The organism is Marinobacterium sp. BA1, from assembly GCF_041155135.1.
GTDB classification, from domain to species: Bacteria; Pseudomonadota; Gammaproteobacteria; order Pseudomonadales; family Balneatricaceae; genus Marinobacterium; species Marinobacterium iners.
In genome coordinates this window covers 3493279-3550949 of the sequence record NZ_BAAFHC010000001.1, presented here as the reverse complement: position 1 = coordinate 3550949, position 57671 = coordinate 3493279, and the positions used below count along the sequence as shown (strand labels likewise).

At 56.7% G+C, this 57671-nt stretch carries 43 protein-coding genes and 3 tRNA genes (2 of these 46 only partly in view); 22 read left to right on the top strand and 24 right to left on the bottom strand.

The genetic code is table 11. From position 1 onward, the window contains the following. Positions 1-798, bottom strand: the 5' end (the start) of a protein-coding gene (mrcB, locus tag ACAM29_RS17180) for a penicillin-binding protein 1B (protein WP_369624857.1). It extends 1536 nt beyond the left edge of the window; the window shows 798 of its 2334 coding nt (coding positions 1-798); it begins with the start codon at positions 796-798; its stop codon lies beyond the left edge, outside the window. A gap of 46 nt (positions 799-844) precedes the next feature. On the opposite strand from mrcB, the gene ACAM29_RS17175 reads away from it, so the two are divergent. Further along, a complete protein-coding gene (locus ACAM29_RS17175; protein ID WP_091827636.1) occupies positions 845-2374 on the top strand; it encodes a bifunctional aminoglycoside phosphotransferase/ATP-binding protein in 1530 nt (509 codons plus the stop codon). 24 nt (positions 2375-2398) lie between these two features. Then, entirely contained in the window at positions 2399-2719 is a 321-nt protein-coding gene (locus ACAM29_RS17170; protein ID WP_091827637.1) for a Rieske (2Fe-2S) protein, read from the top strand. Here ACAM29_RS17170 and ACAM29_RS17165 read toward each other — a convergent pair. Next, positions 2706-3872 (bottom strand): pyridoxal phosphate-dependent aminotransferase, encoded by a 1167-nt coding sequence (locus tag ACAM29_RS17165; RefSeq protein WP_369624856.1) that lies wholly within the window; start codon positions 3870-3872, stop codon positions 2706-2708. The genes ACAM29_RS17170 and ACAM29_RS17165 overlap by 14 nt on opposite strands. A 240-nt stretch (positions 3873-4112) precedes the next feature. On the opposite strand from ACAM29_RS17165, the gene dksA reads away from it, so the two are divergent. The 10 genes from dksA (at position 4113) to ACAM29_RS17115 (ending at position 15527) form a co-directional block, all read left to right on the top strand. After that, entirely contained in the window at positions 4113-4544 is a 432-nt protein-coding gene (gene dksA / locus ACAM29_RS17160; RefSeq protein ID WP_091827639.1) for an RNA polymerase-binding protein DksA, read from the top strand. 55 nt (positions 4545-4599) lie between these two features. Continuing rightward, positions 4600-5484, top strand: a complete 885-nt coding sequence (gluQRS, locus tag ACAM29_RS17155) for a tRNA glutamyl-Q(34) synthetase GluQRS (protein WP_369624855.1) — start codon at positions 4600-4602, stop codon at positions 5482-5484. A gap of 2 nt (positions 5485-5486) precedes the next feature. Then, positions 5487-5660, top strand: a complete 174-nt coding sequence (locus ACAM29_RS17150) for a hypothetical protein (RefSeq protein WP_175527696.1) — start codon at positions 5487-5489, stop codon at positions 5658-5660. Further along, positions 5650-8592 carry an ATP-binding protein gene (locus ACAM29_RS17145; protein WP_369624854.1) on the top strand — a complete coding sequence of 981 codons (2943 nt, stop codon included), beginning with the start codon at positions 5650-5652 and terminating at the stop codon, positions 8590-8592. The genes ACAM29_RS17150 and ACAM29_RS17145 overlap by 11 nt, the downstream gene beginning before the upstream one ends. Beyond that, positions 8589-9983 (top strand): sigma-54-dependent transcriptional regulator, encoded by a 1395-nt coding sequence (locus tag ACAM29_RS17140; RefSeq protein WP_369624853.1) that lies wholly within the window; start codon positions 8589-8591, stop codon positions 9981-9983. Before ACAM29_RS17145 ends, ACAM29_RS17140 begins: the two co-directional genes overlap by 4 nt. A gap of 504 nt (positions 9984-10487) precedes the next feature. Continuing rightward, entirely contained in the window at positions 10488-11954 is a 1467-nt protein-coding gene (gene pcnB / locus ACAM29_RS17135) for a polynucleotide adenylyltransferase PcnB (protein WP_206836692.1), read from the top strand. Continuing rightward, on the top strand, positions 11947-12441 hold the full coding sequence (gene folK / locus ACAM29_RS17130) for a 2-amino-4-hydroxy-6-hydroxymethyldihydropteridine diphosphokinase (protein ID WP_369624852.1): 495 nt from the start codon (positions 11947-11949) through the stop codon (positions 12439-12441). Before pcnB ends, folK begins: the two co-directional genes overlap by 8 nt. A 36-nt stretch (positions 12442-12477) precedes the next feature. Continuing rightward, positions 12478-13272, top strand: a complete 795-nt coding sequence (gene panB / locus ACAM29_RS17125; protein WP_369624851.1) for a 3-methyl-2-oxobutanoate hydroxymethyltransferase — start codon at positions 12478-12480, stop codon at positions 13270-13272. Position 13273: 1 nt separating this feature from the next. Next, positions 13274-14119: a pantoate--beta-alanine ligase gene (panC, locus tag ACAM29_RS17120; RefSeq protein WP_369624850.1), complete on the top strand. Its 846-nt coding sequence runs from the start codon at positions 13274-13276 to the stop codon at positions 14117-14119. Positions 14120-14345: 226 nt separating this feature from the next. Beyond that, on the top strand, positions 14346-15527 hold the full coding sequence (locus ACAM29_RS17115) for an acetyl-CoA C-acetyltransferase (RefSeq protein ID WP_369625154.1): 1182 nt from the start codon (positions 14346-14348) through the stop codon (positions 15525-15527). Between the two features lie 84 nt (positions 15528-15611). Here the strand turns inward: ACAM29_RS17115 and ACAM29_RS17110 are convergent, their stop codons facing one another. Continuing rightward, positions 15612-16448, bottom strand: a complete 837-nt coding sequence (locus tag ACAM29_RS17110) for a 6-carboxytetrahydropterin synthase (RefSeq protein WP_369624849.1) — start codon at positions 16446-16448, stop codon at positions 15612-15614. A 125-nt stretch (positions 16449-16573) separates the two neighbouring features. Here ACAM29_RS17110 and rsuA point away from each other — a divergent pair, with 125 nt between their 5' ends. The 3 genes from rsuA to ACAM29_RS17095 are packed head-to-tail and all read left to right on the top strand — an operon-like array spanning position 16574 to position 18991. Continuing rightward, positions 16574-17263: a 16S rRNA pseudouridine(516) synthase RsuA gene (gene rsuA, locus ACAM29_RS17105; RefSeq protein ID WP_369624848.1), complete on the top strand. Its 690-nt coding sequence runs from the start codon at positions 16574-16576 to the stop codon at positions 17261-17263. A gap of 1 nt (position 17264) precedes the next feature. Next, positions 17265-18323: a methyltransferase gene (locus tag ACAM29_RS17100; protein WP_369625153.1), complete on the top strand. Its 1059-nt coding sequence runs from the start codon at positions 17265-17267 to the stop codon at positions 18321-18323. After that, a complete protein-coding gene (locus tag ACAM29_RS17095; protein WP_369624847.1) occupies positions 18320-18991 on the top strand; it encodes a YciC family protein in 672 nt (223 codons plus the stop codon). Before ACAM29_RS17100 ends, ACAM29_RS17095 begins: the two co-directional genes overlap by 4 nt. Positions 18992-19053: 62 nt before the next feature. Here ACAM29_RS17095 and pnp read toward each other — a convergent pair whose 3' ends face one another. The 14 genes from pnp to ftsH all read right to left on the bottom strand — a co-directional run bounded on the left by pnp (position 19054) and on the right by ftsH (position 33445). Then, positions 19054-21159: a polyribonucleotide nucleotidyltransferase gene (gene pnp / locus ACAM29_RS17090; RefSeq protein WP_369624846.1), complete on the bottom strand. Its 2106-nt coding sequence runs from the start codon at positions 21157-21159 to the stop codon at positions 19054-19056. A gap of 181 nt (positions 21160-21340) precedes the next feature. Then, complete coding sequence (gene rpsO / locus ACAM29_RS17085; protein ID WP_091827653.1) at positions 21341-21610, bottom strand: 30S ribosomal protein S15; 270 nt, start codon at positions 21608-21610, stop codon at positions 21341-21343. Between the two features lie 110 nt (positions 21611-21720). Next, the gene (gene truB, locus ACAM29_RS17080; RefSeq protein WP_369624845.1) at positions 21721-22671 is read right to left on the bottom strand and encodes a tRNA pseudouridine(55) synthase TruB; all 951 of its coding nucleotides are present in this window, start codon (positions 22669-22671) and stop codon (positions 21721-21723) included. 3 nt (positions 22672-22674) lie between these two features. Beyond that, complete coding sequence (gene rbfA, locus ACAM29_RS17075; protein ID WP_206836725.1) at positions 22675-23079, bottom strand: 30S ribosome-binding factor RbfA; 405 nt, start codon at positions 23077-23079, stop codon at positions 22675-22677. A 10-nt stretch (positions 23080-23089) separates the two neighbouring features. Continuing rightward, a complete protein-coding gene (infB, locus tag ACAM29_RS17070; protein WP_369624844.1) occupies positions 23090-25594 on the bottom strand; it encodes a translation initiation factor IF-2 in 2505 nt (834 codons plus the stop codon). 27 nt (positions 25595-25621) lie between these two features. Then, complete coding sequence (gene nusA, locus ACAM29_RS17065) at positions 25622-27112, bottom strand: transcription termination factor NusA (protein ID WP_091827657.1); 1491 nt, start codon at positions 27110-27112, stop codon at positions 25622-25624. Positions 27113-27143: 31 nt separating this feature from the next. Further along, positions 27144-27599 carry a ribosome maturation factor RimP gene (gene rimP / locus ACAM29_RS17060; protein ID WP_369624843.1) on the bottom strand — a complete coding sequence of 152 codons (456 nt, stop codon included), beginning with the start codon at positions 27597-27599 and terminating at the stop codon, positions 27144-27146. A 133-nt stretch (positions 27600-27732) separates the two neighbouring features. Continuing rightward, positions 27733-27809, bottom strand: a tRNA-Met gene (locus ACAM29_RS17055). Positions 27810-27855: 46 nt separating this feature from the next. Then, positions 27856-27941, bottom strand: a tRNA-Leu gene (locus ACAM29_RS17050). 15 nt (positions 27942-27956) lie between these two features. Then, entirely contained in the window at positions 27957-28322 is a 366-nt protein-coding gene (gene secG / locus ACAM29_RS17045; protein WP_091827659.1) for a preprotein translocase subunit SecG, read from the bottom strand. A 13-nt stretch (positions 28323-28335) separates the two neighbouring features. Continuing rightward, positions 28336-29103: a triose-phosphate isomerase gene (gene tpiA / locus ACAM29_RS17040; RefSeq protein WP_369624842.1), complete on the bottom strand. Its 768-nt coding sequence runs from the start codon at positions 29101-29103 to the stop codon at positions 28336-28338. 42 nt (positions 29104-29145) lie between these two features. After that, on the bottom strand, positions 29146-30498 hold the full coding sequence (gene glmM / locus ACAM29_RS17035) for a phosphoglucosamine mutase (RefSeq protein ID WP_091827661.1): 1353 nt from the start codon (positions 30496-30498) through the stop codon (positions 29146-29148). Between the two features lie 3 nt (positions 30499-30501). Beyond that, positions 30502-31362, bottom strand: a complete 861-nt coding sequence (folP, locus tag ACAM29_RS17030) for a dihydropteroate synthase (RefSeq protein WP_091827676.1) — start codon at positions 31360-31362, stop codon at positions 30502-30504. Positions 31363-31438: 76 nt separating this feature from the next. Next, positions 31439-33445, bottom strand: a complete 2007-nt coding sequence (ftsH, locus tag ACAM29_RS17025; protein ID WP_091827662.1) for an ATP-dependent zinc metalloprotease FtsH — start codon at positions 33443-33445, stop codon at positions 31439-31441. Positions 33446-33758: 313 nt separating this feature from the next. Between ftsH and ACAM29_RS17020 the strand changes: the two genes are divergently transcribed. After that, positions 33759-34061, top strand: a complete 303-nt coding sequence (locus tag ACAM29_RS17020; protein WP_369624841.1) for a YhbY family RNA-binding protein — start codon at positions 33759-33761, stop codon at positions 34059-34061. 52 nt (positions 34062-34113) lie between these two features. On the opposite strand, the gene greA is transcribed toward ACAM29_RS17020, so the two are convergent. The 3 genes from greA to carA are packed head-to-tail and all read right to left on the bottom strand — an operon-like array spanning position 34114 to position 39001. Beyond that, entirely contained in the window at positions 34114-34590 is a 477-nt protein-coding gene (greA, locus tag ACAM29_RS17015; protein ID WP_369624840.1) for a transcription elongation factor GreA, read from the bottom strand. Further along, positions 34587-37811: a carbamoyl-phosphate synthase large subunit gene (gene carB, locus ACAM29_RS17010; protein WP_091827665.1), complete on the bottom strand. Its 3225-nt coding sequence runs from the start codon at positions 37809-37811 to the stop codon at positions 34587-34589. Before carB ends, greA begins: the two co-directional genes overlap by 4 nt. A gap of 50 nt (positions 37812-37861) precedes the next feature. Then, positions 37862-39001, bottom strand: coding sequence for a glutamine-hydrolyzing carbamoyl-phosphate synthase small subunit (gene carA, locus ACAM29_RS17005; protein ID WP_091827677.1), 1140 nt, complete (start codon positions 38999-39001; stop codon positions 37862-37864). Between the two features lie 332 nt (positions 39002-39333). Between carA and ACAM29_RS17000 the strand changes: the two genes are divergently transcribed. Further along, positions 39334-39409 (top strand) — tRNA-Phe (locus ACAM29_RS17000). A gap of 40 nt (positions 39410-39449) precedes the next feature. Here ACAM29_RS17000 and ACAM29_RS16995 read toward each other — a convergent pair. Beyond that, a complete protein-coding gene (locus ACAM29_RS16995) occupies positions 39450-40304 on the bottom strand; it encodes a LysR family transcriptional regulator (protein WP_369624839.1) in 855 nt (284 codons plus the stop codon). A 102-nt stretch (positions 40305-40406) separates the two neighbouring features. On the opposite strand from ACAM29_RS16995, the gene ACAM29_RS16990 reads away from it, so the two are divergent. Then, positions 40407-41435 (top strand): YeiH family protein, encoded by a 1029-nt coding sequence (locus tag ACAM29_RS16990; RefSeq protein WP_369624838.1) that lies wholly within the window; start codon positions 40407-40409, stop codon positions 41433-41435. Here ACAM29_RS16990 and can read toward each other — a convergent pair. Beyond that, positions 41428-42090, bottom strand: coding sequence for a carbonate dehydratase (can, locus tag ACAM29_RS16985; protein ID WP_369624837.1), 663 nt, complete (start codon positions 42088-42090; stop codon positions 41428-41430). The genes ACAM29_RS16990 and can overlap by 8 nt on opposite strands. Positions 42091-42170: 80 nt before the next feature. Further along, positions 42171-43235 carry a uroporphyrinogen decarboxylase gene (gene hemE, locus ACAM29_RS16980; protein WP_369624836.1) on the bottom strand — a complete coding sequence of 355 codons (1065 nt, stop codon included), beginning with the start codon at positions 43233-43235 and terminating at the stop codon, positions 42171-42173. 160 nt (positions 43236-43395) lie between these two features. On the opposite strand from hemE, the gene ACAM29_RS16975 reads away from it, so the two are divergent. The 4 genes from ACAM29_RS16975 to putP all read left to right on the top strand — a co-directional run bounded on the left by ACAM29_RS16975 (position 43396) and on the right by putP (position 49797). Beyond that, positions 43396-44196, top strand: coding sequence for a helix-turn-helix domain-containing protein (locus tag ACAM29_RS16975; RefSeq protein WP_369624835.1), 801 nt, complete (start codon positions 43396-43398; stop codon positions 44194-44196). A 140-nt stretch (positions 44197-44336) separates the two neighbouring features. Beyond that, positions 44337-47471: a bifunctional proline dehydrogenase/L-glutamate gamma-semialdehyde dehydrogenase PutA gene (gene putA / locus ACAM29_RS16970; RefSeq protein WP_369624834.1), complete on the top strand. Its 3135-nt coding sequence runs from the start codon at positions 44337-44339 to the stop codon at positions 47469-47471. Beyond that, positions 47468-48172, top strand: a complete 705-nt coding sequence (locus tag ACAM29_RS16965; RefSeq protein ID WP_369624833.1) for an aldehyde dehydrogenase family protein — start codon at positions 47468-47470, stop codon at positions 48170-48172. The genes putA and ACAM29_RS16965 overlap by 4 nt, the downstream gene beginning before the upstream one ends. A gap of 134 nt (positions 48173-48306) precedes the next feature. Continuing rightward, positions 48307-49797, top strand: coding sequence for a sodium/proline symporter PutP (gene putP, locus ACAM29_RS16960; protein WP_369624832.1), 1491 nt, complete (start codon positions 48307-48309; stop codon positions 49795-49797). Between the two features lie 188 nt (positions 49798-49985). Here putP and ACAM29_RS16955 read toward each other — a convergent pair whose 3' ends face one another. Next, on the bottom strand, positions 49986-57671 hold the 3' portion of the coding sequence (locus tag ACAM29_RS16955) for a retention module-containing protein (RefSeq protein ID WP_369624831.1). It continues 1092 nt past the right edge of the window; the window shows 7686 of its 8778 coding nt (coding positions 1093-8778); its start codon lies off the right edge, out of view; it ends in the stop codon at positions 49986-49988.

Here is a 57671-nt window from a genome sequence, read left to right as displayed (position 1 = left end):
AATCTCTTCCTTGGAATAGTGCAGTTCCAGCAGTACCGCCATCGGCAGCTCCAGCAGCTTGCGACTCAGGGTACGGTCCGAGGTTAGGTAGAAGTTCTTTATCAGCTGCTGGGTCAACGTACTGCCGCCCTGGGCAAAACGACCGGCACGGATATTGACCCACATGGCACGGGCGATTCCCTTGAGCGAAACGCCGTGGTGTTCATAGAACGCCCGGTCTTCGACCGTGACTAGGGCTTGCGCAAGATGAGGGGGGGCCTGCTCCAGCTTGATCAGGTCACGGTCTTCATTGGAGCGAGGGTAAATACCACCGATCAGAATCGGCTCCAGCCGCACCAGCGGCAGTTGCTGTCCACTCTGAGCCCGGATGGACTCAAGCCGATCACCGGAGAAACTCAGCAGCATGTCATGCGATGGCTCAGCCCCATCAGGAAAATTGAAACCTCGACTGTGAATACGCGCCCTGCTACTTGCCCATTCGACACTTCCCGGCCGGCTGGCCTGGCGCTCAAAGCGATACCCCAGCGCTCTGAGTTCCTGTTTGAGCTCATCCATGGCCAGTTTCTGTCCGGGGTACAGCTCCAGCGGTCGTGCATATACTTTTGCCGGCAGTGCCCAGCGTTTGCCTTCAAACTTGCTGCGCACCTGGGCATCCAGATAGATCAGGCCAACGCCGGCGATAACCGACAAAACCACACCCAGTTTGAGCAGCCATCCCAACAGGCGGCGCAGACGAGAGGGTCGTTTTGCCTGACGGGAGGCAGATCGTTTTGCGGTGGTGGTTCTCTTTTTAGTCATCGCGTCAGTATAATCTTATGCCATCGCTGACAACAGCAGGAGTCTCATGTTACCCAAACTGATACAGTCACTGAGCGAGCCCGGGCATTATCCTCACCCGACCGGCCCGATCCGAGTGATTGAAACACACATCTCCTGGCTGCTGCTCACAGGCGAGTTTGCCTACAAAATCAAGAAGCCGGTCAACTTCGGCTTTCTTGACTTCACCACGCTTGAGCAGCGACGCCACTGCTGTGAAGAGGAACTGCGTCTAAACCAGCGCCTTGCACCGGATATCTACATCGATGTGGTTCCAATTGGAGGCTCTTGCACAGAACCCAAGCTGGGAGCCAGCGAGGAGATTATCGAATACGCGGTCCGAATGTATCAGTTCGATCCTGAACTTCGGCTTGACCGCCTGCTGCAGCGACAGCTGTTTGAAAGCCACTGGATCGACCTTTTGGCCGAACAGATTGCAGAATTCCACCAAAAAATCCCGATCGTGGCTCAGGACAGCCCCTGGGGTGAGCCTGATACACTGTGGGAGGTCGTGGCTGACAACTTCCGCCATATCCCGCCTGATCATCTCGATACCGACGACTGGAGCCTGCTGCAGCGTCTGTCTGCACAGATCGCACAACAGTTCCGTGCACTGGAAGACAGGCTCAGGCAGCGCAAACGCGAGGGGCATGTCCGCGAATGCCACGGCGACCTGCACTTGGCCAACATAAACCTGTTTCACGATCAGCTGCGTCTGTTTGACTGTATTGAGTTCAATCTGGAGTTTCGCTGGATAGACACGATCTCCGATCTGGCGTTTCTGTTGATGGATTTGGAGGCCAACCAGCAATTCCGTTGGGCCAACCGCTGCCTTAACCGCTATCTGGAGCTGACCGGCGACTACTCCAGCCTGCCACTGCTGAATTTTTTCAAGGCCTACCGCTCCATGGTGCGTGCGAAGGTTGCAATGCTTGGGCTGGAGCCCGACCTTGAGACCTGCCGCCACTATCTGCAATTGACAGCCCACTACTGTCGAGAGCGCAGCCCTACCGTATTCCTGATGCACGGGGTCAGCGGCAGCGGCAAAAGCTATTTGAGCGAACGCCTTGCAGAAGCGGTCGGCGTCATACGCATTCGGTCTGACGTCGAACGCAAACGCATCTACCGTGAGCTATCCCTGCAAGGCCATTCACTGGCACTGTATGGGGCCGAAATGAACACGCGGACCTTTCAGTATCTGCATGACACAACGGCTCAGGCATTGAAGGCCGGATACTCCGTGGTGGTTGATGCCACGTTCATTCGACAGCGCACCCGCAATGCCTACGTCGAGCTCGCAAAGAACCTCGGCATCCCGGTGAGAATTATCAGCTGCCACTGCGAACTCAACCTGATTGAGGCGCGTCTGAAACGACGTGAAGCGGAAGGCCGCGACCCTTCCGATGCCGATGTCAGCGTCATGCGCGAACAGATGAAAGTACAGCAACCCCTGACCAGCGAAGAGCAGCTGATCACATTGCCGGTGGACACCCGCGATGATGAAGCGATCGAACAGCTGATGGCGCAGCTGCGCGCGCAACGTCTGATCACTGACTGACACCAACCGAAAGGCTGCTATCCCTTGAAACTGTGCACACTCGATGAATTACAGCTCAACAGCCCGCGGGGGTTTGATCTTGAGGATGGCACCGCTCTGTTGCTGATCCGACGCGGTGAGAGTGTTGTTGCCTGGCGCAACAGCTGTCCGCATCGCGGCATCCGATTGGAGTGGCAACCGAACCAGTTCCTCGACTACGAGAAACAGTTCATCCAGTGTGCCACCCACGGTGCTCTGTTCGGAATTGATGACGGCATCTGTATCGCGGGCCCCTGCCCCGGCGAGCAACTGGAAGCGTTGCCCGTCGAAGTTCGCGATGGCGAGGTGTGGCTTACGCGCGACTGATCCGCTGTTGCAGGCGCTCCAGCGCCAGTTCGATCCTATCCAGTCCCGTGGTATAGGAGAAGCGGATATATCGCTCAGACCGGTTATGACCAAAATCGGCCCCTGGTGTCACCGCGACATGATCCTCCTCCAGAAGCGACCAGCAGAAGGCAAAGCTGTCATCGGTCAGGTGAGAAGCATCGGCATAGACATAGAAAGCACCTTCCGGCATGCGAGGAATACCAAAGCCCAGCTCCCTTAACCCAGCCACGAGCCGATCACGACGTAACGCAAACGCCTGTCGGCGCTGTTCCAGTATCTCGATCGTGGCCGGCTCAAATGCGGCCAGCGCGGCATACTGTGACAGCGTTGCCGGCGAGATGAACAGGTTTTGGGCAATCTTTTCCATCTCAGCCACGGCCTCTTCCGGTGCCACCAGCCAACCCAGGCGCCAGCCGGTCATGCCGAAATACTTGGAGAAGCTGTTCAGCACCAGCGCATCCGGTGCCACACCCAACACAGTGTCCGCATCAAAGCCATAGGTGAGACCATGATAGATCTCATCCACGATCAGCGAGCCGCCACATTGGCGCACCTGATCCGCAATGGCGCGCAGATGATCCGTTGGTACAACCGACCCGGTAGGGTTTGATGGGGACGCCAGCAACACCCCTGCCGTATCGGCGGCCCAGTGTTGCTCCACCAGATCCGCATTCAACTGATAGTTCAGCTCCGGTCCCACCGGCACCAACTGCCCACGTGCTTCCAGCAGGCGTAGAAACTGACGATTGCAGGGGTAGCCCGGATCCGCCAGCATGAAACGACTGCCAGGCGCCGCCAGCAACGAGAACGCCAGCAAAAGAGCTCCAGAAGCACCGGCCGTAACCAACACCTGGCGCGGACTGATGTTGACGCCATAGCGCCGCTGGTAAAAATCCGCGATAGCTTCACGCAGCGGCATGATGCCACCTGCCGGGGTATAACGCGTATGCCCTGCATCCATGGCTCGACGTGCAGCCTGCATGATTGGCTCTGCTGTGGGAAAGTCGGGCTCCCCGGCCTCCATATGCACCACATCCCTGCCCTCGGCATCCAGCTCGGCCGCACGCTTGAGCAGATCCATCACCTTGAACGAATCAATCTCGCGTGCCCGTGCAGTCCAGTCCGATATCATCTTCACTCCTCCGATCCAGATAAGCGCCTCAGTATATCCGACAACACCTGTTGCAAGCCTCTGTTGCAGCGGGTGAAATCAATCGCGATGGCAAAAAGGCCAAACAGGTCTAGCCTAAAGACTGGGGTTCTGGTACTTTCACCGGCTTTTAAAGCACCATAGTGTTCCCATATCAGGGCGCCAGGCCGGAGCAATCGGGCTTTCCATGGTCTGAGCCCCCAATGACGTGAGGCTGCGCCCATGCCTAAAACAACAGATACCAAGTTCATGCACTTCGAACCTTACCCGCTGGATAACGGCGAAGAATACATGAACGAAGCGCAGAAAGAGCATTTCCGCAAGATTCTTCTTGGCTGGAAACGCGAGCTGATGGAGGAAGTCGACAGCACCATCACGCATCTCAAGGAAGAAGCCTCCAACTTTGCTGACCCAAGCGACCGCGCCAGTCAGGAAGAGGAATTCAGCCTTGAACTGCGCACCCGTGACCGCGAGCGCAAACTGATTCGCAAAATCGACGAAGCGCTTGAAAGCATCGACTCCGATGACTACGGCTACTGCGAGGCCTGCGGTGTCGAGATCGGCATCCGCCGTCTTGAAGCACGCCCGACGGCCACTCTATGCATCGATTGCAAGACGCTGGCTGAAATCAAGGAAAAGCAGCTCGGACGCTGAGCCTGCGCGTCGGGGCCTCTGGCCCCCGACTCCCGCCTGACATCGAGCCCTCACCTTGAGTTGCATCGGACGTTTTGCCCCGTCACCGACCGGCCCACTCCATTTCGGCTCTCTGCTTGCCGCACTGGCAAGCTATCTCGATATGCGTTCGCGCAATGGCGAGTGGCTGCTGCGGATAGAAGATCTTGACCCGCCACGCGAACAGCCCGGCGCGGCCGATTCGATTCTGCACACCCTTGACGCCTTCGGCCTGCACTGGGATGGCCCTGTGATATACCAAAGCACGCGGCTGAAGTGCTATCAGGACGCACTGGAGCAGTTACTGGACCAAGGCACTGCCTATCGCTGCAGCTGCAGTCGCAAGCAGCTCAGAACCAGAGGCGTGACGGGCTTGTATGATGGCCACTGCCGGCGTCATCCGCCATCCGCCTCTGCCAGCTGCGCCGTTCGGGTGATTCACCCACAGGCAGAGCAACAGTTTCATGACCGCATCCAGGGTTTCAGAACGTACGACTGGCAGAATGATCGCGGGGATTTTGTCGTGTTTCGCCGTGATGGGCTGTTTGCCTATCAGCTGGCCGTCGTCGTTGATGACGCGGCCGCAGGTGTAACCGACATTGTGCGAGGAAGCGATCTGATCGACGAAACACCGCACCAGATCGCGCTGCAAACCCTGCTTGGCTATTCGACACCCCAGTACGCGCATATACCCGTGATCACAAACCCGGCCGGGCAGAAGCTGAGCAAACAGAACCTGGCACCGGCGATCGACCCTGGCCAACGCCAACAACTGCTGCTGCGCGCGCTGTCACTTCTCGGCCAGAAGCCACCCGCCGATCTGGCAACAGCCAGTCGGGATGAGTTGCTCTCGTGGGCCATCACGCACTGGAACATCACTGCAGTTCCCGGCACACTGAGCCTGTGTGAATCCGAGACCTGAATATGTATCTGCATCGCCTACTGCTGCTTCTGTTGCTGGCCACTCTGCTGCTGCCGGGACTGGTCGAGCTGTGGCTATTCCACAGCGGCCACTGGCTGATGCCTTTTCTGATCTGGGCGCTGCTGATCCTGCTGGCAGCGACCGCCGAATGGCGCCACCGTCACCATGAACTTTGATCTCAGTCTGCTGGCCCTGCTCGGCTGTGGCTATCTTCTCGCATTGTTCGGCGCCGCCTGGCTCACCGACAAGGGGTTACTGCCTGAACGCATCACCCGACACCCATTGGTGCATGTGTTGGCACTTGGTGTGTTTGCCAGCGCCTGGACCTTCTATGGCATCTTTGGCGTTGCGTATCATTCCGGCTATGTCTATTTGATCTCTTACATGGGGGCCTCCATCAGTTTTCTCCTTGCCCCATTGGTGCTGATTCCATTGCTGAGAATTACTCGGCGACACCAGCTCAGCTCGCTGCCGGATCTGTTTGCCTTCCGTTTTCGCAGTGGCGGTGTAGGAACGCTGACTACTTTATTAATGCTGTTTATCAGCCTGCCGCTGATCTCGATCCAGATTCAGGCACTGGCCGACTCGCTGCCCATGCTGAATGATCGCATCTCTTCCAATCGGGCGGCAGCCGGCTTCTGCATCATTCTCACCCTCTTCACCCTGCTGTTTGGTGCTCGACATGCCTCTCTTCGCAGCAGCCATCGCGGGTTGGTATTCGCCATCGCGCTTGAATCTCTGTTCAAACTGATTGCCCTGCTGCTGATTGCAGCCTATGCATTCTGGGCCTTGCTGGGTGGTGTCGATGGGCTCGGGGACTGGCTGCAGCGTAACCCGGAGGCGCTGCAGCGACTACAACAGCCGCCGGACACCAGTCACTGGCAAATTCTGCTGCTGGCGTTTTTTGCCTGTGCCTTTGTCATGCCGCACATGTTCCACATTGCGTTCACGGAAAACCTGCCCACCGAAAGCCTGTACCGCGCCAGCTGGGGTATTCCTCTTTTCCTGCTACTACTTGCCATCACTGTTCCCCCCATTCTCTGGGCCGGCATGAAGCACGATGCGATCACCAATCCCGAATACCTGCTGCTGCAGTTGGGGCAGAACCTGCAATTGCCGTGGTTCAGTCTGTTGACGTTCATCGGCGGGCTATCGGCGGCCAGTGGCATCATCATAGTGGCCACCGTGGCGCTGGCATCGATGCTGCAAAACCATGTCGTACTGCCTTTGGTACGGGTACCGGACAATGTCCGCTTCTACGCCTGGTTGCTGTGGTTGCGACGACTGATCATCATGGCGGTAATGCTGGGCAGCTATCTGTTTTTCCGCCATATAGGTCAGCAGTTTTCACTGAACCAGCTTGGGCTGCTGGCATTTATCGCCTTTCTTCAGTTTCTGCCGGGAATACTCGCAACCCTGTACTGGCCCAACGCCAGTCGCACCGGTTTTCTTCTCGGTCTGACAGGGGGGATAGGCCTCTGGGCACTGGGCATGCTGCTGCCGATGATGCTGGATGGCGCTCCGCTGGATGCCGGAGCCTTGAGTCAGTGGTACAAGGTCGCTCTATTATCGGTACTGCTTAACACGGCGCTGCTGGTACTCGGCTCCCTGCTTTTCCCCGGCCACGAGGGCGAGAGACAGGCCGCCGAAGCCTGTGCGCTCAACGTCATGCCCCGTCCTCTGGGCTTGGGCCTGGCTGCCGCCAGTGAAGCGGAGTTTGTCGCCCGCCTGACACCCAGACTGGGGGAACAGCCTGCACAGCGGGAAGTCCAGCGTGCCATGTTCACACTGCAGCTGAGCCCAGGCCAGCTGAGACCTTTGGACAGCCTGCGCCTGCGGACCCAGCTGGAACAGAACCTTTCCGCCCTGCTGGGACCTGTGGAGGCAACAGCACTGCTGCAACCATTGGAAACTGATCGCAGCGCCGGTTTCAAGGCCCGCGAGGTCCATCTGCTGGAGCAGCAACTTGAAACCTACGACCAACGCCTGTCGGGCCTTGCAGCCGAGCTGGACCAGCTCAGACGCTACCATCGCGCCACCTTACAGCGCTTGCCTATCGGGGTTTGCACGCTGGATGCAGACCACCGCATCCTGTTCTGGAATGCCGAGCTGGAGCAGTACACAGGGCTGAGTGCAGAACAGGCTCTCGGCAATCCTTTGGCACACTTGCCACTGCCATGGAGCCGTCTGCTGAAGGAATTTGCAGACAACGATACCCTGCACCAGGAAGCTCAAATGATTGAGCTGCACGGCGAGCATCGCTGGTTCAGCCTGCACAAGGCACGTCTGGATGACACACCTGCGCAAGGCAAGGTCCTGCTGATTGAAGAGGAAACCGAGCATCTGATGATGGCCCGCAAGCTGGCCCACAGCGAACGCCTGGCCTCCATCGGTCGCTTTGCGGCCGGCGTCGCTCACGAGATCGGTAATCCGGTGACCGGCATCGCCTGTCTGGCCCAAAATCTGAAGCTGGAAACGGATCTGCCCGAGGTGCTGGAAACCGGCGATCAGATTGTTGATCAGACCCGTCGCATTAACCGCATCGTTCAATCGCTGGTGCGTTTTGCCCACACCGGCCGCCAGGAAGGCCCGGAGCATTTCGAGTCGCTCGATTTACGCCACTGCATTGATGAAGCGATCCATCTGGTCACCCTCGACAGCCACAGCCGACAGCAGCATTTTGTCAATCAGGTTGATCCGTCCCTGCAGATCCGCGGCGACCTGCAACTGCTGCTGCAGGTGTTCGTGAACCTGCTTAACAACGCCAGTGATGCCTCGCCACCGCAGGGGCTGATTGAAATCGAGGCACAGGGAAGCGAAACCAGCATCTGCATTCGTATTACCGATGAGGGCACTGGCATCGCCCCGGAGCACCTCAATCGCCTGTTCGAGCCATTTTTCACCACCAAGGAACCCGGACGCGGAACCGGTCTGGGCCTGCCTTTGGTCTACAACATCATTGTGCAGCATTATGGTAATATCGAGATTCTTAGCCCGGCCAACAAAAACCAGAACAAAGGCACTCAGGTCGTAATCACCTTACCCCGGCTGAACGAGGAAAATACCCTTGCGTCGCCGGCTGCTCATGGAGAAGGTTTGTCCGGATGAGTCGAATTCTGATTGTCGAGGATGAAAGTATCATCCGCTCAGCGCTCAGGCGCCTGCTGGAAAAAAACGGATATGAAGTCAGTGATGCAGGCTCGGTAGCCGAAGCCTGTGGCGACTTCAGCCTGGATGGCTTTGACCTCATCATCACCGATTTGAGGTTGCCCGGTGCGCCTGGCACCGACCTCATCGGACTGGCCGGATCGGTGCCGGTATTGATCATGACCAGCTATGCCAGCCTGCGCTCCGCGGTGGATGCCATGAAGCTTGGTGCCGTCGACTATATTGCCAAGCCGTTCGATCACGACGAAATGCTGAAAACCGTGGCGGCCACGCTGTCACAGCCCCGTACTGCTTCAGACAATGAAATCGGCGGCAGCACCAGCGGTAAAGCGCCCGAGCAGACGCGCATCATCGGCTCCTGCAAGTCAATGCAGGAACTCTACCGCCGCATCGGCAAGGTCGCACGCACCGACGCTACCGTATTGATCCTTGGCGAATCCGGCACCGGCAAGGAGCTGGCCGCCCGCGCCATTCACGAACAGAGCAACAGGGCCAACCGCCCCATGGTGTGCGTCAACTGCGCCGCCATACCGGAGACACTGATCGAATCCGAACTGTTCGGGCATGAGAAAGGTGCCTTTACCGGTGCAACCAGCGGCCGCAGCGGCCTGATTGAAGCCGCCGATGGCGGCACCCTGTTTCTGGACGAAATCGGTGAACTGCCTCTGGAAGCTCAGGCTCGTCTGCTGCGTTTCCTGCAGGAGGGTGAAATTCGCAGGGTTGGGGCAGTACAACCGCTCAAGGTGGATGTGCGTCTGATCGCTGCTACACATCGTGACCTCAAGACCCGCGCTCGTTCCGGCCAGTTCCGTGAAGATCTGTATTACCGCCTGTATGTGATGGAGCTGCGCATGCCTCCGCTGAGGGCACGAGAAGACGACATTTTGGAACTGGCGGAAGCCTTCCTGTCCAAGCAGGCCGAAAAGATGCGGTGTGAGTCTCTCAACTTCAGCCCCGAAGCACTGGAGCTTCTGCGCAGCTATCACTGGCCCGGCAATGTGCGAGAGCTGGAAAATGCGATTGAGCGCGCCGTCATTCTGGCCGATGGTCGGCAGATCACTCCTGATCTTCTGGGCCTTGAGCTGGAACAGCAAAGCCTGGCCGACATCGAAAGCCAGTACGCCCAACGGCACAGACCGCCACCTGTTGACAGCGACGCTTCCTCCGGCGCCCGCACAGACCTGTCCCTGGATGACTACTTCCAGCGCTTCGTCCTTGAAAACCAGGACCAGATGAGCGAAACCGAACTGGCCAAAACGCTCGGAATCAGCCGCAAAAGCCTGTGGGAACGACGCCAGAAACTGGGTATCCCCCGCAAACCCAAGGGGTAACAATCGGTAACACTTAAAAGTGTTACCTTACTACCCAACACCGCCCACAAACCGTGACATTCGGTAACACTCTGTTGCCAGAAACGAAAGAATGATCGGGTTCAATATAGGCTTAATAATATAAAACAAAGGGTTATGATTTTTGGCACGCGTCCTGCTTTATTACAAGCAGAACAACAACAACGTACACCCTGAAACAGTGCCGGCAATAAAAATAAAAATGGCCCTGCGGATGAGTGACCTGCCTCGAATAAAAATAAAAATGAGGCTTAGTCGGTCGATAGAGTGGCACTGCAGCGCTCCCCAATCAGTGCTCTTAGGAAGAACAACAACAAGCTAAGCTTCATGGTGTCACTTTACGACCGACACCCCCCACCCTCCTGATTCACGCCTCACGCTTTGCCCCACCACGCAACCATGCCCGCTCCGAGCCTTATACTAAGCTTTAGCAGGTGTTATGATGCCCCATCCGTGATCAGCCATTACAGGGACCCCCAGTAAACGATGTCTAATACTCTGCTCATCATTCTGCTCGCATTTGCTGCAGCAGCCCTGATCGCCTTTGTCATGTTCAGTCGTCGCCGCACACCCAGTACCACAGCCCCACAGGAGAACTTGCCATCGGCACCCGTTGCCGAACAGCTGCTTCCATTGGGACAGCGACGCATCGTCAACGAGTCCGAGCACCAGATTCCTCGTCGTCACCTGGACGACAATGCGATGAAGGTTGTCTACCGGCTGCAGGATGCCGGCTTCGAGGGCTACCTTGTCGGCGGATGCATTCGCGACCTGCTGCTGGGACATACTCCCAAGGATTTTGACATCGCCACATCAGCTCACCCCGAAGAAGCCGAAGAGCTGTTTCGACGTGGTCGCCTGATTGGGCGCCGTTTCAAGCTGCTGCATGTCCGTTTCGGTCGCGAGGTGATTGAGGTCGCCACCTTCAGGGCATCGCATGATCAGGAAGAGACAACTCAGGACCAGGCCCGCACGGCTGCCACCGGCATGATCCTGCGCGACAACGTATACGGCACCATCGAAGAAGACGCCCTGCGCCGCGACTTCACCATCAATGCACTTTACTACGATGTGCGTGACCATACCGTACTCGATTTTGCCAATGGCTATCCCGACCTCAAACAGCGCCAGCTGCGCATGATCGGTGATGCACGTGAACGCTACCGTGAAGACCCGGTGCGCATGCTCAGGGCTGCACGTTTTGCAGCCAAACTCGGTTTTGAAGTGGAACCCGGTACCGCAGCGCCGATTCGAGAACTGGCAGCGCTGCTTGGCAATGTATCCCCCGCACGCCTGTTTGATGAAGTGCTCAAACTGCTGCAGAGTGGACACGGCGAGGCGTCCTACCGACAGCTGCAACGCTTCGGTCTGTTTGCCTTCCTTTTCCCGCAAACCGATGCGGCGCTGGAACATGACGAGTATCCGGTGGAAACCCTGCTGATCAACGCCCTGTGCAACACGGATCGACGTCTGTCTCAGGGCAAGAGCGTCACCCCGGCCTTTCTGTTTGCGGCCTTACTCTGGTATCCATTGCAGCTGAGAATCAAACAGCTGGAGCAGAGCTCAGATCTGCCACCGATCCCGCTGCTGCATGAGGCCGCCAATCAGGTTCTGGCCGAGCAGGTCCGCTCAACTGCCATTCCACGCCGATTCTCCACTCCTGTGCGTGAAATCTGGGAACTGCAGCTGCGCCTGCCGCGTCGACAGGGCAAGAAAGCCGATCAGCTTATGGAGCATCCTCGCTTCAGAGCTGCATACGATCTTCTGGTACTGCGTGAGAACAGTGGTGAGCCGCTGCAGGGCCTGAGCCAGTGGTGGACCGACTACCAGTCCTCCAATCCGATGACGCGACGTGACATGGTCCCCGCGGATCAGGATGACAAGCCGCGCCGCAAACGTCGTCGTCGCCCGCGCAACCGTCCAGCGCAGGACAGCCGCCCCAGCAATGAGTAAGACTCAGTTACGCGCCTGGATTGGCCTGGGCAGCAACCTTGAGGACCCGCTGGCGCAGGTCAGCACCGCGCTGCAAGAGCTGAAGCTACTGCCTGACACTACGCTGGCTGCACGCTCGTCGCTCTACCGTTCCGATCCTGTCGGCCCCCCCGGCCAGCCCGATTACATCAACGCGGTTGCTGCTCTGGATACCCGTCTGGAGCCCGAAGCCCTGCTCGATGCGCTACAGGCAATCGAGCAAATGCACCAGCGCGTGCGCAAGATCCACTGGGGACCTCGCACCCTTGACCTGGACCTGCTGCTGTATGGTGACCAAGTGATATCGACGCCGCGCCTGACCGTTCCCCATGCCTACATGACCGAGCGCAATTTTGTTCTCTGGCCTCTGGCTGAACTGGCACCGGAACTGATCCTGCCCGATGGTCGCCCACTGAATACGCTTCTTCAGCACTGCCCTCTGGGCACGCTGGAAAAGATATCGTTATAATCGCGCACAAGCTCAGACAATGATGAAGAGATTGCTATGTCCAACATTACGCTGCATACCCTGACCGCCCGCAAACAGGCCGGTGAAAAGTTTGCCGTACTGACCGCTTATGATGCGACCTTTGCCCATCTGGTGAGCAGCGCCGGTATCGAGATGATTCTGGTCGGTGACTCACTCGGTATGGTACTGCAGGGGCAGAGCAGCACCCTGCCGGTTACCGTCGATGAGATGGCTTACCACACCGCAAGCGTTGCGCGTGGTAATCAGGGTGCCATGATCATGTCGGACCTGCCGTTCATGAGCTATTCCACCCCAGAGCAGGCGATGGACAACTCAGCCAAGCTGATGCAGGCAGGCGCTCACATTGTCAAGCTGGAAGGCGGCGAATGGCTGTGTGACAGCGTGCGCATGCTGGCTGAGCGCGGCGTGCCCGTGTGCCCGCACCTTGGCTTGACACCACAGGCCGTCAACAAGCTTGGCGGTTATCGTGTGCAGGGACGTGACCGACAGTCCGCCCTGAAAATGATTGAAGATGCGAAGAAGCTTGAAGATGCTGGCGCCAGCATGCTGCTGCTGGAGTGTGTCCCCACACTGCTGGCCGAAGAAATTACCCGCAACGTGGAAATTCCGGTTATCGGTATCGGTGCAGGCCATCACACGGATGCCCAGGTACTGGTGATGCATGACATGCTTGGCATTACACCTGGACGCCGCCCCAAGTTCGTCAAGGACTTCATGACAGAAGCCGAAAGCATTGAACAGGCTTTCCGTTTGTATGGCGATCAGGTCAGGGCCGGTACCTTCCCCGGACCGGAACACGGGTTCGAGTAATATGAAAACCATCCACACCATTGCGGATCTGCGCACAGCCCTGAAACCGACACGACTGTCCGGCCAGAAAATTGCGCTGGTGCCCACCATGGGCAATCTGCATCAAGGCCACATCAAACTGGTGGAAGCAGCACGCCGGCAAGCCGATACCGTGGTGGCCAGTATCTTCGTCAACCCGCTGCAGTTTGGTGCCAACGAAGATCTCGACAGCTACCCTCGCACTCTGGCCTCCGATCAGGAGAAGCTGATGGCAGCGGGTTGTGACCTGCTGTTTGCACCCGGTGTCAGCGAGGTCTACCCGGAAGGCCAGGACAACCAGACACTGGTTGAGGTCCCGGGCTTGTCCGATCTGCACTGCGGCGCCAGTCGGCCGGGACACTTCCGTGGTGTAACCACCGTGGTATGCAAGCTGTTCAACATTGTCCAGCCGGATCTGGCTGTGTTCGGACTCAAGGATTATCAACAGGTTGCCGTGATTCGCAAGATGGTACGTGACCTCTGCATCCCCGTTGATATTGTGGGTGTTCCGACTGAGCGAGCCGGCAGTGGACTGGCGCTCAGTTCACGCAACGGCTACCTCAGTGCGGACGAACTGGCCATTGCCCCCCTGCTGCAACAAACCCTGCAACAGACCGCCGATGCCGTGCGTAACGGCGCCACGGATTTCAGCGCACTGGAACAGCAGGCGCAACAGCAGCTTGAAGCAGGCGGTTTCCAGCGTGACTACTACCGTATCCTCTGCCGGGATTCACTCCAGCCACCTGAAGCCGGAGATGTTCGCCCTCTGGTCATTCTGGCCGCCGCTCGACTCGGTCCTGCCCGTCTGATCGACAACCTCGAGATCTGACACCACCTTACAGGGGTCCTTGTACTCCCGTTGTGCAGCGCACATAGTTTTGCCTTGGTCTACTTGACACCGCCTGAGCCCTTCGCGCAGACTCGAAGGACCTCATGGCGGTATGGATACCCGTACGCCTGCCCGAGCTGATGCCGACTGAAATATCCCTTTCACCGGCGTGCGTTACACTGAGCCCGGGATCAATAATGATATGAACCAAAGAGGCACTTCCATTATGCGTGATGTTGTTATCGTTGCCGCTGGCCGTACAGCGGTGGGTACTTTCAACGGCTCCCTCTCCTCTCTGACCGCGGCTACTTTGGGCGCTGAAGTACTCAAGGGCCTGCTGCAGAAAACCGGACTGAACCCGGCAGAGGTAGACGAAGTGATTCTGGGCCAGGTACTCACGGCCGGCTGTGGCCAGAACCCGGCACGTCAGGCACTGATCCACGCCGGCATCCCTCAGGAAGTGCCCGCCATGACCATCAACAAGGTGTGCGGCTCCGGCCTCAAGGCCCTGCAGCTGGCGACCCAGGCGATCCGCTGCGGTGATGCCGACGTGATCATCGCCGGCGGCCAGGAAAACATGTCCCAGTCACCCCACCTGCTGCCCAACTCGCGTAATGGTGCACGCATGGGCGACTGGAAGATGATCGACTCCATGATTACCGATGGCCTGTGGGATGCGTTCAACAACTACCACATGGGCATCACCACCGAGAACATTGTCGAGAAATACGGCTTCAGCCGTGAAGAACAGGACGCCTTCGCCTCGGCTTCTCAGAACAAGGCTGAAGCGGCCGTCACCTCTGGCCGCTTCAAGGACGAAATCATTCCGGTCAGCATTCCGCAGCGCAAGGGCGACCCAGTGGTGTTCGACACCGATGAACAGCCCCGCTTTGGCTGCACCCCGGAAGCACTGGCCAAACTGCGCCCGGCCTTCAAGAAAGACGGCACCGTAACCGCCGGTAACAGTTCCACCATCAATGATGGTGCAGCTGCCGTGATTCTGTGTTCGGCCGAAAAGGCGGAAGCGCTGGGGCTGCCGGTTCTGGCCCGGATCAAGGCGTATGCCTCTGCCGGTGTTGATCCTGCCATCATGGGCACAGGCCCGATCTGCGCCACCACCAAGGCGCTGGAAAAGGCGGGCTGGGGCATCAACGACCTGGAACTGGTTGAAGCCAACGAAGCCTTCGCGGCTCAGGCTATGTCCGTCAACAAGGATCTGGGCTGGAACACCGACATCGTCAACGTGAACGGCGGTGCAATTGCGCTGGGCCATCCGATTGGCGCGTCCGGCTGCCGCATTCTGGTGTCACTGGTGCACGAAATGATCAAGCGTGATGCCAAGAAAGGTCTCGCAACTCTGTGTATCGGTGGTGGCATGGGTACAGCACTGGCGATCGAGCGCGACTGATTCGCACCACCTCAACGCAAACAGCCGCCCGAGGGCGGCTGTTTTGTTTCGGTAACACACCAGGCATGAATACCGCCAGGGCCATCACGCCGTAGCAATTGCGCCTTTGCCGATGCCCTCAAATGCACGCACAACCACTTCATCCTGCGGGTGGTCAATTTTGATCTGCTCGGCCAGATGTGCCGCAATTTGCTCGACGGTACTTTCGGTATCAATCAAATAGCAGCAGCGCGCCGGCAGCTCCAGCTCGAACGCGCCCTGAGGCGCCGTATAGGCATAATGGTGCGCACCGGCCGACTGGTTTTTCAGGTGGCTACGGGTACCTATATAGATATCACGGAAGCACTCGGCCCAGCGCCCTTCCAACACCTCATCGCGATGACCGTTACGGTAGATCATGATGCGCGAGCGGTGGCCATGAGCGATCCGCTGGCAGTTGCCGTCATGCTGCTGCAGGCCGTGACTGTAGTGATAGTAGTGCCCATCGATTGACTCGGTCGTGAAAGCAAGCTCAACCCCCTGCACCTGCTCTGGAAACAGCTGACGCAGCTGATCTCGACACCAGTGGGCAACACTGAGCTCGTCAATTTCAGTACAGGGCAGTACAGCAATGGCCTGCTCGGGCGAACGGCAGCGAAAAAGACCACCCTCAGGATAATGCCAACGCACCTCGGCCATGCCGCCCAGCTGCTCAAGCTGCAAGCCCGGCAACTGGGCCGGCACAGCCAGCATATGATCAAGGTGTGCATCCAGCCACTGCTTGACCCGGCGCTTGACCACACCGAAATCACAGATCATTCCCTGAGGGTCAAGACTGCCATCCAGTACCAGCTGCACCGCCCAGGATTCGCCCACCAAACCGCGCTTGGGATGAAGGTAGGAAAAATCCACATGGGTCAGATTATCGACGAAGAGCTTCACGGTGGCCTCGCAACAAGTTTGGGAGCGCTATTCTAGCGGATTCACCGACAGCTTTCATGAGCCCCTGTCGGTGATCTTGCCCGCTACTATATACTAGTACCCTTTCAGCACTTTGCAGGTTGACCATGCGACTCGACAAATACATAGCCAGCGTAACCGACTTTTCCCGCAAAGAGGTCAAGCGCATGCTGCATGCAGACGAAGTGACCGTCAACGGGGAGCATGAGCGTGACGCTGGGCGCAAGGTCAGTGACACCGATGACGTATGTCTGCAGGGAATGCCCCTGGACCCGCCCAGCACCCGTTATATCATGCTGTACAAGCCCGAGGGGGTCGTATGCTCAAACGACGATCCGACCCACCCGACCGTAACGGCGCTGCTTGAGATGCCGCGTGTCGAGCGCCTGCACATCTGCGGCCGACTCGATGTGGATACCACCGGATTGGTACTGCTGACCGATGACGGCCAGTGGGCTCACCGTGTCACATCGCCCAACCGCCACACCGGCAAGATCTATCACGTAATCACCTCGGACCCGATCACGCCTGATACCGTCCGCATCTTTGCCGATGGCATCATGTTGAACGGGGAGCACCGACGCACCAAACCGGCTGAGCTTGAACTACTGTCAGAGCGTGAGGCCCGTGTCTGCCTGCATGAAGGACGCTACCATCAGGTCAAGCGCATGTTTGCCGCCGTCGGCAATCGAGTTGATGCCCTGCATCGCGAGCAGATCGGCGATATTATCCTCGATGAAATGCTCGAACCCGGTGAATACCGTGAACTGACCCCTGGCGAGATCACCAGTGTCTGATATGGATCCCATTGCCCGCGAACTGGAACAGCAACTCAGCCGTCTGAGCGCTCAAGCCCTCTGGCTGGTGGATGAAAACCCGCTGCCCCGCTGCCGTCCGAACCCGTCAGTAGAGGTAGTTGGCAACCGTTTCGATGTGATTGAGCAGCTCCAACAGCAGGGCTGGAATGCCCGGTTCAATGACTTTGAACTCGAAACACTGCCAAGTGCCTGCTTCAACACGATCCTGTACCGGGTCTCCAAGGAAAAGGCTGTGGTACACCATCTGATCGGCGCGGCAAAACGCCTGCTCAAACCAAACGGTGAACTGATTCTGCTGGGTGACAAGGCCGAAGGTATTCGTACCTACGTGCGCAAGGCCGAGACGTGCCTTGGAGGCAGCCGCACTGAGAGCAAACTCGGGGGCAACAGCTGGTGTGCTCGCATAGTGCGCGGTGGCGAAGAGGGTGAGTGCCCCGACAGTCAGAGTTATGCCGAACTGCGCTCGGCCTGTTCGGATCAGCGACTTGAATACTGGGCCAAACCCGGCCTGTTTGGCTGGAACAAAATCGACCGAGGCAGCGCTTTCCTGATCGAGCAGTTACCGGCCATGCTGGAAACACCTCTGCCACTGTCCGGTTCAGTGCTGGATCTGGGCTGTGGCTTCGGCTACCTTGCGCTCAATGCAGCAGGTCCTGAAACCCGGCTGGTGTGCACTGACAATAATGCCGCTGCCCTGCTGGCCTGCCAATACAATCTTCGGCGTGCCGGAATCAGTGGCGAGGTACTGGCCAGCAATGCGGGGGACAGCATCCGGCAACAGTTTGATACCCTGCTGTGCAACCCCCCCTTCCACAGCGGTTTCAGTGTCGATGGTGACCTAACCGACCGTTTCCTAGCAGCCGCACAGCGCCTGCTGACATCACAGGGTAGCGCCTGTTTTGTCGTCAATCAGCACATCCCGCTTGAGCGCAAGGCGGTTGGTCGCTTTGCCGACATCAGCCTGTGGGCCGATAATGGCAGCTTCAAACTGGTTCGATTGCGCAAACCGATTAATTCAACTGTTCAGGGACACTCATGACCTTCGATTATCTTCGCCAGAGCCTGTTCTTTTTCCGTACTCATCTTAGCCGACTGGCACTGATTCAGATCCCCTTCCTGTTGCTAATCACGGTGGTACAGTATCAGCTGCTGCAAGGAGGGGAGTCCGCCGAGGCTGCGCGCACTACCAGCAGCGTCTTCATCAGCTCGGCACTGGATCTGGCCCTGATGCCAATCTATTGGGGGGCCACTCTGCTGTATATGCAGTCGGTGCTGCAGGGGCAAACACTGTCCACCAGCCAGGCGATCAGCCTCAGCCTGGCCTGCTGGGGACGCCTGCTGCTGACGTATATTCTGACAACCCTGGCGGTTTCGACCGGTCTTTTGTTACTCATTCTCCCCGGGATCTACATTAGTATCAGGCTGGCCTTTGCCAAGTTCTACTGCGTGATAGAAGGCAAGGGGCCGATGGAATCCCTCCGCGCCAGCTGGGCCAGCAGCAGTGAATTTTTCTGGCCACTGCTGCAGGGGCTGGCACTGATTTTCGGTGTATTGATGCTGGCTGAAGTGATGATCGGGCAGATGCTGAGTGAGACTCGAATACTGATGCTGGCGCTGTCACTGCTGGTGCAGTTTCTGGGCGTCATGTCGAGCATCTACGCCTATCGCATCTACTGTGTGATGAAAGAGGAACACAAACCGCTCTGACCATAAAAAAGCCCCTGCCGACGCAAATCGGCAGGGGCTTTTCAAAGTCGATACAACGCTGTTTAGCTGGAAACAGACTCGTCTTCGATCAGGTCTTTCATGGACAGCTTGATGCGACCACGCATATCCACATCCAGCACCTTGACCTTCACCACGTCATCCATCTTGATGTAGTCAGTCACGGCCTGAACACGCTCCTTGGCGATTTGGGAGATATGGACCAGACCATCCTTGCCCGGGAGGATGTTAACGAATGCACCGAACTCTTCGATCCGCACCACCTTGCCTTCGTAGATCTTGCCCACTTCAGCTTCAGCCGTGATCGCCATGACGCGATCCAGAGCCGCTTTGCCCTTGGCCTTATCATCAGCGTAGATGCGGACAGTACCGTCATCTTCGATATCGATCATAGCGCCGGTTTCTTCGGTCAGGCCGCGAATGGTGGCACCACCCTTACCGATCAGGTCACGGATTTTCTCCGGGTTGATCTTCAGCAGCTGCATGGCCGGCGCGTTATCCGGCAGTTCAGGACGTGCATAGCCAATAACCAGCGCCATCTCTTTCAGGATGTGCTTGCGCGCTTCGTGTGCCTGCTCCAGCGCGATCTCCATGATCTCTTCAGTGATACCGGTGATCTTGATATCCATCTGCAGGGCTGTAACACCCGCTTCGGTACCGGCTACCTTGAAGTCCATATCACCGAGGTGGTCTTCGTCACCCAGAATATCGGTCAGAACGGCAAAGCGATCATTTTCCTTCACCAAACCCATGGCAATACCGGCCACAGGCGCTTTCAGCGGTACACCCGCGTCCATCATCGCCAGAGAGGCGCCACAAACGGATGCCATGGAGCTGGAGCCGTTGGACTCGGTAATCTCGGATACGATACGGATGGTGTACGGGAATTCTTCCTGAGTCGGCAACACAGCCGCAACACCACGACGAGCCAGACGACCATGACCAATTTCGCGACGGCCTGCACCCATCATGCGGCCGGCCTCACCCACGGAGTACGGAGGGAAGTTGTAGTGCAGCATGAACGGATCCTTGCGTTCACCTTCCAGCGCATCGATGATCTGCTGATCACGGCTGGTACCCAGAGTACAGGTCGCGATCGCCTGAGTTTCACCGCGGGTAAACAGCGCTGAGCCGTGTACACCCTTGAGCAGATCGATCTCGACATTGATCGGACGTACGGTTTTGGTATCACGGCCATCGATACGCGGCTCGCCATCGATAATGCGGTTACGCACAATCTCTTTTTCCAGCGAGCTGAAAATCGCGGACACTTCCTTGCCGGAGGGCTGACCCTCTTCACTGCCAGACAGTGCTTCAACCGCCTGCGCACGCAGTTCAGCCAGGCTGGACTGACGCTGCATTTTGTCAGCAACCTGATAGGCAGATGCAATACCGGCACCAACCAGCTCACGCACTTGAGCGATCAGGGCTTCGTTCTTGGTCGCGGGCTGCCAGTCCCACTTCGGCTTGCCGGCTTCAGCTACCAGTTCGTTGATGGCGTTGATCACCACCTGCATTTCCTGGTGTGCAAACAGTACGGCGCCAAGCATTTCGTCTTCGGTCAGCTCTTTGGCTTCAGACTCAACCATCAGTACTGCATCGGCAGTACCGGCTACAACCATGTCCAGCTCAGAGGTTGCAAGCTCCGCATAGGTCGGGTTCAGGATGTAACCGTCAGCTTCAGTAAAGCCTACACGTGCTCCGCCGATCGGACCCATGAACGGCAGGCCGGAGATTGCCAGTGCCGCAGAGGTACCGATCATGGCCGCGATATCCGGATCGTTGACCTTATCAGCCGACATCACGGTACAGACCACCTGAACTTCGTTCATGAAGCCTTTCGGGAACAGCGGACGGATCGGACGGTCGATCAGGCGCGAGGTCAGCGTTTCCTTCTCGGAAGGACGCGCTTCACGCTTGAAGAAGCCACCTGGTATACGGCCTACAGCGTAGTATTTTTCCTGGTAATGAACCGACAGCGGGAAGAAGTCCTGACCTTCACGCATCTCTTTGGAGCCGACTACGGTACAGAGTACCTGAACGCCGTCCATGGTAACCATGACGGCACCGGTGGCCTGACGGGCTACCTTGCCGGTTTCGATGGTGATGGTATGTTTGCCGAACTGAAATGATTTACTGATCGCTTGCACGATAGAAACTCCTCGGGTTTGTGTATTCCCGTCAGCGGACCAACCAACCCTCTTTTCAAGCCAGTACTCAGTTGCCGACTGTAGCAGTCGTCAAGTGAGTACAGGCTGGATGATTGTGTCGCTTTAACGGGCTGTAGATAAAACTGAGGCCATACACTGTATGGCCTCAGGATGGAACTGCTTAGCGACGCAGCCCAAGACGGCCGATCAGCGCCAGATAGCGGTCAGCGTCTTTGCCTTTCAGGTAGTCCAGCAGCTTACGACGCTGGTTTACCATGCGGATCAGACCACGGCGAGAGTGGTGATCCTGCTTGTGCGACTTGAAGTGACCCTGCAGGCCTTCGATGTTCGCAGTCAGCAGCGCAACCTGTACTTCGGTAGAACCGGTATCACCAGCGCCACGACCGAATTCAGCAACGATTTCCGCTTTTTTCTCGTTAGAAAGAGCCATTGTATATCTCCTCGTTAATATGCACACAGTGACCTGCACTGCGGATTGATAGACGCGCTGCACCGAGCATATTTTCAGTACAGCGTCAGTTTGGCTTCAGCCAAATCGGTTCAAGCGGTGCTGACAAGGCGTTTGCCCTTCAGCGCCCCTTTGGCATCGCGTTCGGCGATACCGAGAAATTCGTCGGTTACACGATTGAATACCAGAAACTCATCCGCATCCGGCAATCGATCGTCAACACGCAGCCTTTGCCCCATCTGCAGTCTTTCGGCTTCAGCCGCTTCCAGCTGAATCCGTGGCAAATCGGACACCGGCGCCCAAGCCGGTAATAATAGCGCATCCAGCCGCTGTTGTATGCTGTTTTGAGCCTCCTCTGCCTGAGGTTGTGCCAGGTTTTGCAGCTGCTCCAGCGTCATCATCTGGTCGGCATGGAAAGGGCCTGTCTGCAGCCTGCGCAACACACTGACATGGGCACCACAGCCCAGCAGCAAGCCCAGATCCTCAACGATGCTGCGGATATAGGTGCCCTTGGAACAGAACACCTCCAAATCCACCTCATCCGCGCGCAACGCCAGCAGCCTGATCTCGTGAATCCGTACACGGCGGGGTTTAACTTCAACCTCGACACCCTGACGTGCCAGCTTGTACAACGGCTGGCCGTTAAGTTTGAGAGCCGAATACACCGGCGGAACCTGCTCGATCTCGCCACTGAAATGCTCGACCAGCAACGCTTCAATCTGCTCTCGGCTGAGGCTTGCAGGAACCGGCTTTTCTTCGGTGATCTCACCCTCAGCATCACAGGTATCGGTACGCTGCCCCAGTTTTCCAGTGGTCAGATAACGCTTGTCCGAATCCAGCAGGTACTGGGAAAACTTGGTTGCTTCGCCCAGACAGATCGGCAGCAGGCCGGTCGCCAGAGGATCCAGCGCCCCGGTGTGGCCGGCCTTGGCGGCACCATAGATTCTTTTGACCCTTTGCAGGGCAGCATTGGAAGATAGCCCCTGAGGCTTATCCAACAGAAAAAGGCCGCTGATTGGGCGGCCTTTTGGTTTACGGGCCATGCTTCAGTTCCCGTTATCGTCTTCGTTATCCGGGCGGTTGCTCTCCTGCTGCCAGGCCTTTTCAATCAGGCCATGCAGGTGACGCCCCCGCTCAACGGTTTCGTCAAAATGGAATCGCAGCTGCGGCATGACCCGCAACTTGATTCCGCGAGACAGCTCCGTGCGCAGGAATCCAGCGGCGTTATTGAGCACCGTACGTGAACTCTTGATCACCTCGGCTTCAGTCTGATCACCAATCGCCAGCACGGTGAAGTAGATATCGGCATAGCCGAGATCCTTGCTCACCTTGACGTGGCTGATAGTCACCATACCCAGCCGCGGATCCTTTATCTCGCGCTGGATCAGGGTGGCCAGATCACGCTGGATCTGGTCCCCTACCCGGTCGGTACGTTTGAAATCGCGTGCCATGATGCTCCGCTTACAGCGTACGCTGTACTTCAATGGTGTCGAACACTTCGATCTGGTCACCGACCTTCACGTCGTTGTAGTTCTTCACCCCGATACCACATTCCATACCCTGACGTACTTCGGCCACGGCATCCTTGAAGCGACGCAGAGATTCCAGCTCGCCCTCATAGATCACCACGTTGTCGCGCAGTACACGGATACGCTTGTTACGGTAAACCGTACCCTCGGTCACCATACAACCGGCGATGGCGCCCAGCTTCGGTGAACGGAACACATCACGCACCTGAGCAATACCGACGATCTCTTCACGGTATTCCGGTGACAGCAGACCGGTCATCGCCTGTTTTACGTCATCAATGATGTCGTAAATAACGCTGTAGTAGCGCAGCTCAAGCTCTTCGCGTTCAACCACGGCCTTGGCCTGGTTGTCGGCACGGACGTTGAAGCCGATCAGGATCGCCGAAGAGGCCAGTGCCAGGTTGGCGTCGGTCTCGGCAATGCCGCCAACACCGCTGGAAACAATGTTCACCTTCACTTCGTCGGTCGACAGGTCTTCCAGTGACTGGATGATCGCTTCCAGAGAGCCACGCACATCCGCCTTGAGGACGATGTTCAGTGACTTCACATCGCCGGCCTGCATGTTCTCGAACAGGTTTTCCAGCTTGGCTTTCTGCTGACGGGCGAGCTTCACTTCGCGGTACTTGCCCTGACGGAAGAGCGCCACTTCGCGGGCTTTCTTCTCGCTGGACACCACGGTGAACTCGTCACCGGCATCCGGGGTACCGTCAAGGCCAAGGATCTCGACCGGAATCGCGGGACCGGCTTCATCGATCGGCTTGCCGTTTTCGTCCAGCATCGCACGTACACGACCGTAATGCAGGCCAGCCAGCACGATGTCGCCCTTGCGCAGGGTACCGTTCTGTACCAGCAGGGTGGACACGGAACCACGGCCCTTGTCGACGCGCGATTCAACCACAACACCCTGACCCGGTGCATCTTTCACGGCTGTCAGTTCAAGCAGCTCGGCCTGCAGCAGGATCGCATCCAGCAGTCCATCGATGCCTTCGCCGCTCTTGGCGGAAACATGCGCAAACTGCACGTCGCCACCCCACTCTTCAGGCAGTACGTCACGCTGAGCCAGCTCGTTCTTCACGCGGTCCAGATCGGCATCTTCCTTGTCGATCTTGTTCACGGCCACCACCAAAGGTACACCGGCGGCTTTCGCGTGCTGGATCGCTTCTTCAGTCTGCGGCATCACGCCGTCATCTGCGGCAACAACCAGCACTACAATGTCGGTCAGCTGAGCACCGCGTGCACGCATGGCGGTAAACGCCGCATGCCCCGGAGTATCCAGGAAGGTCACCATGCCATTGTCGGTTTCAACGTGGTAGGCACCGATATGCTGGGTAATGCCACCCGCTTCACCGGTTGCCACCTTGGTGCGACGGATGTAGTCAAGCAGTGAAGTCTTGCCGTGGTCAACGTGACCCATGACAGTTACCACCGGTGCACGGCCAACCTTTTCACCCTGAGCCGCCTGAACGCTCTCGATCAGCGCGTCTTCAATGGCATTTTCCTGCATCGGAATGGCCTTGTGGCCCATCTCTTCCACCACCAGTACGGCGGTGTCCTGATCCAGTACCTGATTGATGGTCGCCATGGCGCCCATCTTGAACATTACCTTGATGACCTCAGCGGCCTTGATCGACATCTTCTTGGCCAGTTCGGCCACGGTGATGCTCTCAGGGATATTTACCTCATGCACCACCGGTGCAGTCGGCTTTTCGAAGCCATGCTGGTTCGGGCCACCACTGCGGCCTCGACCTGCAGGTGCACGTTTGCCAGCCTTGCCGCGACGACCGCGAGTATCGTCCTGACGAGCGGTTTTACCACCCTTGCCACGACGAGGACGGTCGTCATCATCACTGCGACGAGACTTTTCCTTGTCTTTGCGGCGCGGGTTTTCAGTGACAGGCTCAGCCAGCACTTCGGGCTCAGGTGCAGCAGTGGCGGCCGGTTTGGCCTTCGCCGTCACTTCAGCTGACGGTGCTGCCTGTTCTTCAGCAGGCGGCGCTTTGGCATCAGTCTTAGCGGCTTCGGTCACAGCTTCAGCCTGAGGCTCTGGGGCGGGCGCAGCTTCCACAACAGGCTCTGCCACAGCAGCCACTTCTTCTACAACCGTCGCAGGGGCTGCGTCGTCTTCCAGCAGCGAACGCTTAACATAGGTACGCTTCTTGCGTACTTCAACGCTGACAGTCTTGCGTTTGCCTGAGGCACCGGAGACTTTCAGCTCAGACTTGGTCTTGCGCTTGAGCGTAATCTTGCTGGGTTCAGCAGCATCCACGTTTTCGCCATGACTACGCTTGAGGTGACTCAGAAGCTTCAAGCGCTCCTCTTCGGTCACACTCGACTCAATTTTCTTTGCACCGATGCCGGCTTCCTGCATTTGCGTCAACAGACGCTCAGCGGATACACCAACCACATCGGCAAGTTGCTTCACGGTTACTTCTGCCATATATGTGTTCTCCTCTTCCGCTGGCGTTTACTGCTCTTGCGCAAACCAAGGCGCACGGGCCGTCATGATCAGCTCGGCTGCCTGTTCTTCAGTAAGACCTTCCACTTCCAGCAGATCTTCAACCGCTTGCTCGGCAAGATCTTCCATGGTGATGATGCCACGGGATGCCAGCTGGAATGCCAGCGTGCGTTCCATGCCATCCATGTTCAGCAGGTCTTCTGCCGGTTCCGCATCGCCAAGCTGCTCTTCACTGGCGATCGCCAGATTGATCAGAGCATCCTTGGCACGGCTACGAAGGGCTTCAACCAGCTCTTCGTCAAATTCTTCAATTTCGAGCATCTCTTCTTCCGGGACATAAGCCACTTCTTCAATGGAAGTGAAGCCTTCAGCCACCAGTATTTCAGCCAGCTCTTCATCAATATCAAGATGCTTGATGAACATATCCACCACAGCACCCACTTCAGTCTGCTGCTTCTCGGCCGCTTCATCTTCGGACATGACATTCAGCGTCCAGCCGGTAAGCTCACTGGCCAAACGCACATTCTGTCCGCTGCGGCCAATCGCCATAGCCAGTGCTTCTTCAGCCACGGCCACATCCATGGAGTGACTTTCCTCATCCATCACTATGGACGCCACTTCAGCCGGGGCCATCGCGTTGATGACCAGCTGGGCCGGGTTGTCATCCCACAGGATGATATCGACCCGTTCGCCACCCAGCTCATTGGATACGGCCTGAACACGAGAGCCACGCATGCCGACACAGGCTCCGACCGGATCAATACGACCGTCATTGGTCTTGACCGCAATTTTGGCACGCGCTCCCGGATCACGTGCTGCTGCACGGATTTCGATGACATCTTCCGCAATCTCGGGTACTTCGATGCTGAACAACTCGATCAGCATGGCGTTGGAGGTACGGCTGAGTACCAGCTGCGGACCACGCCCTTCGCTGCGGACTTCCTGCAGCACAGCACGCACACGATCACCCATGCGGAAGCTTTCACGCGGAATCAGATTCTCACGCGGCAGCAGCGCTTCAGCGTTGTTGCCCAAGTCCACAATAATATTATCGCGGGTGACTTTCTTCACAGTGCCGGCCACCAGCTCGCCCTTGCGATCCTGATACTGCTCAACCACTTTGGCACGCTCGGCTTCACGCACTTTTTGCACGATAACCTGCTTAGCGGTTTGTGCAGCGATGCGCCCAAAGGCAACAGATTCAACCTGCTCTTCCCAGATATCACCGGGCTTGAGGTTAGGGTCGATCTCCAGCGCTTCTTCCAGGGTCAGCTCAGTACCCAGCGCAGGCACTTCATCATTACTGACCACCAGCCAGCGGCGCCAGGTTTCGTAACCGCCGGTTGCACGATCAATTACTACACGGATATCCGCTTCTTCGTCATAGCGTTTCTTTGTAGCCGTAGCCAAAGCCACTTCTATCGCTTCAAAAATGACGGCCTTGGGCACATCCTTTTCATTAGAAACAGCTTCTGCAACCTGTAGAATCTCTTTATTCATACGACTGCCTCGCCAAACCTTTAAACCGGTGTTAAAACTGGGGAATCACATTGGCACGATCGATATAGTCGATCGGCAACAGATACTCTTCGTCATCGACAACCAGCAGAACTTCGTCACCTTCGACGCCATTCAGCAGGCCCTTGAATTTTCTGCGCCCCTCAAAGGGCACCCGCAACCGCAGTTGCACCTGATGCCCGGCATACGCCTGGAATTGTTCCAGCGTATACAAGGGACGATCCATGCCGGGTGACGACACCTCCAGCATGTATTGTTCAGGGATGGGGTCTTCCACATCCAGAATACCGCTTACCTGATGGCTGACGCGGGCACAGTCATCCACGCTGACCCCATTTGGACCATCAATATAGATCCGCAACGTACTGTTACGACCGGCGGAGTGAAAATCCAGTCCCCAGAGCTCAAGCTCCAGGGCGGTCACGACCGGCTCAATCAATTCCTGCAAAGTTTTCAATCTGGCTGACACAGAGGACGACCTCGTTCTGCATGTACCTGAAACAAAAAATGGGTCTCTGAGGACCCATTTCTGACGCGGCACCTGGTGCCCTTTTGTTCACCTACGAAAAAGCCCCTGAAAAGGGGCTTAAACGTAAAGAAAATGGTAGCGGGGGCTGGATTTGAACCAACGACCTTCGGGTTATGAGCCCGACGAGCTACCAGACTGCTCCACCCCGCATCAGAAACAGGTGCACATTATACACAACACCTGCCTGTCTTACAAATGGTGCCGAAGGCCGGACTCGAACCGGCACGAGCATAGCTCACCACCCCCTCAAGATGGCGTGTCTACCAATTTCACCACTTCGGCTTTAACTGTTTGATCTTACTCGGCAACCGGAATATCAGATTCCGATGCCTTGCCTGCAGCCGCATCCAGCTCAGGAAGATCACGCTGGGGTTCTGCTGCTGACTCAATCAGCTCTGCAGACGGGATACCCGCGTCATTAACACTTTCCGCACGCTGCTTGGCGTAAACGGCCAGTGCAAAACTGGTGGCGAAGATACCTGCAGCAAGCACTGCAGTCAATCGCCCAAGAAAACTTTTTGACCCCTGACTGCCAAACACGGTCTGGGACGCACCACCACCGAAGGCGGCACCCGCTTCTGCACCCTTACCCTGCTGCAGCAGCACCAGCGCAATAATTGCAGCAGCCAGCAGTACATGAACGATCAGAACCAGACTTTCCATCATCTATACCGTATCAGCCGGCGACTGCCGCGGCACGGCAGATCGCAATAAAATCATTAGCCTTCAATGAAGCCCCCCCAATAAGGCCGCCATCAATATCAGGCTTTGCGAACAGCTCTGCGGCGTTATCAGCATTAACACTGCCACCGTAGAGCAATTGAACATTTTGACCGACAACACCCGCCACCCTGACCAAAACTGTCCGAATATGTGCGTGTACTTCCTGAGCTTGCTCGGGCGACGCTGTTTTTCCGGTACCTATGGCCCATACTGGCTCATACGCGACCACAAGGCGCTCAAACTCGTCTGCTTCAAGACCGGATACCGCAGCACACAACTGCCGGGCAACTACATCAAGCGCCTCACCGGACTCTCGCTGCGCCAGGGTCTCCCCCACACACAGAACCGGCTTCAGCCCCGCACGCAAGGCGGCCAGTGTCTTTGCTGCCACTTGCTCATCATCTTCATGATAAAGAGAGCGCCGTTCCGAGTGACCCACAATAACCATGTGGCAGCCAACATCTCGCAACATCGCAGCAGACACCTCTCCCGTATAGGCCCCGGCATTATGCTCGCTCAGATTCTGAGCACCAAGCGAGACCACAGAACCTTCCAGCTGCAAACCTACCGAGTGCAGATAGACTGCAGGCGGACAGATACCAACCTCAACACTACCGACCGGACTGACTTCAAGCGACTCGACAAGTGAGGCAACCAGTGTATGGTTGGCCGCAGTCTCACCGTTCATCTTCCAGTTTCCGATTACCAGCGCGTTTCGCATTGATATCCCCTTACGAAAGAGGCGCATATGTTATCCGAGCACTCACTGGCTGGCAAGTACCGCCAGTTCTTTTTCTACCCTTGCAGCCAGTTCCTGACAGAGGCGCTTCACTTCAGCACCATCCTCACCTTCAACCATAACCCTCACCACCGGCTCGGTACCCGATGGGCGCAGCAGAACACGCCCACGACTGCCCAGCTCGGACTCAGTGGCTGCTACAGCCTCCTGCACCGGCGCGACCTGACTCAGGTCAGGCCGACCCGGCATGGAAACATTGATCATGACTTGAGGCATTTTGTGCATACCGGCCTTTAATTCATGCAGAGACTGGCCGTGTTCCTGTATCGCTTTCAGAACCTGAAGCGCCGCAACCAGTCCATCGCCAGTCGTGGTCAGATTGCCGCACACGATATGGCCCGAGCTTTCACCACCGAGGACCCAGCCATGCTGCTGCATCTGCTCGATCACGTAGCGATCACCGACCTTTGCTCTAACAAAAGGCACATCCAGCTGCGCGAGCGCTTGCTCCAGACCAAAATTCGACATCAGTGTGCCAACCACACCCCCACTCAAAGCCTGTTGCTGCAGCAGGCTCCGCGCGATAATAAACAGAATTTCATCACCATCAACCAGCTCACCGAGATGATCCACCAGCATCAGGCGGTCACCATCACCATCCAGTGCCACACCCAAGTCAGCCTCTTCGGCCATCACCACTTTTTGCAGCCGTGTCGTGTCGGTAGCACCACAGGCTTCATTGATATTGACCCCGTCAGGCGAAGACGCAATCTCAATCACCTCGGCACCCAGCTCCGCCAGCACTTTTGGTGCCACGTGATAGGTCGCGCCATTGGCACAATCGAGAATGATTTTGAGCCCCCTGAGATTCAGGTTGCCGCTGACAGTCCCTTTACAGAATTCTATGTAGCGCCCTGCCGCATCATCAACACGGCGAACCTTGCCCAAGTCGACGGACGGCACCGTCGTCATGGACAGATCCATTTGTGCCTCAATCGCACGCTCAATGCTGTCCGGGAGTTTGGTGCCATCGCCGGAAAAGAACTTGATGCCGTTATCGGAATAGACATTGTGCGAGGCACTGATCACAATTCCGGCGTTTGCTCTGAAGGTTCGGGTGAGGTAGGCAATCGCAGGTGTGGGCATGGGCCCGGTGAGCAGCACATCCACCCCCGCCGCTGACAACCCGGCCTCAAGTGCAGACTCGAACATGTAACCTGAAATACGCGTATCCTTCCCAATCAGGATTTTGCTTCGCCCCTCACGGGCAAAAACACAGCCCGCCGCCCAACCCAGTTTGAGAACAAAATCAGGCGTGATCGGGAACTGGCCTACCTCACCACGAATACCATCGGTTCCAAAATACTTCCTGCTCACCGGTCACACTCCTGCCGTTTCGTTAAGAACCGCTTCGGTCATTCGCACCACATCTACCGTAGGCGCCACATCATGAACGCGGATAATTTTTGCCCCCTTGCCAACCGCCAGTGCGACAGTAGCCAGACTGCCATAGAGACGCTGATCCACCGGCCTGCCAAGTGCCAGCCCTACCATTGATTTGCGGGAGGTCCCCACCAAAAGCGGTGCACCGAGCGCCTGCAGTCGCTGCATCCGATTCAACAGCTCAAGATTATGCTCAAGTGTCTTACCAAAACCAAATCCGGGGTCCAGCACTATCCGATCATCCGAGATGCCTGCCTCTCGACAACGCTGGAGCTGAAACTGTAAAAAATGCTCCACTTCTTCCGTCACATCACGATAATGGGGCCTCAGCTGCATGGTAGCTGGGCTGCTACCCTGCATGTGCATGACGCAGAGTGCCAGATCAGACGCAACTGCCACCTCAAAAGCCCCCGGTCGCGAGAACGAACGCACATCATTGAGCAGATGCGCACCGGCACTTGCGGCAGCCTGCATCACTTCAGGCGCACTGGTATCGACTGAGAGCACCACATCCAACTCGCGTGACAGCCTCTCCACCACCGGTACGACTCTTTCCAGCTCTTCCTGAACCGGTACCGGTTCAGCGCCGGGACGAGTTGATTCACCCCCGATATCGATCAGGGTTGCGCCCTGATTTACCATCTGCGCAGCTTTCTGTAGCGCGCGTTCAACCGAGAGATGCTGTGCTTCATAGACGCTGCCACCATCCGAAAATGAGTCGGGTGTGACGTTAAGAATCCCCATCACCTGCGCCCGCGCCAGATCCAGCGTGCGACCGGCACATTTCAAAACCGCCATAGCTGTTAAATCCTGCAACTGAAACAAAAAAGGCCAGCGCGCACGCCAGCCTTTATATAATACCAGAGCCCCGACTTCAGCGATCATCCTCGCGGCGAGGCCTTTCCTGATCATCCTGATTCGGAGCCTGCGGGTCATCATCGACACCTGCATCCCCTGTACCGACATCCGCCTCGTCGCTTGCCTCACCCGGCTGTGACTGCTCACGAGTCTTGCGTTCTTCCATATCACGCTCGGCCTGATCTGCTCGCTCCTGAGCCTCAACCCAGCCGTCCGGCGGAGTTACCTCCTGCCGTGCCATCAACTGATCCAGCTGCACTGCACCGATGGTTTCGTACTTCATCAATGCCTGGGCCATGGCATCCAGAATATCGCGATTATCTTCAAGCGTCTTCTTCGCGCGGGCATAGCATTCATCGATGATCGTCTTCACTTCAGCATCGATGCGACGCTGAGTTTCTTCCGACATCGGTTTGGCACCCTGCCCCATGCCACGACCAAACGGATCATCATCTTCATCACCGTACAGCAGCGGGCCAAGGTTTTCACTCAGACCCCAGCGAGTCACCATATTGCGAGCCAGAGACGTGGCTTTCTGAATATCGTTGGAAGCACCGGTAGTCACACCCTCCTTGCCCAGTGTCATCTCTTCCGCCAGACGACCACCATACAGGGAACAGATCTGGGAAATAATCCACTGACGGCTGTGGCTGTAACGATCCTCTTCCGGCAGGAACATGGTAACGCCCAGCGCACGTCCACGCGGAATGATCGACACTTTGTACACAGGGTCGTGCTCCGGCATTACACGGCCAATAATGGCATGACCTGCCTCATGATAGGCCGTATTCAGGCGCTCCTTATAGGACATCACCATGGATTTGCGCTCAGCACCCATCATGATTTTGTCCTTGGCCTGCTCGAATTGCTCCATGCCGACCGTACGACGGTTGTTGCGCGCTGCAAACAACGCAGCCTCGTTGACCAGGTTGGCCAAGTCAGCACCAGAGAAGCCGGGCGTACCGCGCGCAATCAATTCAGGTTTAACGTCATCACCCAGCGGCACCTTGCGCATATGTACTTTCAAAATCTGTTCACGACCGCGGATATCCGGCAGACCTACATGCACCTGGCGGTCAAAACGGCCGGGGCGCAACAACGCAGGGTCAAGCACATCGGGGCGGTTAGTGGCTGCAATTACGATAATGCCTTCGGTACCCTCAAAGCCGTCCATCTCGACCAGCAACTGGTTCAACGTCTGCTCGCGCTCATCGTTGCCACCACCCATACCAACACCACGGTGACGACCTACGGCATCAATCTCATCGATGAATATGATGCAGGGGGCATGCTTTTTGGCCTGCTCGAACATGTCACGCACACGCGAAGCACCTACACCCACAAACATTTCCACAAAGTCAGAACCGGAAATACTGAAGAAAGGTACGCGCGCCTCACCTGCGATTGCCTTGGCCAACAGGGTTTTACCGGTACCAGGAGACCCTGCCATCAGCACACCGCGCGGGATATGCCCCCCCAGGCGCTGGAACTTGCCGGGATCACGCAGGTAATCGACAAGCTCTTTCACCTCTTCCTTAGCTTCCTCAACACCCGCCACATCATCAAACGTGGTCTTGACCTGATCTTCGCTCATCATGCGTGCCTTGGACTTGCCGAACGACATGGGCCCACCCTTGCCGCCACCGCCGCCCTGCATCTGGCGCATGAAAAACATGAACACGGCAATAATCACCAGGATCGGGAAAGAGGCGACCAACAACTGGGTCCAGATGCTCTGCCGCTCCGGCTGCTTGCCTTCGATCACCACATTATGTTGCAGCAGGTCATCGATAAGCTTGGGATCCTGTACCGCCGGTCGCACGGTCTCGAAACGCTCCCCATTACTGCGTTGCCCAATGATGGTATAGCCATCGATGGTGACCTTGGATACACGGTCAGCCTGAACCTCAGCAACAAAGTCTGAATAACTCAGCTTTCCGGCATCACTCTCGGCACTGAAATTGTTGAAGACTGTGAGCAGGACTGCTGCTATCACCAGCCACAACACCAGATTTTTTGCCATATCGTTCAATGGATCACCCTCTGTTCACTCAATTCTGTCGGCCATACTGATTGCCACTTTCAACCAATCGGTACCGCCCTGCAACCTGTTTATCGTTGTACGCGTGCAAACCCTGTTCCGAGCAGGCAGCAACATGAAATCCTATTAACTTCCTTCGATTCGCCAAATCGAAAAATGTTCCTTAGCGCCCCCTCGGCAACATCACCGTCAGGCGAGACCGAAGCGCTACTCAGGCCGGCATGACTCAGGTAAAATACCTCTTTATCTGATCAAACGGGATCCATCCCCGAATCAAGAGGCACCATATTCTAGTATGAGCTTGACGCCTGAGCAAAAGAAGCACTTCCGCACCCTGGGTCATAACCTGAACCCGATCGTTATGGTGGCCGGCAAGGGGCTGTCCGAAAACATTCAGCTTGAAGTGGATCGCGCCCTTGAAGACCACGAACTGATCAAGGTGAAGTTCTCCGTTGGAGATCGCGACATCAAGCGCCAACTGGTGCGCGAGCTGTGCGATATCGTGGAAGCAGAACTGGTACAGCAGATCGGCAACATTACCCTGCTTTATCGACCTTCACGCGACCCCAACCCCAAACTGTCCAATTTACTGCGCTGAGACGCAGCCAAAAAAAACCGCCGACACCCGGCGGTTTTTTTATTTCAGCTGACTAGATATGCTCTACCGCTGCAATTTCATACTCGATCATGCTGGAAGGCGTCTGCACAGCTGCAATATCCCCTTCCATCTTACCTACCAACGCGCGCGCGATCGGTGAGTTGACCGAAATCTTGCCGTCCTTGATGCTGGCTTCATCATCACCCACGATCTGATAGCGCACTTCCTCTTCGGTATCGATGTTGATCAACTCCACCGTGGTGCCGAAAATCACCTTACCCGTATGCGGAATATCTGTAACGTCAATTACCTGAGCCTGAGACAACTTGTACTCAAGTTCACGAATACGACCTTCAATAAAACCCTGCTGCTCTCGAGCGGCGTGGTACTCGGCATTTTCTTTCAGGTCGCCATGTTCACGCGCTTCAGCGATGGCCGCAATCACCGCGGGACGCTGGACCGACTTGAGGTCGGCCAGCTCTTCACGCAGTTTCTTTTCACCGGCAACCGTCATCGGTACCCGTTTCATTCTGCTACTCCTGCGTGCACGTCCTGCAGACGACGCACGGTTTTCTCTTCGCCATATTTCAGCGCTTCAGCGGTCGCTGCTGCCCCTGCCAGTGTTGTGGTATAGGGAACCTTGTGCTGCAGCGCCGAACGACGAATTTCAGCGGAATCGGCAATCGCCTTGCGGCCCTCAGTGGTATTGATCACATAAACGATTTCACCGTTCTTGATCATGTCCACGATATTGGGACGACCTTCCGCCACCTTATTCACTCGTGCCACGCTCAGTCCTGCCTCTTCAAGCAGCGCAGCAGTACCTGCCGTTGCCACCAGGGAAAAGCCCAGTGCTGCCAAGTCTTTGGCTACCGGCACGACTGCAGTCTTATCCACGTCACGTACGGAGATAAACGCTTTGCCACTGGCTGACGGCATCTTCTCACCGGCACCAATCTGCGCCTTCATGAACGCTTCGCCAAAAGTGGCCCCGGTACCCATAACCTCACCGGTCGACTTCATTTCCGGGCCAAGGATCGGGTCCACGCCCGGGAACTTGTTGAACGGGAATACCGCTTCCTTCACGTTGAAGAATTTCGGTACGATCTCCTCGGTGAAACCAAGTTCCTGCAAGGTCCTGCCGGTCATCACCAGCGCTGCGATCTTGGCCAGCGATACTCCGATGCACTTGGAAACGAACGGTACGGTACGAGAAGCACGCGGATTCACCTCGATGACGTAAATTTCGCCATCCTGATAGGCCAACTGCACGTTCATCAGACCGACCACGCCCAGTTCCAGTGCCATCTTGCGGACCATCTCACGCATTTCGTCCTGCACATCGGCCGCCAGGCTGTACGGCGGCAGCGAACAAGCCGAGTCACCAGAGTGAACACCCGCCTGCTCGATATGCTGCATGATGGCACCGATGACGACGGTTTTGCCGTCGCTGACGGCATCGATATCGACCTCAACCGCAGCATTCAAAAAATGGTCCAGCAGCACCGGAGCATCGTTGGAGACCTGCACCGCAGTAGTCATGTAGCGACGCAGCTCGTCTTCCTTGTAGACGATTTCCATGGCACGACCACCCAACACGTAGGAGGGGCGCACCACCAGCGGGTAACCGATCTTGCCGGCGCCAACGATCGCCTCTTCCAGGCTACGCACGGTGGCGTTTTCCGGCTGTTTCAGACCCAGTCGCTTGAGCATCTGCTGGAACTGCTCACGGTCTTCGGCACGGTCGATCGCTTCCGGGCTGGTACCAATTATCGGTACACCGGCCTGCTCCAGCGCTACCGCCAGTTTCAGCGGCGTCTGACCACCGTACTGCACGATCACACCCTTGGGCTTCTCGACATGAACGATTTCAAGCACGTCTTCGAGGGTAATCGGCTCAAAGAACAGTCGGTCGGAGGTGTCATAGTCGGTGGAGACGGTTTCCGGGTTACAGTTGACCATAATGGTCTCATAACCGTCTTCACGCGCCGCCAGCGCTGCATGTACGCAGCAATAGTCAAACTCGATACCCTGGCCGATACGGTTCGGGCCACCACCGATCACCATGATCTTCTCACGGTCGGACGGGTTGGCTTCGCACTCTTCCTCATAGGTGGAGTACATGTAGGCGGTGTCGGTGGCAAACTCGGCGGCACAAGTATCTACGCGCTTGAACACCGGGCGTACACCCAGGCTTTGACGCTGCTTGCGGAACGACTTTTCACTCACACCCAACAGCTGCGCCAGGCGTGCATCGGAGAAGCCCTTGCGCTTGAGGCGGAAGATCTGACCCTTGTCAAGATCGCTCAGCGCGGTTTCGGACACGCGCTGCTCATCCTTGATGATGTCTTCGATCTGTACCAGGAACCAGGGATCCACGCCGCTCAGCTTGTAGATTTCATCCACGCTCATGCCGAGACGGAAAGCGTCACCGATGTACCAGATACGCTCAGCACCCGGCTGGGTCAGTTCACGCACGATATCGTCACGCGCGTCTTCGGCATTCAGATCCACGATCGGATCGAAGCCGGTAGCACCGACTTCAAGCCCGCGCAGGGCTTTCTGCAGTGACTCCTGCTGAGTACGGCCGATCGCCATCACCTCGCCCACGGACTTCATCTGAGTCGTCAGACGGCTGTTGGCCTGCGGGAACTTTTCAAAGGTGAAACGCGGAATCTTGGTGACAACATAATCGATGGACGGCTCGAACGATGCCGGGGTGCGGCCACCGGTAATATCATTCTGCAGCTCATCCAGGGTGTAACCTACCGCCAGCTTGGCCGCGATCTTGGCGATCGGGAAGCCGGTGGCCTTGGATGCCAGGGCGGAAGAGCGCGACACACGGGGGTTCATCTCGATCACAACGACACGGCCAGTTTCCGGGTCCACGCCGAACTGCACGTTGGAGCCACCGGTTTCGACACCGATCTCACGCAGTACCGCGATCGATGCGTTACGCATGATCTGGTACTCTTTGTCGGTCAGGGTCTGAGCCGGGGCCACGGTAATGGAGTCACCGGTATGCACGCCCATGGCGTCAAAGTTCTCGATCGAGCAGACGATGATGCAATTGTCGTTCTTGTCGCGAACAACCTCCATCTCGTACTCTTTCCAGCCGATCAGGGATTCGTCGATCAGCAGCTCTTTGGTCGGCGACAGATCCAGACCGCGCTCACAGATCTCGATGTACTCTTCGCGGTTGTAGGCGATACCGCCACCGGAGCCACCCATGGTAAAGGAGGGACGGATGATGGCCGGGAAGCCGATGGAGTCCAGCACCTGCAACGCTTCTTCCATGCTGTGCGCGATGGCGGAGCGCGGGCACTCAAGGCCGATGTTCTTCATCGCCTTGTCGAAACGCTCACGGTCTTCCGCCTTGTCGATGGCATCCTGGGTCGCACCGATCATCTCGACGCCGAATTCGGCCAGCACACCTTCGCGGTCCAGGTCCAGCGCACAGTTCAGTGCAGTCTGGCCGCCCATGGTCGGCAGCAGTGCATCCGGGCGCTCTTTTTCGATGATCTTGGCAACGGTCTTCCAGTTGATCGGCTCGATGTAGGTCGCATCCGCCATGGCCGGGTCGGTCATGATGGTCGCCGGGTTGGAGTTCACCAGAATGACACGGTAACCCTCTTCACGCAGCGCCTTGCACGCCTGGGCTCCGGAGTAGTCGAATTCGCAGGCCTGTCCGATCACGATCGGGCCCGCACCAAGGATGAGAATACTGTTTATGTCCGTACGTTTTGGCATCTGTCTTAACCGGTCGTCTCTGTTGCTGTCACTGACTTGTCAGGGCGGATTCAGGCCTGCTGGCGCGCTTGCATCTGCTCGATAAAACGATCGAACAGAGGCGCGACATCATGCGGGCCGGGACTGGCTTCAGGGTGCCCCTGGAAGCTGAACGCAGGCACGTCCGTGCGCTCGATCCCCTGCAGTGTACCGTCGAACAGGGATTTATGGGTTGCACGCAGATTGGCCGGCAGCGAGGCCTCGTCTACGGCAAAACCGTGGTTCTGGCTGGTGATCATCACACGGGCGCTGTCCAGATCCTGCACCGGGTGGTTGGCACCGTGGTGACCATGGTTCATTTTCAGCGTTTTGGCACCGGAGGCCAGCGCCAGCAGCTGATGCCCCAGGCAGATACCGAATACCGGCACGCCACTGCTCAGAATCTCGCCGATCGCCGTAATGGCGTAATCGCAGGGTTCAGGGTCGCCGGGGCCGTTGGAGAGGAACACGCCATCCGGATTCAGCGCCAGTACCTCTGCAGCGGGAGTCTGGGCCGGAACAACGGTCAGGCGACAGCCACGCTCGACCAGCATCCGCAGGATGTTGAGTTTCACACCGAAGTCGTAGGCCACAACATGGAACGGCAGCTCGGCATCAGTTTTATCCTGATGGCCTTCGCCCAGCTTCCATGTAGTGGAGCGCCAGTCGTAACGCTCGGTCACGCTGACCTCTTTGGCCAGGTCCATGCCCTTCAGACCCGGGAACGCACGCGCGGCTTCCAGGGCCTTGTTTTCGTCTAGATTTTCACCGGCCATGACACAGCCGTTCTGCGAGCCCTTCTCACGCAGAATGCGGGTCAGGCGACGGGTATCGATATCGGCGATACCGACAATGTTATTGGCCTTAAGGTACTGATCCAGCGACTGTTCCGAACGGAAGTTGCTCGCCACCAGCGGCAGATCACGGATCACCAGGCCGGCGGCCCATGTGCGATCGGATTCGGCATCTTCCGCGTTGGCACCGGTGTTTCCGATGTGTGGGTAGGTCAGGGTCACAATCTGGCGGCAGTAGGAAGGATCGGTCAGGATCTCCTGATATCCGGTCATGGAGGTGTTAAACACCACCTCACCACTGGACTCACCATCGGCGCCAATTGCTATTCCCCTGAAAATGCTGCCGTCTTCAAGGGCTAGAATGGCTGGTCGCGTCAATTGAACCTCCCCGCGCATGCGCTGCATAATCTGGACAGTTGGATAGGATACGTGCAAAAAAGCGAGGCAAAACACGATGTTTACCTCGCTTTCATATGTCTGGCTGTGTTCCGCCTGCATTCGTAGCAGGTTAAACGCCAGTATTCTAGACGATCAGCGCTCTGGAGTCCACGCGAAAAGCCCCTTAGAGGGCCTGTGTGGCGGGTCCGAATCACAACGAACAGGAGCAGACCTGCCCTGCCACCCAATCGTGAGCCGACACTTTTGTGAATAAAAATCAGCAAGATACTTGACGCGTCAGTTACAGACTGGTTGAATAGGCGCCTCTTCCAGCCCAGATAGCTCAGTCGGTAGAGCAGGGGATTGAAAATCCCCGTGTCGGCGGTTCGATTCCGTCTCTGGGCACCAAATTCCGAAAGGCCTGCATGCAAATGCAGGCCTTTTTCGTTTACAGCCCTGCCTGCCGACCTATCAACTGCATGAATGCAGCCGTCGCTGCCGTATCCGGCCGCTGCCGATGGCGCAGAATATACAGTGGCCGACGGATACTGCGCTGCGGAACCAGCCTCACCAGCTCGCCACTTTGAAGCGAACGTCCCACCACCTGCAGCGATAGACAGCTTACACCCAAACCAGCCAGTACGGCGTGATGAATCGCCTCGGAGCTCCCCAGCTCCAGCCTGACACTGCTTGCCGTGAGTTCAGGGAACTCCCCCTCTACCACACTGCGCGTGCCCGAGCCTTTTTCTCGCATGATCCAGGGCATCTGCTCCAGCGTCACAGCGGCTTCAGTCCAACCGCCAGCGGCCGATGCCACCACAACCATCTCATCATCCTGCCAATGAGTCAGCTCCAGATCAGGATGCCGCGCCTGTCCTTCCACCAACCCAATATCCAGCTCACAGCGCGCCACACGTCCTGCAATCACTTCGGTGTTAGCGACCTCAACTCGACGACAGGGTTGATCAACACCACCCCGCCCCAATAATTGCGGCAGCATGTAGTTGCCGATAGTGGTACTGGCTCCGACTGCCAGCCGCCCCTGAGTACTGGAAAACAACTCATCCAGCTCACATGCCTGCGCCATCAGCAACTGCGCCCTTGGCTGCAGTCGTCGGCCCGCCTCATTCAGTACCAATCGCTTGCCGACACGGTCAAACAGCCGCACACCCAGGCGCTGCTCCAGCTCGGCAAGCGCATTACTGATGGCTGACTGTGACAGTGCCACCTGCACCGCAGCTTGCGTAGTTGATCCCTTGGCAGCAATGGCCAGGAAAATTTCCAGCTGGCGGAGAGAGATCATCTCTTTTACCTATTTTTATGGTAGATATTATATAAATTACTCCTTTTACTAATATATTGCAGCTCTATAAGGTAGTCAGCCCAGCCAAGAGGTCTCGCTGCCATGTTTGTTACTCTGCTCAGTCGACATTATTTGTTTACAGGCCTGGCACTGGCCTTTTTTCTAACACTGACCGCCCTGTCGCTGGTTCAAATGCCGCTGCCAATATTCCCCCTGCTGGGCCCACTGACACTGGCCATGTTACTGGGTATGGCAGCAGGCCACTGCAGCAGTTCGGATTTCACCCAGCAGGCCGAGCGCGGCCTGCAATTTTCCCGTCACTACCTGCTGCGAGCTGGCATTATCCTCTATGGACTGCGCATCAGCCTGGATGACCTCAGCACTGCCGGTTGGGGGGCTCTGCTGATTGATGCAATTGTGGTCACGACCATCCTGCTCACGGCGGCCTGGGCCGGGGTGCGCTGGTTTCGACTCGACGTACCGACAGCCCTGCTGATCGGCGCCGGCAGCGCCATTTGTGGTGCCGCTGCCGTTCTGGCCACGGCGCCAGCCCTGCGCGCGCGCAACCAGGCCGTACCTGTCGCCATTGCAACGGTTGTATTGTTTGGGTCAGCGGCCATGCTGCTGTACCCCTGGCTGTTTACACAAACCTGGGTAATGACGCTGCTTGATGGTTCGGCACGGGACTTTGGCCGCCTTGTTGGGGCCACTACACATGAGGTCGCACAGGTTACCGCCATAGCCGCTACGTTACCTGCGGATGGCGCTCACACGGCTGTGGTTACCAAGCTGATGCGTGTGATGCTGCTGGTACCGGTTCTGCTGGTTCTGAGTCGTCTGTTTCAGCATCGGACAGAGAACAGCGAAACACCGAGCCTGACCATCCCCTGGTTTGCGCTGGTTTTCATGCTGCTGCCGCTGGTGAACAGTCTTGAGCTGGTACCAGCCGCCATACTGACATGGCTCCACCAGCTGGACCAGCTGCTGCTGGGGATGGCGATGACCGCGCTGGGATTTGCAACCCGGATCAGTGCGATTCGGGCTGCCGGCTGGCGCCCACTGGCGCTGGGCGCTCTGCTGTTTGTGTTGCTGCTGACAGGGGGTGCCCTGCTGACGCTGTTGATCAGCTGAAGGCGCGGGCCGCTTCGATCCTGTTCTGTGCTCCCTGCAACTCACTCTGGGCACTTTCAGGCCCCTCGGCGCAAAATTCAAGATCGGTCAGGCGACCGTTCTTAAGGCTGTAAATCCAGCCATGCACACTCAGCTCCTGACCACGATTCCATGCATTCTGCACCACAGTAGTGTTACAGACGTTATAGGCCTGCTCAATCACGTTCAGCTCGCACAACTGATCGATCTGCTGCGGCGTATCCTTCCAGACACCGACCAGCGCACGGTGCTTGTAGTACACATCGCGAATATTGCGCAGCCAGTTGTCAATCAGACCATGTGGCCGCTGCTCCATCGCGGCGCGCACACCACCACAACCATAGTGCCCCACCACCATTACATGCTTCACCTTCAGTACCTCCACTGCGTACTGCAGCACAGACAGGCAATTCATGTCGGTATGCACCACGATATTGGAGACATTACGGTGAACAAACAGCTCGCCGGGCAACAGATCAACGATCTCGTTGGCCGGAACACGACTGTCGGAGCAGCCGATCCAGAGGTACTCGGGCGCTTGCTGACTGGCCAGCGTGGGAAAGAACTGAGGGTCCTGCTCCCGGATGCGATCAGACCAGTTGCGGTTATTGGTAAAAAGCGTCGACAGTTTCTTCATGTTTTTTCAATCCGCAGATACAACACAGGCAACGGTGTAACACACCGCTGCCTGTCAGACTCGCACAACAGGGAGGTGGGTTAGCGGTGATACTGGGCACTCAACTCGTGCACCGCATCCACAAACACCTTGGCACTTCCCGGATCAACAAACTGATGAATGCCGTGCCCCAGGTTGAACACATGACCATTGCCAGAACCAAAGCGCTGCAAAATATCCGCCACCTCGGCGCGAATACGATCAGCCGGCGCATACAGCACGCTTGGGTCCATATTGCCCTGCAGCGCAATACGGTCACCAACGCGGCGACGGGCATCATCGATATTGGTGGTCCAATCCAGGCCCAGAGCATCGGCACCCGCTTCGGCCATCACTTCAAGCCACTGCCCGCCATTTTTGGTGAATAGAATCACCGGCACACGACGGCCTTCGTGTTCACGAATCAGGCCATCAACGATCTGCTTCATGTATTTGAGCGAAAATTCCTGATACATGGGGCCGCTGAGCACACCACCCCAGGTATCGAAGATCTGTACCGCCTGAGCGCCACTGCGGATCTGCTCATTCAAGTAGGTAGTCACCGACTGCGCCAGCTTGTCCAGCAGCGCATGCATCACCTCGGGCGTGGCATACATCATCTGCTTGATATGGCGGAAATCCTTGCTGGAACCGCCCTCAACCATGTAAGTCGCCAGCGTCCAGGGGCTGCCGGAAAAACCGATCAGCGGTACACGACCGGACAGAGCGCCACGAATCTCTTTCACGGCTGCCATGACGTAGTCCAGATCGGTGGCGGCATCGGGGATCGGCAGCTCGGCCACATCCTTCTCGGTTCGGATGATCTTCTTGAAACGCGGGCCTTCACCCTGCTCAAAGTAGAGCCCCAGACCCATGGCATCGGGGATAGTGAGGATATCGGAAAACAGGATGGCCGCATCCAGATCGTAACGCTCCAACGGCTGCAGTGTCACTTCACAGGCCAGCTCACGATTTTTGCACAGACTCAGAAAGTCTCCGGCCTGCGCCCGGGTGGCACGGTATTCCGGCAGATATCGCCCTGCCTGTCGCATCATCCAGACCGGTGTCACATCGACCGGCTCACGCAGCAGCGCCCGCAGGAAGCGATCATTTTTCAGTTCAGCCATCGCGCTCTCAATCCTGTTCGCAGTTAATTCAAGGGGCCTATTGTAACCGCTAAAAGGCACAAATGCGCATGGACCTGATCACATCCATCCAATTGCACCGTACAATAACTGGTCTATGGTTAACCCATACTCCATTGACCACGGCAATGACGGCACTCACATGAACCGATCGACACAACTGATCAGCCTGCCCAGTTCGGCAGACCAGCACGACCATCATTACCACCAACTGGTTTTTGGGCTTGAAGGCGAAACGGAATTTGAGCTGGTAGGCCACAGCCGAGAAGTCAGCATCGGCCATGGCTGCCTGGTTCCCTGCTCGACCGAGCATATTTTCAGCGGACTGGGCGACAACCGCATTCTGGTCGTCAATCTGCCGGCATACAGTGAAGACCGTCAGCAGCAGGAGCGTGTCGAGCAGCTGTTCCGCAGTGCACGCTACTTTAACTGCCCACCGCAGTTGCAGTTGCTCTTGCGCACCCTCAGCCGCGAGGTAGAAAGCAGCCCCGAAGACTCGCTGCTGCTTGAAGCCTGCAGCAACACACTGCTGTGCTCATTGCAGCGTCAGCTGGAATACCTTCCTCTGCCACAGCCTCGCAGCATGGCGGGACGACTCAACCTTGAGCTGCTGGATGATTACCTTGAACTGCATATTGAAAGGCGCATCAGCGTAGCCGAATTGGCAGGCCTGTTTTGCCTCAGCAGCAGCCAGTTTTTTGCCCGCTTCAAAACTGAAACAGGTCGCACACCGCAGGAATACGTCAGCGAGTACAGGCTGCGAGCTGTGCGCAGCGCCCTGGAAAACTCCGCGGCACCCATTGCACAACTTGCAGGGCGTTTCGGGTTTTGCAGCCAGAGCGCGTTGACTCGCGCATTCAGCCAGCGCTTCCAGATTTCACCGGCGCATTATCGGCGCCAACACGGCCAGGCTCTGCCGGAGGATTTGGCAAAACAAGCATAGATTCAGACAAGACCTCTCCGCACAGCCTGTTATTAAATGCAGTTCGAGTGGGTAATCCTGCCCTCTTGAACGGCCGCGACTGACGATACGGCCTGCGTGTTGCAGCCCGCCATCTGCGGAGAAGAGTTGAGGAAAAGTCTATGTTCAAAGCGATTGATGCCCTGCATCCGGGATACATCGAGCAGCCACTGGAAACGCTCCAGGCGCAGATCTCCCCGCTTTATGCCATCGACGAGGGCCAATGGCTGCGTGAGCTGATGCCACTCGCCGAGCCGACCCGCGATCAGATCAGCAGCACCGAAGCCACCGCCACCCGCCTGATTGAGCAGGTGCGTGCCGATGATGGCGCCATCCACATGATCGATGCCCTATTGCTGGAATACAGCCTGGACACCCGCGAAGGAATCCTGTTGATGTGTCTGGCTGAAGCACTGATGCGGGTACCTGACGCCGAGACAGCCGACGCCCTGATCCGCGACAAGCTCAGTGTCGCCGACTGGAAAAGCCACCTTAAGCATTCGGACTCCGTACTGGTCAACGCTTCCACTTGGGGTCTGTTGCTGACCGGCAAGGTCGTAACGCTGGACGAACGCGAAGACGGCACACCGTCCGGTGTCATCAACCGTCTGGTCAATCGCCTCGGCGAGCCTCTGATCCGCAAGGTCATGCAACAGGCGATGAAGATCATGGGGCATCAGTTCGTACTCGGCCGCGATATCGATGAAGCCATGAAACGCGGCAGCGACTTTCGCCAAAAGGGCTACACCTATTCCTTCGACATGCTCGGCGAAGCGGCACTGACCCGAGCCGATGCAGCCAAATACCTGAACGATTACAGCAACGCCATCAATTTTGTCGGCAACTATCAGGACAAAAAAGCCAAGGGACCCAAGCCCAGCGTATCGATCAAACTGTCCGCCCTGCACCCTCGCTACGAGCCCGGCCAGGAAGAGCAGGTTATGCAGCAACTGTTCGAGACTGTGCTCAAGCTGATTCGTCAGGCACGGGCACTGGATGTCGCGATCACCATCGATGCCGAAGAGGCCGACCGACTTGAGCTGTCGCTGGAATTGTTCCAGAAGCTGTATCAACATCCTGACTGCCAGGGCTGGGGCGGCTTCGGACTGGTTGTGCAGGCTTACTCCAAGCGAGCGCTGCCGGTGCTCGTCTGGCTGGCCGCACTGGCGAAACAGCAGGGCGACCTGATACCGCTGCGCTTGGTCAAGGGCGCCTACTGGGACTCTGAAATCAAGCTGTGCCAGCAGAAAGGTCTTGACGGTTACCCGGTCTACACCCGCAAGGAGGCCACCGACGTATCCTATTTGGCCTGCGCGCGCTTTCTACTCAGCAACCACGTCAAAGGCCTGATCTGGCCACAGTTTGCCAGCCACAATGCACACACCGTTGCGGCCATCATGACCGAAGCGCAGCACAATCAGTTCGAATTCCAGCGCTTGCATGGCATGGGTGATGCTCTGTATGACCGAGTACTGGAACAGGCCGGTGTTGCGGTACGCATCTACGCACCGGTTGGCAATCACAAAGACCTGCTGCCCTATCTGGTGCGTCGCCTGCTGGAAAACGGCGCCAACAGTTCATTCGTACACCGACTGGTTGATGCTCGCTGCCCTATCAGCGATCTGGTAGAGCACCCCTGGCAGACCCTGAACAAGCGTGATCCGCTGCATAACCCACGCATCCCGCTGCCGCGCCATATCTACGGTGACAAGCGCCTGAACTCACGCGGCCCGAACATCGATATTGCCGCTGAATGGCAACCGTTCAGTGCCGACATTCAACGTTGGCTCAACCACCAGTGGCAGGGAGGGCCGATCATCAATGGCCAGCGCCTGACGACCGGCACCGAAATTCAGGTAAAAGCACCCTATGATCATCGCATCAGCGCCGGCCAGGTATACTTTGCCGACAGCACCTGCGTAGAACAGGCGATTGCCGCCGCGCAGGGCGGCGTTCAATCATGGCAACAAACCCCGGTGGGCGTACGCACACAGGCATTGATGCGACTGGGAGATTTGCTGGAAGAACATCTGGCGGAGCTGGTTGCCCTGTGCCACCAGGAAGCGGGCAAAACCATCCAGGACGGGATTGACGAAGTACGTGAAGCAGTGGACTTCTGCCGGTATTACAGCCTGCAGGCCAACCAGCTCTTCAGTACCCCTCTTGAGCGAACCCTCGCCGACGGCAGTCACTGCCAAATGATCCGCAACGGCCGGGGTGTGTTTGTCTGTATCAGCCCCTGGAACTTCCCGCTGGCCATTTTCCTCGGCCAGATTACAGCTGCACTGGCTGCCGGCAACACGGTCATCGCCAAGCCCGCCGAACAGACCAGTCTGATTGCAAGCCGTGCCATCGAACTGATGCTTGAAGCCGGCATCCCCGGCAGCGCCATTCAACTGTTGCCCGGCGATGGCGCTACGGTTGGCGCCCCCCTGACAAGCGATCCACGCATTGCCGGCGTGGCCTTTACCGGCTCCACCGAAACCGCTCGGCTGATCAATCGCGCTCTGGCCGGACGCAATGCCGAACCGGTCCCGCTGATTGCCGAGACCGGCGGCCAGAATGCCATGATCATTGACTCGACGTCACTGCCCGAACAGGTGGTGAAGGATGCCGTGCAATCCGCTTTCGTATCGGCAGGTCAGCGCTGTTCGGCTCTACGCGTACTCTGTGTACAGAGCGATATCGCCGATCGCATCATCGACCTGCTGCAGGGTGCCATGGCCGAGCTGAAAACCGGCAACCCCTGCCTGCACAGCACGGATGTCGGCCCTGTCATTGACACCGAAGCACAGCAGGGGTTACTGAGCTATATCGATCAGATGAAGAGTCATGCCAAACTGCTGGCTCAGACGCCGCTGCATGCAGACGCGGATCAGGGCACCTTCGTACCGCCCACTGCCTTTGAGATCGACTCCATCGAACGATTGGGCCGCGAACAATTCGGTCCGATCATGCACCTGGTACGCTATAAAGCCCGTGACCTGGACAGGCTGATTGATCAAATCAATCACTGCGGCTATGGTCTCACGCTCGGCATTCACAGCCGTAACGAAGGTACCGCAGCACATATCGAGTCGCGCGCACGCGTCGGCAATACCTACATCAACCGCAACCAGGTCGGCGCCACCGTCGGCGTACAACCGTTCGGCGGGCAAGGTCTGTCCGGTACGGGTCCAAAGGCCGGTGGCCCGCACTATCTGCTACGCTTTACTCAACTGGCTACGGCAGCCACGCCCAAGGCGGAGGAAGAATGATGCACACCACCGATACACTGGATATTCAGGCAACCGCCATCTGGGAAGCATGGAACCGCCGTGGCTTTGCCGACCGCTGCCAACTGCTGGGACCGATACTGGAACAGCTGCCGGCACATGCCGAAGCGGCTGCCACCGTACGCCTGGCTAAGCAATTACTGCAGGATGCCGCGGCTTTGGAGCCTGTTATCGCCCTGCCAGGACCAACCGGCGAATCCAATGAACTGTACCTCACCGGACGCGGTGTGGTGCTGGTCTTGGGTAACGAACAGAGCACACACTCCCTGATCACTTGCCAACTGCTGGCAGCACTGGCCTGCGGTAACGCCGTGGCCCTGCACTGGCCCGAGCAGGCAAAGTGGTCAAGCGCCCTGGTGGATGCCTGCCACCAGTCCGGTGTGCCCAAAGGCGCATTGGTGCTCAGCGAAGCGACCTCTTCCAAGGATCTGCTGCAAACACCAGACCTGCGACTGGTGATCAGCAGCGGAACGCCCGAGCAAATCATTGCACTCAACCGCACCTTGGCTGCTCAAGATGGTGTACTGATTCAACTAGTGGCCGAAACCGATACCACCAACTGCCCCCAGCTCGTAAGTCCTGATTTCCTGTTACGGCTGGTCACGGAAAAAACCCGTACCATTAACACCACCGCTGTCGGCGGCAATGCAACCCTGCTTGAGCTGGGCAGCAGTGCCGTGTGACGTGTAATCCCCATGTGGTGCGTACTGCACCGAATGTGGGGCTCAATGACCACTCCCGGCTTCTCTGAACCACCGGCACGGGAGTGGCGCAAATAACAGAACCCCCATCCGGGGATTGCAGAGAGGCTTTTTGCATGATTGAAAGCAGCTATGCCGTTTACGGCACCTTTATCGTTTATCTCATCCTGATGCTGGGCATAGGCCTTTACGCCTATCGTCGCACGGCAAGTTCATCCGACTACTTCCTCGGTGGGCGCTCTCTCGGGCCTTGGCCGGCGGCACTGTCTGCCGGCGCTTCCGACATGAGTGGCTGGCTGCTGCTGGGGCTTCCCGGCTATGCCTTCACCTCAGGACTTGAATCACTTTGGCTTGCCGGCGGCCTGCTTTTGGGTACCTGGGCCAACTGGCGCTTTACAGCTCAACGCCTGCGCACCTACAGCATCGAAGCGGGTGACGCCCTGACGTTGCCCGAGTACTTTGCCAACCGTTTCTGTGACAACACTCGCTTGATCCAGATTATATCCGCCTTTTTTGTACTGCTGTTTTTCCTGTTCTATACCAGCTCCGGCCTGGTCGCCGGCGGCAAACTGTTCGAGACCGTATTTGGGCTTGAATACAGCACGGCACTGATCGTAGGCACCATCTGTATCGTCTCCTACACTCTGTTCGGCGGCTTCCTGGCGGTATCCTGGACCGATTTGGTTCAAGGTTTGCTGATGGCTGCAGCCCTTATGATCGTTCCCATCGCGGTAATTCAGGCTGACGGTGGCTTTGGCGCCATGTGGGGTGCCGTTGAGGCACGCAATCCTGAGCTGTTGACCCTGTTCAGCGGGACCGACGGAGAAGCCCTTGGCTTCATTGCGATCATCTCTCTGGCTGCCTGGGGTCTGGGCTATTTTGGTCAGCCCCACATCCTTGCCCGTTTCGCGGCCTGTCGCAGCAACAGGGACATCAACACAGCGCGTCGCATCGCCGTGGGATGGACGGGGCTGTCGATGGCCGGGGCCATTCTGGTCGGCCTGGCTGGCATGGTCTATGTTGAAGCCGAGCTCGGCGGCGTACTGCAAGATGGCGAGACCATTTTCATGCTGCTGGTGAATGCCATTTTCCATCCGATCATCGCCGGTATTCTGCTGGCCGCCATTCTGGCCGCGATCATGAGTACCGCAGACTCCCAGCTACTGGTGTCCTCCTCCGCACTGGCTGAAGACTTCTACAAGCAACTGCTGCGCAAGAACGCATCACAGAAAGAGATCGTTATGGTCGGCCGTCTTGCGGTAATCGGCCTGTCGTTTGTTGCCATGATGCTGGCGTTCGATCCAGACAGTACCGTACTGGGACTGGTCTCCTATGCCTGGGCAGGCTTTGGTGCGGCGTTCGGTCCTGCACTGCTGATCAGCCTGTATTGGAAGAATATGACACGTAACGGCGCACTGGCCGGTATCGTGATCGGTGCCGTAACCGTTGTTGTTTGGAAACAGCTCAGCGGCGGTCTGTTCGACATGTACGAAATTGTACCGGGCATTGTTTTTGCCACAGTTGGGATCTTTGTTGTATCGCAGCTGGGCAGCCAGCCTGACGAAGAGATCCAGGCCCAGCATCAGCGCATGCTGAAAAATCTGTAGGAAGGGCTAGAGATAAAGAGTCTAAACCCACTCCAGCACCTAGGGAACTGGCTGCAGGAGTGGGTAGACCGTAAACACCCGTGAACCTGGGCGTATAACAGAACAGCCGCCTCAAGCGGAAATGCTTGAGGCGGCTGTTATCGTTAAACCACCACCTGTTTAACAGGTGGTGATCGGTTCCATTACGATCAGTTATCCGTAATCACATTCTGGTTTACCAGCTCACTCAATATCTGATTGGCATCTGCTCCTGAACCCAGAGACAGTGCGTTTTGCAGACTGGACTGGCTGACGCCGTTGAGGTTAATGATCTGATCAGTGCTGTCACCACCGGCATCAGTCACAACCAGCTGAGCGTAGCCATTGTCAAAGTTCAGTGACAGGCTGGCACTTCCTCCCAACAGATCGCCAATATTCAATACGTCCTCTGTCGCATCAAAATTGTAGACTGTATCGGTGTTTTCATCAGGAGTACGCGTCACGCTGATATTGGTGATTTGAGCATCCGCGCCATGTTCAGTGTCGAACTCCAAGCGATACTCACCAGGCTCAGTAATTGTCACGGACTGAGTCAGGCTATCAATATTGCCTGAGCCGTCAGCATCATTCTCATCGAACTCGCGGCGACTATCGTAATTTTCCCATCCCCTCCAATCACGATGTTCAAGACGCCACGAGAACTCATCATTTCTTCCGTTCAGATCTTGAGCCGAGAATGTAAAGTCTACGGTAACCGTTTCCCCATCGGCCACGATGAAGGAGCCTGACTCCGCAGCATCATCCCTGTTGTCGTCATCTCCAAGAGAAACATCCTGCAGAAACTCCGGTGCTTCCGGTGTTCCTGTATTCGCAACATCCGACAACTGCCAGACAAACTCATCGCCACCAACCAAGCCAGACAGCGAGTCATTTGCCGACGTCGCGTTGATAACGTTGTAGCTGTCATTGTCTTCTATCGAGATATCGATGCTCTGACCACCGATTGCAAGCGTGCTGTATTCTGTGCCTTCAATCGCCGTATCATCCACAGCTGAAACAACGATGCCAAAGCTCGATACACCAGCCGCTACAGTGATAATGCCCGTATTGGCGTCATAATTTGCGCCATTGACACTGAGCGTTGCGTCACCAGTAGCCAGTGCTCCCAGCGAAACCGCAAAGGTTTGTGCCGCCAAAGGCCCTGACTCAAGGTTAACGGTGAAGGTTTTCGATGTTTCGCCATCTTCACTGACCATCGTGCCACTATCAGCGCTAATGGAGCTGACCTCGACGCGTGGAGCAGCTTGCAGAGTTAAGGTGGCAGAGTCACTGTCGCCATCATTATCCTGAGCAACATAGGTCACTTCAGCAGACAACAGGGATGCGATATCGGCGTCACTGTTCAGCTCATACGTGTAGCTGCCATCACTGCTGATTTCCACTTCACCGAAATCAATACCGCCCGAACTCAGGGTAAAACTGACAGGGGCTCCATTGTTGTCAGCAAAGACATAATCCTGCCCGCCGTACGATACACTCGCCAGTGTCAGCGGAACATCAACGCCAGAATCATTGTCCAGTACATTACCCGTAACCGGGTCCGGATCTATGGTTTGCGCAACGCCTGCAGAAAGAGACTCGCCGTTCGCCACGATAATGACATGATCATCGTCAGCTACGGTACCGCCTTCGTATGTATCGGCAGTTTCACCTGCACCCACGTCAACGCCGATAGGCTCAAGCTCATCAATTTCATTCTGCCCTATACCACCAAACCCGATCGCGTAGGCGTCGTCATAACCATTGTCGGCCAGGAACTGGATCCAGTAGGACTCCTCACCCAAGCCACCAAAGCCCGGGTTGTTGGTATCGCCTTCATCGATACCTGTCGACCCGGTGCCATTTGTTTCATTGGGCTCCCCGTCAGTCAGGAACACCACTTTATTTGAGCTTCCTCCCGGCGGTGGCGGATTGCCTGCCAGAGAAGACATCGCTTCAGCAAGCGCAGCATCATAGTCAGTTGAACCATTCGCCGACAGTCCATTGACGACGGACATCGCAGCATTCAGATCCGTGTACCACTGGCCCGTACCCAATGACTCTGCACCGCTGGAGAATGCTATTAAGTAGACCGCGTTTACATTACCCGAGTTGAACAGATCGGATATCGCTTGTTTTGCCATATCCAGTCGGCTGCTTCCGGGCTCACTGGAGCTCCAAGCCATACTGCCTGATGTATCAATGATAAACGCAAGGTTTTCCTTACCTGTGACTGTTCCACCTTCGGTGGTGGCGGCCTGATCATTGACGGCTGTCACACCTGCATCATTGATGGTAAGCGTCAGTGTGGCTCCACCCTCATCACCATCACTGTCTTCCAGGTTAACGGTTATCGTACCTGTCGCCGCATCCTGACCGTCATCATGCTGGTATGGTGCATACTGAGTAAAGGTGTAAGCGCCTGTTGATTCATTGATTTCCAGACTCCATGAACCATCCGTAGCGGAGAAGGAAGTCATTCCAGCATTGGATGTTTGAGTTGCCGAACCCAAGCCTCCATCGTATGCGAAGGAAACATTACTGAAGTCAGCAAAGTTCATTGTTCCGGTATCTGTATCAACTGCGCTACCTGCGGCATCGGTATCATCAGTGCTGGCACTGCTATCAGATGCACTTGGAGCGGTATTGATTTCAACTGGCGGAGTCGCTTCACCCCCTGCAATCGCAACACTGATATCACCGGATACCTTGTCACCATCGCCATCGGCGGCTTCAACAGCAAACTCAAGCTCCTGTCCTGGTGCTGCAATCAGATCGACGGTTTGCATACTGGTGATTTTCAGCGCCGCCGGGCTATCCGCAACTGTAAGCTGAATGGCCGTAAAGTCATCAGGCGTCAGAATGTTCAACTGTTCATCGACAGCCTCAACAGAACCTGTTGCGACCACAGTGTTGCCATCATAAATGGTGTAGTTGAATGTACCTCCTTGTGGTGCATGGAGGCCGAACAGAACCTGGTCTACCTCTGTTTGAGGTGAACTGAAGGTAAACGTGATTGCCTCACCCGGGGCCAGGCTGTTGGCATCACCCGACAGACCGGTGGTGCTTGGGTTGACCTCATCATTCGTTCCAGTCGGAGTGGCATATACATCTCCAAACTGATATCCCACAGTCGGGCTACCCGCGTTAGTTGACCCGAAGGTCACATCGGATTCGACTGTCCCGGCTTCCGCTTTCAACAGTGTGAAACTGTAGTTGCCATCCAGTCCCAGCGTCAGGGTGAAAACATCATCCTGGCCATCATTTGCAGTCAACACAACCGTGCCATCGGCCTGTGTATTGCTGGTATAGGTAATACCCTCAAGCGCAGGGCCACTCAGAGTAACGTCACCCCAGCCATCGGCACCCGGCAGGAAACCGGCATTGGTCGCACTATCGCTGGCACCAGCTTCGTTATCCACTTCCAAAGTAATGAAATTACCCAACTCCGGAGTATCATCATCAATGGTCAGGTTAAAGGAAGCGAGAGCCTCCGAACCATCCGAGTCCAGTACAGACACATTGATTGGCAATACCAGATCACCACCTTCAACATTATCAGCACTTTCAGGCTCGTGATGCTGCAAAGGCTGCAACAAAGTAACCGAGTACGTTGCTGAACCGTTGGTGACATTCGACACAGCAATTGTGAATACCTGATCCGACGCTTCGGTGGCACTGCCACCCGCCACATAACCAATCAGCGTATTGCTGGATGCATCCCAGAAGGTTTCAACAGACTCACCATCAAGCGTAACGAAGGAGGTGGTATCGCCAGCAGTGCTCAGAGTGATGCTCTGAACCGGGATATCATTACCCAAATTGAAGAGGAGATTACCTTCAATGACCGGAGTTTCCAGGTCATCAATACCGCCTGGATTACCGCCGCTCAACTGGTCTTCGTCGACAGAAATGTCTTCGGCAGAGGCAACAGGGCTGTCGGAGTCATCGATGATAGTAGTGGTGACGGTATCACTGTTGTACTCGATCGACTGGTAGTTACCTGCATTACTGTAGTTGCCCACCAAACCAACAGTGAATGTCTCACCATTGTCTGACACTGCGTCATCTACGGCGGTGCTGCTGAAGACAGAACCTACCGCAACAGTGCTGTTAACGACATCAGCCGTTGTGTAGTCGTCGGTACTGGTGGTGCCGTTGTTTTGGAAGCTGACTTCCACGGTACCACTCGGCTGGTCACCGGAGTCCAGCGGATCGCCATTTTCATCAACAGCGAGAACCACGTAATAGGCGCTGGTTTCGTTTTCCTCTTCGATCTGAGTCTGGGTGATGTAATTACCATCAGTATCAGTCAACGGTACGCCCTGCGCATCCGATGCGAATATCTGGAAGGTAAAGCCGGGCTCCTTCGCACCATTGATGGTGATGACCAGTTTGGCTGGATCGGATACGTTGCCGTTTGGATCCAGCAGTGTGTAGTTGAAGATATCTTCTGCCGTATCCCCCTCATCCAAAGCCTGAGTAGCCGCACCGTTGGCAATATACTCATATGACCCATCGGCCCGGATTGTCAGCGTACCGTAGTCAGTCGTGATCACTGTGTCGCCGTTAATCTGGGTTGCCTGACCATTGCTGTCTGCAGGAGCTATGGTGTTAACGGCAAGATCAATCACAGGAGTATCCGCATCCCAGTCACGCCCAGTCTGCGCACCACCATTGTCGTCGTCGTCAATGATCACATTGCCTTCGACGGTTTGGTCTTCGCCCACCTCTTCATTGTTATCGACTGCAACAGGGGCAATATAGGGCTGTGCCTGTCCGGTTACGGCATCACCATCGATGGTCAGCGTGGCAGTCACCTCATCGCCATCACTGTCAGTCAATGTATATGTGAAGACATCTTCATATTGCCCTGTTTCAGTGGGCGATACTTCATAGCCATCAATTTTGACGAAATAATCTGAATCATCGTTTGAGGCATGTCCATCCTGACCATAAGGTACAGTATCGAAGACAAGCGTACTGAAACCGCCGATGTCAGAAATTGTGAACGTGGCCTGATTGTTGTTCTGCCAAACAACTCCATCAGTGGAGTCCGCATAGGGGTCACTACCACTGTCGTTGCTTATAATGCCGCTTGCAACCAAATCACCACTTGCATTGAAAGCGTACCACCGTGCGCCTTCACCGCCGCTTTCAGTACTGAACAAGTTAGACACACTAACCGTGGCAGAAGTCACAGTCTGGCCATTGAAGCCAAATGCCAATGCTTCAGTTTGATGCCCAGAGGTATTGATCTGCCCTGCAACAGGCAGCCCCAGCCCTGGGCTGGCCACGCCGTAGAAATCGCCAGAGGTTGAAACCGTACCGGTTGAGGAACCGTCAAACTTCCCGCTATCAGTCAGGAAAGATTCGCCCAGCTGGTAGGCCGACACTGATATGGCACCCATGTCGCCTTCTACTGGTGCATACGTGTAGGTGTACTCGCCATCCGCATCGATCGTCAGGCTACCATATTGACCGTCGATGGTGACTTGCGCCGCGGCAACAGGTTTAACCACCTGATCACTACCGGAGCCAGTACTGATTTCGGTAAGTGTTCCACCATCAGCTCCCACTGAATCATTGCTCAGCACATTGCCTGAGGCCACACCGGTGTTTTCATCCACAGTATCCACATCATCATCAGCCAGAGCACTGTCGTCTTCAATGATGAGTGTGAGGGTTGTACTGGGCTGAGTTCCCGCAGTTACGCCAATATCAAAGCTCAACTCACTTTCAATATTGCCATCATCACCGTGATCAGCAGCTGACTTGAGTGTAGTTTCCAGTTTCCAGAAACCGCTGCTGTCTGCAACGGCATTCACTTCAACCACCTCAACTGATCCGTCAGATCCAATCAGCGTTTTACCGTCATTGCTGACAGACCAGGTCAGATTCCCAGAAACAGGGGCTGTCAGACTGATGTCCTGCGCTGAGCTGAAGTTGGTTACCACACTCGATGTAACGGCATCGGTTGTGTCGAACTGGGTGTTGCTGTCACCATCAAAGTCATCGGTGTCGGCATTCCCGTCCTGCAGCCCTTCTTCAGAAACTCGCAGAGTGTAATCCGTAACATCATTATCGGTGATGGTGGTAGTGACGGTGTCGCTGTTGTACTCGATCGCTTCGTAGTCACCGGCGTTGCTGTAGTTGCCCACCAGCCCTACGGTGAAGGTTTCGCCGTTGTCGGCAAACACATCATCCACGGCCGTGCTGCTGAACGCGGTACCCACTGTGACGGTGGTGCCGGCCACGGTGTAGTCGTCATCCGTGGTAGTGCCGTTGTTGGTGAAGCTGACTTCTACGGTACCGCTCGGCTGATCGCCATCAGCCAGTGGGGTGCCGCTGCCATCCACCGCCAGTACAATGTACTGCGCGCTGGTCTCGCCTTCTTCATTGATGCTGTTAGCGGATACGTAGTTACCTGCAGCATCCAGACCAAACAGCTGGAAGGTGTATGCAACGTCGTTGTCTTCGTATGTCGGTGGGTCCTGCGGATCGTCGTTAGCGGTCTCGTCGACAATGGTGGTGGTGACGGTGTCGCTGTTGTACTCGATCGCTTCGTAGTCACCGGCGTTGCTGTAGTTGCCCACCAGCCCTACGGTGAAGGTTTCGCCGTTGTCGGCAAACACATCATCCACGGCCGTGCTGCTGAACGCGGCACCCACTGTGACGGTGGTGCCGGCCACGGTGTAGTCGTCATCCGTGGTAGTGCCGTTGTTGGTGAAGCTGACTTCTACGGTACCGCTCGGCTGATCGCCATCAGCCAGTGGGGTGCCGCTGCCATCCACCGCCAGTACAATGTACTGCGCGCTGGTCTCGCCTTCTTCATTGATGCTGTTAGCGGATACGTAGTTACCTGCAGCATCCAGACCAAACAGCTGGAAGGTGTATGCAACGTCGTTGTCTTCGTATGTCGGTGGGTCCTGCGGATCGTCGTTAGCGGTCTCGTCGACAATGGTGGTGGTGACGGTGTCGCTGTTGTACTCGATCGCTTCGTAGTCACCGGCGTTGCTGTAGTTGCCCACCAGCCCTACGGTGAAGGTTTCGCCGTTGTCGGCAAACACATCATCCACGGCCGTGCTGCTGAACGCGGTACCCACTGTGACGGTGGTGCCGGCCACGGTGTAGTCGTCATCCGTGGTAGTGCCGTTGTTGGTGAAGCTGACTTCTACGGTACCGCTCGGCTGATCGCCATCAGCCAGTGGGGTGCCGCTGCCATCCACCGCCAGTACAATGTACTGCGCGCTGGTCTCGCCTTCTTCATTGATGCTGTTAGCGGATACGTAGTTGCCTGCAGCATCCAGACCAAACAGCTGGAAGGTGTATGCAACGTCGTTGTCTTCGTATGTCGGTGGGTCCTGCGGATCGTCGTTAGCGGTCTCGTCGACAATGGTGGTGGTGACGGTGTCGCTGTTGTACTCGATCGCTTCGTAGTCACCGGCGTTGCTGTAGTTGCCCACCAGCCCTACGGTGAAGGTCTCGCCGTTGTCGGCAAACACATCATCCACGGCCGTGCTGCTGAACGCGGTACCCACTGTGACGGTGGTGCCGGCCACGGTGTAGTCGTCATCCGTGGTAGTGCCGTTGTTGGTGAAGCTGACTTCTACGGTACCGCTCGGCTGATCGCCATCAGCCAGTGGGGTGCCGCTGCCATCCACCGCCAGTACAATGTACTGCGCGCTGGTCTCGCCTTCTTCATTGATGCTGTTAGCGGATACGTAGTTGCCTGCAGCATCCAGACCAAACAGCTGGAAGGTGTAGGCAACATCGTTGTCGAAAGTCCCCGGGAGTTCAGAGGTATCGTTCTCTGTTTCATCGACAATAGTGGTAACTACTTGATCAGAGCTGTA

Bases quoted from the DNA above. Each gene is read 5' to 3' on its own strand.
- ACAM29_RS17100 (WP_369625153.1), top strand. From the start codon at position 17,265: ATGGATCCCATTGCCCGCGAACTGGAACAGCAACTCAGCCGTCTGAGC.
- can (WP_369624837.1), bottom strand. From the start codon at position 42,090: ATGAAGAAACTGTCGACGCTTTTTACCAATAACCGCAACTGGTCTGAT.
- greA (WP_369624840.1), bottom strand. From the start codon at position 34,590: ATGAAACGGGTACCGATGACGGTTGCCGGTGAAAAGAAACTGCGTGAA.
- folP (WP_091827676.1), bottom strand. From the start codon at position 31,362: ATGGCGGTTTTGAAATGTGCCGGTCGCACGCTGGATCTGGCGCGGGCG.
- ACAM29_RS16995 (WP_369624839.1), bottom strand. From the start codon at position 40,304: ATGATCTCTCTCCGCCAGCTGGAAATTTTCCTGGCCATTGCTGCCAAG.
- putP (WP_369624832.1), top strand. From the start codon at position 48,307: ATGATTGAAAGCAGCTATGCCGTTTACGGCACCTTTATCGTTTATCTC.
- panB (WP_369624851.1), top strand. From the start codon at position 12,478: ATGTCCAACATTACGCTGCATACCCTGACCGCCCGCAAACAGGCCGGT.
- rsuA (WP_369624848.1), top strand. From the start codon at position 16,574: ATGCGACTCGACAAATACATAGCCAGCGTAACCGACTTTTCCCGCAAA.
- ACAM29_RS17150 (WP_175527696.1), top strand. From the start codon at position 5,487: ATGTATCTGCATCGCCTACTGCTGCTTCTGTTGCTGGCCACTCTGCTG.
- pcnB (WP_206836692.1), top strand. From the start codon at position 10,488: ATGTCTAATACTCTGCTCATCATTCTGCTCGCATTTGCTGCAGCAGCC.
- ftsH (WP_091827662.1), bottom strand. From the start codon at position 33,445: ATGGCAAAAAATCTGGTGTTGTGGCTGGTGATAGCAGCAGTCCTGCTC.
- dksA (WP_091827639.1), top strand. From the start codon at position 4,113: ATGCCTAAAACAACAGATACCAAGTTCATGCACTTCGAACCTTACCCG.
- nusA (WP_091827657.1), bottom strand. From the start codon at position 27,112: ATGAATAAAGAGATTCTACAGGTTGCAGAAGCTGTTTCTAATGAAAAG.
- carB (WP_091827665.1), bottom strand. From the start codon at position 37,811: ATGCCAAAACGTACGGACATAAACAGTATTCTCATCCTTGGTGCGGGC.
- ACAM29_RS17145 (WP_369624854.1), top strand. From the start codon at position 5,650: ATGAACTTTGATCTCAGTCTGCTGGCCCTGCTCGGCTGTGGCTATCTT.
- ACAM29_RS16990 (WP_369624838.1), top strand. From the start codon at position 40,407: ATGTTTGTTACTCTGCTCAGTCGACATTATTTGTTTACAGGCCTGGCA.
- rbfA (WP_206836725.1), bottom strand. From the start codon at position 23,079: ATGGCACGCGATTTCAAACGTACCGACCGGGTAGGGGACCAGATCCAG.
- ACAM29_RS17020 (WP_369624841.1), top strand. From the start codon at position 33,759: ATGAGCTTGACGCCTGAGCAAAAGAAGCACTTCCGCACCCTGGGTCAT.
- tpiA (WP_369624842.1), bottom strand. From the start codon at position 29,103: ATGCGAAACGCGCTGGTAATCGGAAACTGGAAGATGAACGGTGAGACT.
- ACAM29_RS16975 (WP_369624835.1), top strand. From the start codon at position 43,396: ATGAACCGATCGACACAACTGATCAGCCTGCCCAGTTCGGCAGACCAG.
- truB (WP_369624845.1), bottom strand. From the start codon at position 22,671: ATGGCCCGTAAACCAAAAGGCCGCCCAATCAGCGGCCTTTTTCTGTTG.
- infB (WP_369624844.1), bottom strand. From the start codon at position 25,594: ATGGCAGAAGTAACCGTGAAGCAACTTGCCGATGTGGTTGGTGTATCC.
- ACAM29_RS17115 (WP_369625154.1), top strand. From the start codon at position 14,346: ATGCGTGATGTTGTTATCGTTGCCGCTGGCCGTACAGCGGTGGGTACT.
- panC (WP_369624850.1), top strand. From the start codon at position 13,274: ATGAAAACCATCCACACCATTGCGGATCTGCGCACAGCCCTGAAACCG.
- ACAM29_RS16965 (WP_369624833.1), top strand. From the start codon at position 47,468: ATGATGCACACCACCGATACACTGGATATTCAGGCAACCGCCATCTGG.
- ACAM29_RS17095 (WP_369624847.1), top strand. From the start codon at position 18,320: ATGACCTTCGATTATCTTCGCCAGAGCCTGTTCTTTTTCCGTACTCAT.
- ACAM29_RS17140 (WP_369624853.1), top strand. From the start codon at position 8,589: ATGAGTCGAATTCTGATTGTCGAGGATGAAAGTATCATCCGCTCAGCG.
- secG (WP_091827659.1), bottom strand. From the start codon at position 28,322: ATGGAAAGTCTGGTTCTGATCGTTCATGTACTGCTGGCTGCTGCAATT.
- rpsO (WP_091827653.1), bottom strand. From the start codon at position 21,610: ATGGCTCTTTCTAACGAGAAAAAAGCGGAAATCGTTGCTGAATTCGGT.
- putA (WP_369624834.1), top strand. From the start codon at position 44,337: ATGTTCAAAGCGATTGATGCCCTGCATCCGGGATACATCGAGCAGCCA.
- folK (WP_369624852.1), top strand. From the start codon at position 11,947: ATGAGTAAGACTCAGTTACGCGCCTGGATTGGCCTGGGCAGCAACCTT.
- hemE (WP_369624836.1), bottom strand. From the start codon at position 43,235: ATGGCTGAACTGAAAAATGATCGCTTCCTGCGGGCGCTGCTGCGTGAG.
- ACAM29_RS17175 (WP_091827636.1), top strand. From the start codon at position 845: ATGTTACCCAAACTGATACAGTCACTGAGCGAGCCCGGGCATTATCCT.
- ACAM29_RS17165 (WP_369624856.1), bottom strand. From the start codon at position 3,872: ATGATATCGGACTGGACTGCACGGGCACGCGAGATTGATTCGTTCAAG.